At 60.6% G+C, this 57671-nt stretch carries 47 protein-coding genes, 3 pseudogenes and 2 riboswitches; of the genes and pseudogenes, 12 read left to right on the top strand and 38 right to left on the bottom strand.

Features of this window, described 5'->3' with window-relative positions:
• Window positions 1–274: 274 nt before the first annotated feature.
• The 12 genes from BLQ92_RS35205 to cyoA all read right to left on the bottom strand — a co-directional run bounded on the left by BLQ92_RS35205 (window position 275) and on the right by cyoA (window position 12941).
• Complete coding sequence (locus tag BLQ92_RS35205) at window positions 275–1441, bottom strand: putative bifunctional diguanylate cyclase/phosphodiesterase (RefSeq protein WP_090694364.1); 1167 nt, start codon at window positions 1439–1441, stop codon at window positions 275–277.
• Window positions 1408–2220, bottom strand: a complete 813-nt coding sequence (locus BLQ92_RS35200) for a PAS domain-containing protein (RefSeq protein WP_090694360.1) — start codon at window positions 2218–2220, stop codon at window positions 1408–1410. Before BLQ92_RS35200 ends, BLQ92_RS35205 begins: the two co-directional genes overlap by 34 nt.
• A 232-nt stretch (window positions 2221–2452) precedes the next feature.
• Entirely contained in the window at window positions 2453–3439 is a 987-nt protein-coding gene (locus BLQ92_RS35195; RefSeq protein WP_090694356.1) for a chemotaxis protein CheV, read from the bottom strand.
• A 388-nt stretch (window positions 3440–3827) separates the two neighbouring features.
• The gene (gene traD / locus BLQ92_RS35190) at window positions 3828–4268 is read right to left on the bottom strand and encodes a conjugal transfer protein TraD (RefSeq protein ID WP_090694353.1); all 441 of its coding nucleotides are present in this window, start codon (window positions 4266–4268) and stop codon (window positions 3828–3830) included.
• Between the two features lie 63 nt (window positions 4269–4331).
• Window positions 4332–5789 carry a PepSY-associated TM helix domain-containing protein gene (locus BLQ92_RS35185; RefSeq protein ID WP_090694349.1) on the bottom strand — a complete coding sequence of 486 codons (1458 nt, stop codon included), beginning with the start codon at window positions 5787–5789 and terminating at the stop codon, window positions 4332–4334.
• A 32-nt stretch (window positions 5790–5821) separates the two neighbouring features.
• Window positions 5822–8161, bottom strand: coding sequence for a TonB-dependent receptor (locus BLQ92_RS35180; protein ID WP_090694345.1), 2340 nt, complete (start codon window positions 8159–8161; stop codon window positions 5822–5824).
• An 86-nt stretch (window positions 8162–8247) separates the two neighbouring features.
• The gene (locus BLQ92_RS35175) at window positions 8248–8610 is read right to left on the bottom strand and encodes a DUF2946 domain-containing protein (protein ID WP_090694341.1); all 363 of its coding nucleotides are present in this window, start codon (window positions 8608–8610) and stop codon (window positions 8248–8250) included.
• Window positions 8611–8783: 173 nt separating this feature from the next.
• On the bottom strand, window positions 8784–9023 hold the full coding sequence (locus BLQ92_RS35170; RefSeq protein ID WP_090694337.1) for a helix-turn-helix domain-containing protein: 240 nt from the start codon (window positions 9021–9023) through the stop codon (window positions 8784–8786).
• Between the two features lie 69 nt (window positions 9024–9092).
• Window positions 9093–9476 carry a cytochrome o ubiquinol oxidase subunit IV gene (gene cyoD / locus BLQ92_RS35165; protein WP_090694333.1) on the bottom strand — a complete coding sequence of 128 codons (384 nt, stop codon included), beginning with the start codon at window positions 9474–9476 and terminating at the stop codon, window positions 9093–9095.
• Complete coding sequence (gene cyoC / locus BLQ92_RS35160) at window positions 9473–10096, bottom strand: cytochrome o ubiquinol oxidase subunit III (RefSeq protein ID WP_090694328.1); 624 nt, start codon at window positions 10094–10096, stop codon at window positions 9473–9475. The genes cyoD and cyoC overlap by 4 nt, the downstream gene beginning before the upstream one ends.
• A 2-nt stretch (window positions 10097–10098) precedes the next feature.
• Window positions 10099–12075: a cytochrome o ubiquinol oxidase subunit I gene (gene cyoB, locus BLQ92_RS35155; RefSeq protein ID WP_090694324.1), complete on the bottom strand. Its 1977-nt coding sequence runs from the start codon at window positions 12073–12075 to the stop codon at window positions 10099–10101.
• A gap of 5 nt (window positions 12076–12080) precedes the next feature.
• Window positions 12081–12941 (bottom strand): ubiquinol oxidase subunit II, encoded by an 861-nt coding sequence (gene cyoA, locus BLQ92_RS35150; protein WP_425194942.1) that lies wholly within the window; start codon window positions 12939–12941, stop codon window positions 12081–12083.
• Window positions 12942–13279: 338 nt separating this feature from the next.
• Here cyoA and BLQ92_RS35145 point away from each other — a divergent pair, with 338 nt between their 5' ends.
• Complete coding sequence (locus BLQ92_RS35145) at window positions 13280–14674, top strand: aminotransferase-like domain-containing protein (RefSeq protein WP_090694316.1); 1395 nt, start codon at window positions 13280–13282, stop codon at window positions 14672–14674.
• Window positions 14675–14684: 10 nt separating this feature from the next.
• On the opposite strand, the gene BLQ92_RS35140 is transcribed toward BLQ92_RS35145, so the two are convergent.
• Window positions 14685–15464, bottom strand: coding sequence for an SGNH/GDSL hydrolase family protein (locus BLQ92_RS35140; RefSeq protein ID WP_143016734.1), 780 nt, complete (start codon window positions 15462–15464; stop codon window positions 14685–14687).
• Window positions 15465–15876: 412 nt separating this feature from the next.
• Between BLQ92_RS35140 and BLQ92_RS35135 the strand changes: the two genes are divergently transcribed.
• A complete protein-coding gene (locus BLQ92_RS35135; RefSeq protein WP_244106326.1) occupies window positions 15877–16260 on the top strand; it encodes a hypothetical protein in 384 nt (127 codons plus the stop codon).
• A 124-nt stretch (window positions 16261–16384) separates the two neighbouring features.
• Entirely contained in the window at window positions 16385–16588 is a 204-nt protein-coding gene (locus tag BLQ92_RS35130) for a hypothetical protein (RefSeq protein WP_090694308.1), read from the top strand.
• 102 nt (window positions 16589–16690) lie between these two features.
• Here BLQ92_RS35130 and BLQ92_RS35125 read toward each other — a convergent pair whose 3' ends face one another.
• The gene (locus tag BLQ92_RS35125) at window positions 16691–18115 is read right to left on the bottom strand and encodes a carotenoid oxygenase family protein (protein ID WP_090694304.1); all 1425 of its coding nucleotides are present in this window, start codon (window positions 18113–18115) and stop codon (window positions 16691–16693) included.
• A 193-nt stretch (window positions 18116–18308) separates the two neighbouring features.
• On the opposite strand from BLQ92_RS35125, the gene BLQ92_RS35120 reads away from it, so the two are divergent.
• Window positions 18309–18986 carry a TetR/AcrR family transcriptional regulator gene (locus BLQ92_RS35120; protein WP_244106325.1) on the top strand — a complete coding sequence of 226 codons (678 nt, stop codon included), beginning with the start codon at window positions 18309–18311 and terminating at the stop codon, window positions 18984–18986.
• Between the two features lie 268 nt (window positions 18987–19254).
• Entirely contained in the window at window positions 19255–20787 is a 1533-nt protein-coding gene (locus tag BLQ92_RS35115) for a trypsin-like peptidase domain-containing protein (protein ID WP_090694295.1), read from the top strand.
• Between the two features lie 97 nt (window positions 20788–20884).
• On the opposite strand, the gene mntP is transcribed toward BLQ92_RS35115, so the two are convergent.
• On the bottom strand, window positions 20885–21454 hold the full coding sequence (gene mntP / locus BLQ92_RS35110; RefSeq protein ID WP_090694291.1) for a manganese efflux pump MntP: 570 nt from the start codon (window positions 21452–21454) through the stop codon (window positions 20885–20887).
• 12 nt (window positions 21455–21466) lie between these two features.
• Window positions 21467–21631: riboswitch (yybP-ykoY riboswitch) on the bottom strand.
• Window positions 21632–21711: 80 nt separating this feature from the next.
• Window positions 21712–21894, top strand: a riboswitch (yybP-ykoY riboswitch).
• Between the two features lie 13 nt (window positions 21895–21907).
• Between mntP and BLQ92_RS35105 the strand changes: the two genes are divergently transcribed.
• The 3 genes from BLQ92_RS35105 (at window position 21908) to BLQ92_RS35095 (ending at window position 25956) form a co-directional block, all read left to right on the top strand.
• Complete coding sequence (locus BLQ92_RS35105) at window positions 21908–22498, top strand: TMEM165/GDT1 family protein (RefSeq protein ID WP_090694288.1); 591 nt, start codon at window positions 21908–21910, stop codon at window positions 22496–22498.
• 191 nt (window positions 22499–22689) lie between these two features.
• Window positions 22690–24087, top strand: coding sequence for a PQQ-dependent sugar dehydrogenase (locus BLQ92_RS35100; protein ID WP_090694284.1), 1398 nt, complete (start codon window positions 22690–22692; stop codon window positions 24085–24087).
• Window positions 24088–24099: 12 nt separating this feature from the next.
• Window positions 24100–25956, top strand: coding sequence for a beta-galactosidase (locus tag BLQ92_RS35095; RefSeq protein ID WP_090694279.1), 1857 nt, complete (start codon window positions 24100–24102; stop codon window positions 25954–25956).
• Between the two features lie 47 nt (window positions 25957–26003).
• On the opposite strand, the gene BLQ92_RS35090 is transcribed toward BLQ92_RS35095, so the two are convergent.
• The 16 genes from BLQ92_RS35090 to BLQ92_RS35015 all read right to left on the bottom strand — a co-directional run bounded on the left by BLQ92_RS35090 (window position 26004) and on the right by BLQ92_RS35015 (window position 44923).
• Window positions 26004–27965, bottom strand: coding sequence for an alpha-galactosidase (locus tag BLQ92_RS35090; protein ID WP_090694275.1), 1962 nt, complete (start codon window positions 27963–27965; stop codon window positions 26004–26006).
• A gap of 72 nt (window positions 27966–28037) precedes the next feature.
• Window positions 28038–29336, bottom strand: a complete 1299-nt coding sequence (locus BLQ92_RS35085) for a TAXI family TRAP transporter solute-binding subunit (RefSeq protein WP_244106324.1) — start codon at window positions 29334–29336, stop codon at window positions 28038–28040.
• Between the two features lie 133 nt (window positions 29337–29469).
• Window positions 29470–30231, bottom strand: a complete 762-nt coding sequence (locus BLQ92_RS35080) for a bestrophin-like domain (RefSeq protein WP_090694267.1) — start codon at window positions 30229–30231, stop codon at window positions 29470–29472.
• Window positions 30232–30238: 7 nt separating this feature from the next.
• Entirely contained in the window at window positions 30239–30823 is a 585-nt protein-coding gene (locus BLQ92_RS35075; protein ID WP_090694262.1) for a PqiC family protein, read from the bottom strand.
• On the bottom strand, window positions 30823–32460 hold the full coding sequence (locus BLQ92_RS35070; RefSeq protein ID WP_090694259.1) for a PqiB family protein: 1638 nt from the start codon (window positions 32458–32460) through the stop codon (window positions 30823–30825). The genes BLQ92_RS35075 and BLQ92_RS35070 overlap by 1 nt, the downstream gene beginning before the upstream one ends.
• Window positions 32453–33763 carry a paraquat-inducible protein A gene (locus BLQ92_RS35065; protein WP_090694256.1) on the bottom strand — a complete coding sequence of 437 codons (1311 nt, stop codon included), beginning with the start codon at window positions 33761–33763 and terminating at the stop codon, window positions 32453–32455. The genes BLQ92_RS35070 and BLQ92_RS35065 overlap by 8 nt, the downstream gene beginning before the upstream one ends.
• Window positions 33760–35304 carry an efflux transporter outer membrane subunit gene (locus BLQ92_RS35060; protein WP_090694252.1) on the bottom strand — a complete coding sequence of 515 codons (1545 nt, stop codon included), beginning with the start codon at window positions 35302–35304 and terminating at the stop codon, window positions 33760–33762. The genes BLQ92_RS35065 and BLQ92_RS35060 overlap by 4 nt, the downstream gene beginning before the upstream one ends.
• A gap of 1 nt (window position 35305) precedes the next feature.
• Entirely contained in the window at window positions 35306–38527 is a 3222-nt protein-coding gene (locus BLQ92_RS35055) for an efflux RND transporter permease subunit (RefSeq protein WP_090694248.1), read from the bottom strand.
• 14 nt (window positions 38528–38541) lie between these two features.
• Window positions 38542–39807: an efflux RND transporter periplasmic adaptor subunit gene (locus BLQ92_RS35050; RefSeq protein ID WP_090694244.1), complete on the bottom strand. Its 1266-nt coding sequence runs from the start codon at window positions 39805–39807 to the stop codon at window positions 38542–38544.
• A gap of 11 nt (window positions 39808–39818) precedes the next feature.
• On the bottom strand, window positions 39819–40217 hold the full coding sequence (locus tag BLQ92_RS35045; RefSeq protein ID WP_090694451.1) for a hypothetical protein: 399 nt from the start codon (window positions 40215–40217) through the stop codon (window positions 39819–39821).
• A 75-nt stretch (window positions 40218–40292) separates the two neighbouring features.
• Complete coding sequence (locus BLQ92_RS35040; protein ID WP_175772635.1) at window positions 40293–40766, bottom strand: YMGG-like glycine zipper-containing protein; 474 nt, start codon at window positions 40764–40766, stop codon at window positions 40293–40295.
• 53 nt (window positions 40767–40819) lie between these two features.
• Window positions 40820–41380, bottom strand: a complete 561-nt coding sequence (locus BLQ92_RS35035; RefSeq protein ID WP_090694241.1) for a lipid-binding SYLF domain-containing protein — start codon at window positions 41378–41380, stop codon at window positions 40820–40822.
• A 142-nt stretch (window positions 41381–41522) separates the two neighbouring features.
• Window positions 41523–41909, bottom strand: a complete 387-nt coding sequence (locus BLQ92_RS35030) for a response regulator transcription factor (protein WP_090694237.1) — start codon at window positions 41907–41909, stop codon at window positions 41523–41525.
• A 152-nt stretch (window positions 41910–42061) separates the two neighbouring features.
• Entirely contained in the window at window positions 42062–42697 is a 636-nt protein-coding gene (locus BLQ92_RS35025) for a response regulator transcription factor (RefSeq protein WP_090694233.1), read from the bottom strand.
• Between the two features lie 5 nt (window positions 42698–42702).
• A complete protein-coding gene (locus tag BLQ92_RS41205; RefSeq protein ID WP_279607937.1) occupies window positions 42703–43932 on the bottom strand; it encodes a PAS domain-containing sensor histidine kinase in 1230 nt (409 codons plus the stop codon).
• A 706-nt stretch (window positions 43933–44638) separates the two neighbouring features.
• Window positions 44639–44923, bottom strand: a complete 285-nt coding sequence (locus tag BLQ92_RS35015) for a hypothetical protein (protein ID WP_090694225.1) — start codon at window positions 44921–44923, stop codon at window positions 44639–44641.
• Between the two features lie 422 nt (window positions 44924–45345).
• Here BLQ92_RS35015 and BLQ92_RS35010 point away from each other — a divergent pair, with 422 nt between their 5' ends.
• Window positions 45346–47679 (top strand): hypothetical protein, encoded by a 2334-nt coding sequence (locus BLQ92_RS35010; protein ID WP_090694221.1) that lies wholly within the window; start codon window positions 45346–45348, stop codon window positions 47677–47679.
• Between the two features lie 158 nt (window positions 47680–47837).
• On the opposite strand, the pseudogene BLQ92_RS35005 reads toward BLQ92_RS35010, so the two are convergent.
• Window positions 47838–48212: pseudogene (locus tag BLQ92_RS35005) on the bottom strand (SDR family NAD(P)-dependent oxidoreductase); the annotation flags it as partial.
• Between the two features lie 189 nt (window positions 48213–48401).
• Between BLQ92_RS35005 and BLQ92_RS35000 the strand changes: the two are divergent.
• Window positions 48402–49351 (top strand): annotated as a pseudogene (locus BLQ92_RS35000) (GlxA family transcriptional regulator).
• Between the two features lie 46 nt (window positions 49352–49397).
• Here BLQ92_RS35000 and BLQ92_RS34995 read toward each other — a convergent pair.
• Window positions 49398–49994 carry a DJ-1/PfpI family protein gene (locus tag BLQ92_RS34995; protein WP_090694214.1) on the bottom strand — a complete coding sequence of 199 codons (597 nt, stop codon included), beginning with the start codon at window positions 49992–49994 and terminating at the stop codon, window positions 49398–49400.
• Between the two features lie 90 nt (window positions 49995–50084).
• On the opposite strand from BLQ92_RS34995, the gene BLQ92_RS34990 reads away from it, so the two are divergent.
• Together BLQ92_RS34990 and BLQ92_RS34985 are read left to right on the top strand one after the other, a co-directional pair.
• Entirely contained in the window at window positions 50085–51416 is a 1332-nt protein-coding gene (locus BLQ92_RS34990) for an aminotransferase-like domain-containing protein (protein WP_090694210.1), read from the top strand.
• Window positions 51417–51586: 170 nt separating this feature from the next.
• Window positions 51587–52408 (top strand): helix-turn-helix transcriptional regulator, encoded by an 822-nt coding sequence (locus BLQ92_RS34985; protein WP_176860799.1) that lies wholly within the window; start codon window positions 51587–51589, stop codon window positions 52406–52408.
• Window positions 52409–52415: 7 nt separating this feature from the next.
• On the opposite strand, the gene BLQ92_RS34980 is transcribed toward BLQ92_RS34985, so the two are convergent.
• The 5 genes and pseudogenes from BLQ92_RS34980 to BLQ92_RS34960 form a co-directional block, all read right to left on the bottom strand.
• Window positions 52416–54047, bottom strand: a complete 1632-nt coding sequence (locus BLQ92_RS34980) for an amidohydrolase (protein WP_090694197.1) — start codon at window positions 54045–54047, stop codon at window positions 52416–52418.
• A 50-nt stretch (window positions 54048–54097) separates the two neighbouring features.
• On the bottom strand, window positions 54098–55606 hold the full coding sequence (locus BLQ92_RS34975) for a DUF3138 family protein (RefSeq protein ID WP_090694193.1): 1509 nt from the start codon (window positions 55604–55606) through the stop codon (window positions 54098–54100).
• 152 nt (window positions 55607–55758) lie between these two features.
• Window positions 55759–56865, bottom strand: coding sequence for an extracellular solute-binding protein (locus tag BLQ92_RS34970; RefSeq protein ID WP_090694189.1), 1107 nt, complete (start codon window positions 56863–56865; stop codon window positions 55759–55761).
• 160 nt (window positions 56866–57025) lie between these two features.
• Window positions 57026–57217: pseudogene (locus tag BLQ92_RS34965) on the bottom strand (ATP-binding protein); the annotation flags it as partial.
• Window positions 57133–57612: a PAS domain-containing protein gene (locus BLQ92_RS34960; RefSeq protein WP_244896711.1), complete on the bottom strand. Its 480-nt coding sequence runs from the start codon at window positions 57610–57612 to the stop codon at window positions 57133–57135. The pseudogene BLQ92_RS34965 and the gene BLQ92_RS34960, both read right to left, overlap by 85 nt.
• Window positions 57613–57671: the final 59 nt, after the last annotated feature.

Raw genomic sequence — 57671 nt, 5'->3', positions numbered from 1 at the left:
AGACGCTCCGGCGACGACTATAGGCAACAACCGCGCAAAAACCGATCTCAACAAGTACAGCGACCAATTGTTTTAGCTGGACTTGTGGCTCAGCTTCAGCGGCCTGCCAGTCGGTATGCAGTTCATTGCGCCAGCGGGGCGTGAAGACGTGTCGTTCCGTGTAGCAGGCCAGATCGAGCAGGCGTTGCCGTGGAAGGGCCGAACACCCAACCTGTGGGCCGGTTCGATCGACAACTCACCCCGAGAGGCGGCGCAGGCTTCGAGATGACAAGACTTACTCTGAAGCAATCACCTGCCGGGCTTGACTACCCGTGGCCCGCAGTATGTCCGCGATATCCTCACCAGAAACGGCAGGGCTATACAGAAAGCCCTGCCCCTCCACACACCCATGTTCAACCAGAAAGTGTCGATGACTATCGAACTCGACACCTTCCGCGATCACATCGAACTTCAGCGCATTAGCAATAGCAATGACAGCAAGAGTCAGCGCCTCATACCCGTCGTCGCGGCCAATCTGCTGAACGAACGCGCGATCGATCTTGATACGGTCGATACTGAAGCGCTGCAGATAACTGAGGCTCGAATACCCGGTGCCGAAATCGTCGATTGCGATCTTGACGCCTAGCCCACGCAGGTCGTGCAGCACGCGCGCGGCGTCATCTGCGTTACGCATGAGGGCGCCTTCCGTCACTTCGAGTTCGAGCATCTCGGCTGGCCAATCGGCCTCGTCCAGCGCGGAGCGCACCACCTTCACCAGGTCGGAGCGCTCCAGTTGCAGCGGCGAGACGTTGACCGACACGCGGATCGGAGGCAGACCCGCATCTCGCCACGCTCTCGCCTGGCGGCACGCGGTGCGCAAGACCCATTCACCGATCCCCTGGATCAAGCCGGTCTCCTCGGCGATCGGAATGAAAGCCGCGGGCGACACGGCGCCAAGCTCAGGATCGTGCCAACGCAACAGCGCCTCCGCACCGACCACTTGCCCGGTCTGCATGTCGATTTGCGGTTGATACGCAACGGCCAACGCCTGTGCCTTGACGGCCCGCTTGAGTTTGGTCGATAGCTGCAATTTCTGCGCGGCCGCACGGTTCAGTTCGGGCCGGTAGAACTGATAGCCGTTGCGTCCGCGGGACTTCGCCAGATACATGGCCGCATCGGCATTGCGGATCAAGGTATCGGCATCGCGGCCGTCCTGAGGATAGGTGCTGATGCCGATGCTAGCCTCGACGTAGAGCTCCTGCCCGCTGACATGGAACGGCTCGCGCATCGCCACGATCAGCCGGTCGAGCATAGGGATCAGCTGTGCGCCGTCGCTGCGCTCGGCGACGATGATGAATTCGTCCCCGCCATAACGGGCCACCAGATCGGTCGCTCGCACGAGGCGCTGCAAGCGCTTGGCCACGCGGGTCAACAGCGCGTCGCCGACGCGATGGCCGACCATTTGGACGCTTCACCGGCCAGTGCAAACAGGTCTTCGCAATCGGCACCAATCACGTCGCTCGCTGAATACCCCGTAATCCGCTCGAACGCCGCATTGGCGAACATGATGACGTGCTGGTTCTGCTTGACCTCGGCAATCATGAGGCCGTTGATGCTCGCATCGATCGCCCGGCTCTGCAGACGCAGCGCCAACTCGGCATCGCGCCGGGCCGTAATGTTTTCGTAGGCGGTCAGCACCCCGATGATGGCGCGATTCTGGTCTTCCAGCGGCAGCTTGGTTTCGGAGATCCAGACGGGCGAGCCGTCCACGGCAAAGGCCTTGCGCTCGAAGTGCCGCTTGCTCAGTTCACCCGCCATGTCGTCGAGGTCGGCGAGGCGTGAGGGGCAGATTGCGTTCTGGCGGCAGCCGCCGCGTGCATCGCTAGTCAGCTCGAGAAGCGCGCGTAGCGGAAAGCTAAACGCATCGCGTTTGTAAAACGCCCGCGTCTCGATCTGCGTATAGAGTTCTCCGTGCTCATCGAGCATCATCTGCTGGACCTGGTCCAGGTCCCGCTTCAAAAGGCCCGACTCATGCAGCGTGCGCAACGCCTCATCCTGCTCCCTGGTTTGGCGCAGGGCGAGGAACGTGCTAAGGGCAATCGCCGACAGAATGAATACGACCGCAACAGCCGTGATGGCTTTTCGCGCCGCTTCTCTGGGAACAAAGCGTCGCTCGGCCTTCACGCTAGTGCTTCGACGATCCTTCCAGCGCCATACGCGAATGGATTTCAGTTTCACCATACACCGCTCGAGAATCCAGGACCCCTGTGTTAACGGCGCACTTCGCGCAGTTCTTGAACGTCGCGGAGAATACGTATTCACGCCCTAAACGCGAAGAGGGTGTTTGCCGCATCGCAAACACCCTCTTCCTCTCCTCAGAACCGGAGATCGTATCCATCAGGTTTGATATCGCTTCACAGCCTGCAACGTCAACCAGGCGCCACGTTGCCTTGTGAGTCGACCGGGTTAGCCGTTAAGCCGGCTGCACCTGAAACTCGTCGCTCGAGCTGGCGAGCGCCTGGCGCAGTGCCTGCGCCAGTTCACCGGCCGCAAACTTGGCGATGTAACCGTTTGCGCCGGCATTCCTCACGTGCGCTTCGTTAGCCGCGCCAGTCAGCGACGAATGAATCACCACCGGGATATCGCGGGTTCGCACGTCGCCCTTGATATGCCGCGTCAGCGTAAAGCCATCCATCTCAGGCATCTCGAGGTCGGTGAGAACGAGGGCGATCTTGTCGCGCGCGCGCAGTTTCTCGCTTTGCGCCTCCTGGGCAATCTGCTGCAGCATGTTCCATGCTTCCTCACCGGTCTTCGCCATGATGCACTCTGCGCCAATCGCCTCCAGAGCCTGCTCGATCAGCTTGCGTGCAAAGCCGGAATCGTCCGCCGCGAGAATTTTCGCGCCGACCGGCATGCGCAGGTGCGCGCCGACGGATGTCGGATCCACAGCCGGGTGTTGAGCCGGGAAAACGTCACGCAATACCTGTTCGACATCGATGACCTGCGCAAGACGCGAGTCGCCCGTATTGCCATCGATCCGCGCAATACTCGTGATCGACTTACCGGCGGCCGCGCCTTCGGCAGTCAGCACCTGGTTCCATTCGAGCCGAACGATATCGTCTACCTCCTCCACCGCAAACGCTTGCGTGGAACGTGCGAACTCCGTTACCAGCAGAATGTTGCGGCCGCGGGTCGGCTCGCAACCCATCAGGCGCGGCAGGTCGATCACGGGAATGATCTGCCCGCGAATGTCGACCGCGCCCATCACGAACTCCGAGGCGCCCGCAATCGGCGTAATGGACGGCATCGTGGAGATTTCGCGCACCTTGAACACGTTGATCCCGTATAGCTCGTGAGCATCGCTGTCGGGAACCGATCCGAGGCGAAACAACAACAATTCGAATTTATTCGAGCTCGTCAGGCTCGTGCGTTCATCCGTTACGCGCAGATCTGCTGCCATCAACTTATTCTCCGGGTTCGATTTCCGGGCACAGCGCGCTGATGTCACCCACGACACCGATCGAACGCTCCCGCCTCTTATCTGGTTATCGGCCCGCAACGTACAAAATTCAGCGCCGCCGCAGTATTTTGCGCGGCTATTTGACCGTATCCAGGGTTTGTGGGTATCGCGCAAACGATTGCGCGCAATCGCCATTCATTAGACAAAACTAGTCAGGCGAAAGCGGCTGAACTTTTCAGCATGCACTACAGATCACCGGTACTCCTGATCAATTCCGGGCCTTGAGGCTTGCTTTGGATGCGGTATGGGGCCGTGCCTGACGAAGTTGTAAGCTGGATGGCATGCTGACTCATCCTCTTTCTAACTGAGCACCGACCCTGCCCGCCCGCTATTCTCCGCGGTGCGGCGAACGCACAGTCTGCGAGATCTGACTGCGTTTGGCCAGCAAGGCATCGCCTTGCTGCTTCCACCTCGCCCGATCCTCCGCCATGCCGCTTTCGGTAAATTCGAGCAAAGCGCCCAGCAGTTCGCCCAGGTCGCACCCTTCCAGCACCGCCCAGTCGATCAGCGCCCCTTTTAGAATCGCTCGGTGATCCCTCGCCTTGCGTTCGGCCAGCTTCTCCGCATTGATGATGCGCGAGGCGCTTGCGCGTGCCTTTTGCGCCCGCTCCGCCGCTCGCTCGGCCTTGATGAGCGCCGCCAGCTTGCGTTCGTCGTCCTCGGTGCGTACGGGCTTATCCACCAGCAGCAACAACATGCGCTGATGGTCGCTTAGCGCCTTGTGGCTGCGCAACTGCGCAAGCCTTTCGTTGATCCATTGATCGCTCATGGCATTGTCCTGTCACGGTGAAATCAACTCGTTGCGGGGCGACCTCCATCGTCGCCGCAACAGTCAGGAAGCCATGCGTTGCGCCGCCCGGCCGAACAAGGTTCGATCGGCCAGCCAGACGGCAAGCATGGTCGCGCCCATCAACGGAAACACCAGGCCAAGCAAGACAAGGCCGGTTCTCCACCCACGCATAGGCGGAGCGGAGCGCTCGCGCCCCGGCGCACCCAGCGAGCGTGCGGGGCGACGTTTCCACCACATCACGCAACCCGTCACGGCCATGGCGGCTAGACCAAGCGAAATGCATGCGCACAGGATCTGGTTCGCCAAACCGAAATAGCGCCCCATGTGCAATGAGGTACCGTAAGAAATGGCCTTCGACACCGCGCCATAGTCGCCGTAGCGAATGTCTTTAAGCACGGCACCGCTATATTGGTCGATATACAGCGTGCGCTCCTGCTTGGGGTCAGACGGAAAGTAGGAGATGGTATAGACCCCCGTTGCAGACGCGGGCAACACGATCTCGTATCCGCTCGCGATTCCAAGCGACCCCATCAGCGCAACCACGCGTCCAAGCGAAAAGCGCCCCTCGCTCTCGTCGCCGAGCGAGTTGGGCACAGGAACGTTACCGACCGCCCAAGGCGTGGTGGGCAATGGCAGGTCGTCCATCGTCATGCCCGGCATCGACTCCATACCCGCGTCGTGATGACCGTCGCTGGCTGGAGCGCGCGCCGCCTCGCTTCCCGGCAACGTGGATCGCAAGGGCAATCCCCCCCACGAGCCGGCCGGCGCGCCCAGATTGGCGCTGGTCGCCAGCGCCTTGAACTGTTTTCCCCACGAACCCGACCACGGCAGTCCTGTCAGCACGAAGGCCAGGGCGCCGAGCGCAAGCCAGATGCCCATTGCCGCATGCACGCTCTTCCAGAGTGCCCGGCCCTTGAGCGTGAAACGCGGCAAGACAGCATCGCGCAGGGAACCCGTCTCGCGCGGCCACCACAGCGCAATGCCCGTACCGATCATGACGAGCGTCCAGCAGGCCGCCAGCTCCATCAACAGTTCACCCGGCTTGCCGAGCAGCAGCTTGCGATGGATCATCCGGTCTACCTGCATAAAACGGTGTTCGACGCTCAATGTGCCGAGTACGTCCCCCGTGTAGGGGTTCAGATAGACGCTTTGCTTTTCGCCGCCCGGCAGCCGAAACACGAATTCAGCGCTGCGCGCCGGGTCCTGGTTGATCGCGGCAGTCATAGCCTGCGCACCTTCGGGCATCGCCTTGCGCGCGCGGGCGAGCAACGCTTCTTCCGTGAGCGTTGGCGTGGCCTGCGGCTCGACAACGAGGCGCTCCCGGTACAGCAGCGGTTCGATTTGCGGCTGAAAGCAATAAAGCGTGCCGGTGATCGCCAGAATCACCAGAAACGGCATCACGAAGAGGCCAGCGTAGAAGTGCCATCGCCATAGAGTGCGATAGCCGGAAACGGCCGTGCTTTGCGCCGGGGATACGGAGTTTGTCGTGGTCACGGACATTCAATTCTCCTGATGGGTATAAGGTAGGCCGGTCACATCCGCAACTTGCCTTCGACGTAAAACGTGCGGCCTGGATAGGGGTGGTAAACGAAGTACCGCTCATCGAAGAGGTTATCGATGCCTACGCCGACCTCGCTCAGCCTCGAAGGCTTGAACGTGTATTTCAGGTCTGCGACCGTATAGGTGCTGGTGCCGCCAAAGACATCCGGATTGGTGTCGGTGTTCGTCAACGTGTTGTATTGGCGTCCCGAGTAGTGCACGCCTGCGGTGACAGTCGAGCGAGCGCCAAGGTGATAGCTCGCAACCAGATCGGCCCGCCAAAGCGGAATGCGGTAGAAATACTTGCCCACCGTCGCGGGATTCTGCGCATTGGCGAGAATCTTCGATTGCGTATAGGCCACACTTGTCATCAGATCCAACCCGCGCACGACGACGTCCTGCCCCTCGTAGCTCGTCTCGACACCCCGCGAACGCACTTCACCGATGTTCTGGAAGTTTGTGACGTTCGGCACGACCGTGGTATCGGTCTGGCTAAAGATCGTGTTCTTGACGTCGTCCTGGAACAGCGTGAAGCGGAACAATCCATTCCAGTGTGCCCATTCGGCAGTGAGCTCCTTGGAGAGATCGTTTTCCGGCCTCAGGTTCGGGTTGTTGTTGATGATCGACGATCCATTGATTTGCCCTTGAAACAGCTCGCTGACGGTCGGAAACCGGTAGGCGCGCCCGATCGATGCCCGCAAGGTCAGATCGTTTGTGGCGTCGAAAGACAGCGAGGCTTTCGGTGAGAAATGCTGGTCACTCACGTCGCTATAGGGCAAACGGGTGGCGCCCAGTGCCTGCGAACCGTTATAGGCTTGCCAGTCTTCATACCGCACGCCGTAGACCACCTTCCAGCGCGGCAGGAACCGCCACGCATCCTGTGCATAGAGCGCCTGGGTTTGCGTCTTGCCGGCGAACGCATTCGCGAACTGGGTGCCCGCACCGTCGCTCCAGTTGAGCGTCTTGTAGGTGGTGTTGTCGAGAAAGTAATTGTCGTAGTGGTAGCCGAAGGTCAGTGCGTGATTCGCCAGACCCGCCTCGCGTGCGGGCGGCGTATAACTCGTCTTCAGATCAAGCGTCTTCCAGCCCGTGCCGTCACCAAAGGTCACCGTACCTGGACCGTTGCCCGGCGCACCCGAACTCGCCGTGCGCGCTACGTTGGTTCCGATGTCGTAGTACGACGCGATCGCTTCGCCGTTCCAGCCCGTCGCATTGCGCGTCTTGAGTGTGAGTCCGTAAAGCCAGTTCTCGCTGTAGCCCGCGCTGGGTGCGAATTGGGCTGCGGGAATCGCGTACTCGTAGCCGCCAATGTTGACGTTGCCGCTATAGACCGGATTACCGTTGGCATCGCGCAGGAAGGTCGAGGTCTGGCTGTTATAGCTGTGATGCCAGTAGCCGAGCGTGAAGCCAGCTTGCAGTGTCGGCGTGAAGTCATACTGCATCTTCAGCTTGAACTGGTCGTTGATCGAGTGTTCTATGCCTTCGCCGTTCACACCGAGTACGGCGGTCGGCGTGTTGGTCTGGTTGTTGTAGAAATACGCGCCTGTCACGGGAATGTCGCTGGCTTTGGCCGGCGTACTCGATTTGGCGAGCGTCCCGAACTGCAGCGGCTGGCTGGTGTTTTCCAGGTGGTTCACGTCGAGCAGGTACGAGAAATTGCCGATCTTGTCGCCGATCGAGGCGCTCGTCTCGCTGCCGTTGAAGTTCCCATTCACGCCGAACAGGTTGAAGTGCTGGGTGAAACCCTTTACATCCGCCTCGGCCTGAAACTTTGTCGGCATGCGCGTGGTGATGAGCACCGTTGCCCCTAGCGAATTGCCCGGATACAACGCGGAGAACGGACCATAGATGACGCTGACCTGCTGGATCTCATCAGGCGCGACCATCGACCATGCAGGTGGAAACGAATAGCTATTGCCCAGCAGGTTGCTTAACAGCAGGCCGTCCGCATAGACCAGCCCGCGTGCGCTTTGACTATTGCTCGTACCGCGAACGGCAATGATTGAATTCAGATCGCCAATAAAGCGCTTGCGCACCGCGAGGTTAGGCATGTACTGGAGCACGTCCTCGCTATTCGCCACATTCCAGTTCTTGAACTGCGCGGGCGTCACCGTCTCGACGGTTGCGGGAAGATTGGGATCGACGACGGCTACCGGCGCAGGTGCGCTAGCGGTGATCCTGACCGAAGGCAAGGTGACATCGCTAGACGTACTCTCAGCAAGAGCTAAGGATGGTGCGACAGCAAGCGGCAACAAGCCGAACGTGATGCGCGAGACATAGCGCGCCCTTTTGCAGGCGCAATGGGGCCGGCTTCGCAAAGCGAAGTTGAACATGAAAATTTCCTGAAGGCATTGGACAAGCGGCCGCGCGCGCCCTCAACGGGCGCATCGACAGGCACGGCCAGCAGCAATAACGACAATCAGGAAACAGCGGGAGGGTCGCGGGGACGCCCTGAAGGAAAGGCGCCAAGCGGCGTAAAGCGGATGTTCAGCACCGGCGCGGCGGCCACGCTGACTAGCACGAAGATGGAGAGTGCTACGGGAGGAATCGACGGCACCGCCATGTGACTCGCCAGCAAGTCGCAATAGCCGCAGGCGGCTAGCGAATCAACGGGAGCTTGATGGTCAGGAGTACCGGGTTGATCGGCAGAACAAAGCGCAGCGACGGGTTCATGCGCATGCGCGGAGGCGACCAGTTGACTGACAATCGGCGCGAATACGATGAGCCACATGGCGATCAGGCCAAGCCATGCGGTCAGGTATTTGCGGTTGTCGAAAGTCATGATTTTTAGGCGCAATAACGCGCCGAAGTCTATCACCTCGAATCGGACATATCCAGATCAGCCTGCGCGCGACGTGGCATTTTGACGCATATTGCCGCTCGCGCGGTTTTCCGTATGAAACGCCTCATTGAGGATCGAGAAAACCGTGTTCCTCTACAACCAGAAGGATTGGGCTATCGGCGTCTAACCGCGGGCCGCTGCAGTGAAAGCCCAAGCTTGCCAAGCTTGGCGCGCAACGCTTCGACGCCGCCTCCCCGATAGGCCGCCAGCCACTCATAGATACGCCCGCGAGAAAATCCGAGCGTGCGAATCACATTCGATGGGGACTCCCCTGCTTCGACACGCTGGACGGCATGGATCCGTATTTGCTCGAGCGTTTCATGTGAGAGCTTGCGGCCGTCGTTTTCCCTCATCGGGTTCTCCGAAGTCTTCGTGGACAAGCCGGTAGCGACGCCGGCACAGGGCACGCCATGCAAGCAGAATCAATCTCGCGAGATTGCCCGTTCAACCGACATATGGACCGGCATCATGTTCAGGTTGGCGTTGTGCATCACCCACAAAGACAAGCCGACAATAATGGCGATCAGAAACGCCGTGCAAATGAAGATGCCGGTATTGGCCCGCTGGTCGCGCGCAGTGCCGATATGAAGAAAGAAGATCAACTGCACCACTAGCTGCGCCACGCACAGCACCACGATCGTGGCGAGGCCAAAGCCGTGTGGCACCAGATCGGTCATGACGGCGCCGAACGAGGCCAGCGTCAACGCCAGCGAAAGAACCATCCCGATCGCATAGCTCTTGAGGCTGCCATGTGACGATGCATGAATGCTGCCGTGCGCCACATGCTCCTTAGAAGTCTTGTTCATACGAACTCGCGCAGATAAACAAAGGTAAACACGCAGATCCAGATCAGATCCAGGAAGTGCCAGAACAGGCTCAGGCACGCGAGCCGGCGACGGGTTACGGCAGTCAGGCCGAACTTGTAAACCTGATGACTCATCACTGCAATCCACAGCAGGCCGCATGTGACGTGCACACCATGCGTGCCGACCAGCACAAAGTACGACGACAGGAATGCGCTGACGTGAGGCCCTGCGCCGTCGTGAATCAGTTTCGAAAATTCGACCAGTTCCATGGCAATGAAACCGGCGCCAAGCACGAACGTCACAGCAAGCCAGCCGATCACCTGGGCATGACGGCGCACGTGCATTCCGAGCATCGCCATGCCGAACGTGAAGCTGCTGGCCAGCAGCAGCAGGGTTTCGCCGAGCACGTAGGGCAGTTCGAACAGGCCCCGTCCGCTGGGACCACCCGCAGTCGCATTGGCAAGCACACCGAACGTGGCAAACAGCGTGGCGAAGATGAGGCAATCGCTCATCAGGTAGATCCAGAACCCGAGCGTGGTCTTTGTCCCATCGTCGTGCGATGAATCGTGGCCATGGGCATGGCCATGTCCGTGGGCATGTTGCGTCAAAACAGTAGTCATGGTCAGGCTGCCTCGCTCAACTGCGCGTAACGCGTGCTTTCGATCCGGGCTACTTCGGCCGCCGGCACGTAATAGTCGACGTCCTGGTCATAGCTTCGGACGATGAAGGTCGCAATCATCCCGACAAGGCCAACCGCTGCGAACAGCCACATATGCCAGACCAGCGCAAAGCACAGCAACAAACTAAAGGCCGAGATAATCACGCCCGCCCCCGTGTTGCGCGGCATATGAATGTCCTCGTACTTCTTTGGCTGCACGTACGCGCGGCCTGCTTCCTTGTTGTCCCAGTGCTGCTCGAGCGAGGTAATCACCGGCACAATGGCAAAGTTGTAGAACGGCGCCGGCGATGCGGTCGACCATTCCAGGCTGCGGCCATTCCATGGGTCGCCGGTCAAATCGCGATTGGCTTCGCGATCGCGGATGCTGACGGCAAACTGGATGATCATCGCGGCAATGCCCGCGGCGATAAACACCGCGCCGATCAGCGCGATCACTAGCCATTTATGCCATTCGGGTACCGCGTAGTGGTTCATCCGGCGCGTCATGCCTTCGAAGCCGAGGACATAAAGCGGCGTAAAGGCGAACCAATACCCGATCAGCCAACACCAGAACGACACCTTGCCCCAGAACTCGTTGAGCGTGAAACCGAACACTTTCGGGAACCAGAAACTGATCCCAGCGAAGCAACCGAACACCACGCCGCCGATGATCACGTTATGGAAGTGCGCCACCAGAAACAGGCTGTTGTGCAATACGAAGTCGGCACCCGGCACGGCCAGCAGCACGCCCGTCATCCCGCCCACCGCAAACGTCACCATGAAGCCGATCGTCCACAGCGTCGACGTGTGATAGCGGATGCGCCCGCGAAACATCGTGAACAGCCAGTTGAACAGCTTCACGCCGGTCGGGATCGAGATGATCGAGGTCATGATGCCGAAGAACGCATTCACATTGGCGCCGGAACCCATCGTGAAGAAGTGATGGAGCCACACGAAGAACGACAGAATGCCGATCGACGAGGTTGCGTACACCATCGACTTGTAGCCGAACAGAGGCTTGCCCGAAAACGTTGCAATAATTTCGGAGTAGGCGCCGAAGCATGGCAGGATCAGGATGTACACCTCAGGGTGTCCCCACACCCAGATCAGGTTGATGTACATCATCGCGTTGCCGCCGAGCTCGTTGGTAAAGAAGTGCATGCCGAGATAGCGGTCGGCGGCGAGCAGCGCCAGCGTGCCCGTCAATACCGGGAACACGGCAACGATCAGGATGTTGGTAATCAGCGCGGTCCAGACGAACACCGGCATCTTCATCAACGTCAGGCCCGGCGCACGCATGCGCAGGATCGTCGCAATGAAGTTGATGCCGGTCAGCGTCGTACCGAGCCCCGATATCTGCAACGACCAGATGTAATAGTCGACCCCCACCGTTGGGCTATAGCCGAGTTCCGACAAGGGCGGATACGCCACCCAACCGGTCGCGGCGAAATCGCCGACGAACATCGAGATCATCACGAGTATCGCGCCGACTACCGACAGCCAGAAGCTCAGCGAATTGACAAACGGAAACGCCACGTCGCGCGCGCCGATCTGTAGCGGCACGACCACGTTCATCAGCCCGAGAATCAAAGGCGTAGCGACGAAGAAGATCATGATCACGCCGTGCGCGGTGAAAATCTGATCGTAGTGGTGTGGCGGCAGATAGCCCGCTGCGTCGTTGTAGGCGACAGCCTGCTGCGCCCGCATCATGATTGCGTCCGCAAAGCCACGCAGCAGCATCACAATCGCCAGCAGGATGTACATCACGCCGATGCGCTTGTGGTCGACCGAGGTGATCCACTCGCGCCACAGGTAGGTCCATTTTCCCGCGTAGGTCACGGCCGCCAGCAGCGCCGTGCCGAGAAGGACGACGACCGCCAGCGTGCCCATGATGATGGGCTCGTGGTACGGGATAGCGTCGAGATTTAGTTTTCCGAACATGTTGGCTACTCCACAGCCTGTTTGACAGGCGATTGGGCTCCGGTACGTGCAATCGATAACGCCGTATTGGCGGCCTCGCAGACCGGACTGCGGTCCGAAGCGGGCATGTAGTGACTGACGACGTCGTTGAAAAGATCTGGGGCAACGTGCGCATAGACCGTCACCGGATTCTTCTGACTAGGTGTGGCCAGTGCCTCATAGGTCGCGCGGTCCAACGACAATCGCGACTGCTTCGCGCGTGCAATCCATGCGTCGAAGTCGGCGCGGCTGGTCGCGATGGTGTCGAAGTGCATGTCCGAGAAGCCCGGACCGCTAAACGCCGACGACCGCCCCGCATAGACGCCGGGACTGTCGGCAATCAGGTTCAACTGGGTATGCATGCCTGACATCGCGTAGATCTGCGTGCCGAGTTGCGGAATGAAGAACGAGTTCATCAGCGATTCGGCGGTCAGGTCGAACGAGATCGGTGTGCCTACCGGAATCGCGAGTTGATTGACCGAAGCCACGCCGTAATCCGGATAGATGAACAGCCACTTCCAGTTCAGCGCAACCACTTCGACGCGCACCGGTTTGGTCTGCGACTCGATGGGCCGCGATGGATCGAGACTGTGCGTGGTGCGCCAGATCACCAGACCGAGGATGATCACGATCACGCAGGGAATCGTCCAGACAACGACTTCGATGGCGGTGGAGTGCGCCCATTTGGGCGCGTAGGTCGCGTGGGTATTCGACGCACGGTAGCGCCACGCGAAGTACAAGGTCAGCAGAATGACCGGGATAACGACCAACAGCATGAGACCCAATGCCAGCAGGATCAGGTTCTTCTCCTGCATGCCGATATCGCCCTTGGGATCGAACAAGGCCATGCTGCATCCGCTAAGCAAGCCGGATGCGCCGAGCGCAACAACACGGCCCGCGGCCATGCAATACCGTCTGAGCGGTTGGGATTGATTGGGAGCACTCGACCCGATGAAAGGGGTTCTTCTACACAAACCTGGATTGCGCATGTCATGTACCTTGGTTGCCGGCAACACCCTCCATGCATGTATCCCGCCCGGCGAATCATCGGACTCGCAACACGGCGCACCTCGCCGTCGCAGCTTCCCCGACTTGCCTACAAGCGCTACCATGTATGGATTTACGTTCCGTTGCGGGGATCGTAAAGCGAGACAATATCCATACAACTGCGACAAAATGACGCGAAATGAAACCCATACATGATCCATACAACGACGAGAAATGGATCGCCGGATTTGCCGCTGAGGGCGGGCCGCGCTACCTGCAGATCGTCAAGGCACTCGAACGCGCGATCGCCGACGGATCGTTGCAGGCGGGCGATCGCCTGCCGCCGCAACGCCGGCTGGCGGAGATGCTAAACATCGATTTGACGACGGTGACGCGCGGCTTTGCAGAGGCGCGGCAGCGTCAACTAATCGAGGCGCGCGGCACGCTCGGCACGTTCGTCGCCGCACCCAAGGTGGAGTTGACGCAGAGTGTGGACCTCAGCATGAACATTCCGCCTCCACCTGCGGACGTCGATATGGAAGCGCTGCTGCGGCAAGGCATGTCGCAGGTTTTGATGCGGACCGACACCGACCTGCTGATGACCTATCACCTGGGTGGCGGAAGTCACGCCGATCGTAGCGCCTGGGCGCAATGGCTCAAGCCGATGCTCGGGCGCATCGATATCGAGCGGGTCGTCACCTGTCCTGGCGCACAAGCCGCCCTCGCCGCGTTGATTCTGGCGCTGACGCAACCCGGCGATGTCATTCTGATGGAACCGCTCGTGTATCCCGGACTGCCGCTGGCGGCCGAGCAGCTGGGGCGGCGAGTCGAGACGGTTGCAGTCGACGAATTTGGAATGCGACCGGACTCGCTGGAAGAGGCTTGTCGAAAACACAACGCGCGCCTGATCTACCTAAACCCGACGCTGCAGAATCCGACCACCCGGACCATGCCCGAGCAGCGCCGTCTCGAGATCGTGAAGGTAGCGGCGCGCTGGAATGCCAGGATCATCGAAGACGATCCGTACTGGCTGTTTGCCGGGCATGCACCGCCGCCGCTCGCACGCCTGATGCCGGAGCAGGTCTACTACGTATCGACGCTATCGAAATGCCTGTCGCCGGGGCTGCGTACGGCTTTTGTGGTGTTGCCCGACACGCAGGCCCAGCACGGCTTCCTGTCGGCACTGCGCACCTTCTCGTTAACGTCGCCATTGACGAGCACACTGGTCACGCAGTGGATCCACGATGGCTCTGCGGCTCAGTTATTGGCCGGCGTTCAGACTGAAGCACGCGTGCGTCAGCGGATGGTGAGCGGGACCTTCTCAGGTTCGACGAATTCGCCTGAAGACCACGGCATTCACGCGTGGCTCACGCTGCCGAGCTATTGGCGGGCCTTGGACCTCGCCGCGGCAGCACGCGGTGACGGTCTGGTGATAGCGCCGTCCGCAGCGTTTCATAGCGGACGCAATCCGCCCAACGCAATACGCGTTTCACTGGGCGGATGCCGCAGTCGTGCGGAACTTGAAGCCGCCCTGAGAAAGCTTTCCGGGTTGCTGGCCCAGAAGCCACCGGTTCAACGCGAGCTGGTGATCTAGGTACAGTGAATCAGATCCGGCCTGGGAACTTGAGCGAGAGAGCCGCACGGAATTTCTCCGCAATCCGCAGAAAGCCTTCCGGCGTGGGATGCAATTCGTTCGCCCACTCGTTCGCTGCCAGCGTTCCTTGCGTATCGACACACACGGCATTGGGGACGGTCGCGCAAAGCGCCTGGAGACGCTGCTTGAACTCGATCAGTATTTGCCGCACGATGTCCGAGCCATCCGCCAGCCCGGTCCATCCCCGGTCATCAAGCGACGGCTTCAACCAGGGCCCCACGGACGGACATACGCCAATCCCGGTTGGAATTGCAAAGTCATAGGCATGCACCAGCAGCAGCGCTTGCGGAGCATACTGCTGGCGAATTTGCGCGAGGTCCGCGTAGCCCGCGAGCACAACGCCGAGGATATCGGCGAGTAATTCGTGATTCACACCACCGCGCGGATCCCCTTGCGCCGCGCCGGCATCCCGCAGCCAAAAGCGAAACTGGTTACCAACCAGATCGTCGCCGCCGCCAGAGAACATGATGAAATCGATCGGCCCATTCAGCGGGTTCTTGAGCGCGGCAATGAGACGGTTCCTTTTTTCGACGCCTAGTAGAGCGGTCGTCGCGGCGCCTACATAAGCGAGCTTAAGGATGATCGGCCTGGGAACGCCGATGTCAGCCAAGCTGTCCCTGACGTCCTTAGGGTCAAGCAAGGGAAGCGGGTAGTCAAACCAGGAGTCGCCATCCGCTACGCCAATCAGCGGTTTAGTGCCGCCAACAAACGCGCGCGCAGCGTTGGCCACGGCCGCTTGATGCTCGGCCTCACGCCGCGCCAGTTCGTCCTGCAGCGCCTTCTGACTTCTCGCATACACATCGACTTCTGATTCCACTTAGTTTTCCTTATGGTCTTGCGAATCGTTACGATCCGCTTACACTGCATCGTCGCACGTGTTGCCCCTGATCCGCAAATGCCAGTTTCGCCATCTAACACGTGACCGCCTGAACCTCCCTGCTCGTTGCAACCGAAAGGAAAACGTCAGAAAAACCGCTAATGCGGCGATGCTTTGTAAGCGTCTGCCACATTGCGAGTATCGCGCCAATCCGCGCGGGGCCATTGGTAGAAGCCCCATCAGGCGGTCGATCGCGCAAGACTCAAGGATCGGCGCCTGCGAGCCGTTATAGGAGTTGTAACCACGAAAGCCCAGGGGAGAGACCATGAACAGCAATGAGCAACTCAGACGCGAGTTCTATACGAACAGCCCCTCCTATTGCAGGGTGATGGGCGTCGTCTCGGCCGTAACCTTCGGTCTTTACCGGGTGGAAGGCGGCGGAACAGTCGGTCTGCTTTCCGTCCGTTGGGAAAATCTGGGTAATGAGGTCGTACCGCAGTTGCACGCCTACTTCGACAGCTGGCGCGTGCTTGCTTCGTTCTCGGACGTGCTCGCCCGCATGAGTGAAGTCGCCGGAGCGCCTTGCTCTCCCGAGGCCTTCTGCCAGATCCTGCTGGATTGCGGATTCGTCCATCACGCCGAACCGGGATCGGGTGAGGGCATTCTATTGTCCCGGCAACAAGACCCGGTTCAGGGAAAGGGAGCTTGAGTGCGCGAGGTCCTTTGGCTCAGGTAGTACGTCCTGCTTTTAGCGAGTCGCCCCGCAAGGAGTGGGTTGCCGGCGGCTCGATCAGTCACGAAACATCAGTTTTAAAACGAAGGAAATTGTAATCATGTCAGTAACGGTTCGCGTCGAGTTTCAGTATTGCCAGCATGGCAAGAAAGGGGTTAAAACAGGAAACGACCTTGTAAACGTCTCGGAGAATACCAACAGCGCGATCCTCGCTGTGCTGCGGCTCCTGCATCCGCATTGGGAGTCGCTCAAGGTGCTCTCCGCGTCTGTTGAGACGCCGTCAACGACGGCTTCGGACGAGTAACGGAATGATTGTTGAGGGGTTGGTTGCGCCTTAAGGGGCGCTGCATTGGCAACGCGGCCCCTCACCCGAGTGGAGCTGGCGGACAACCAGGCGTTGCAGCACTCAACCTAAAGCATTCCGCCAGTTGCCATGAAACCCCGCAGGCACGCGATGGGACAAATGCGCCAAGGCAATTGGACCCGCAGCGATGTCGGCGGCATCGAATACCGCAAGATCGCTGCGGTTCTGATTGCCACGCCAGATCACGCTTAACAACCAGCCATCTCCTTCCAGCGCGTCGGCGTGGCGCTCGACAAAGATCGCCTCGCTGCAGTAGTCGCCAATCTCCGGCAGCCATTCGGCTGTACGCCCAGTGATCAGGTCGATGTGAGCGATTCCCCCACGCGCAGCCCCACCCTTGACGCCTTCAGTCACCGGAGCCGAATTAAAGTAGCCGTGTCTGTACTGCGACATGGCGAACCGCTCATCCAGGCGCGGAAATTCGCCGGGCCTGTCATCTAGCAGTTGTTCGGTGAAGCTCGCCGTGTTGCCGGTCGGGTCGAACGTCCACCGCACCAGTCGCGCGTCCGGCGACTCGTTGCTCACCGGCGAGCCGTCGGGCCTCGGGAACAACGGTGGAACATCGTATTTCATCATGTCGCAGACGATCTGCTTGCCGTCGTCGAATGCGTTCATGGCATGGAAAACAAAACAAGGCTCGCCGGTGAACCAACGTATGTCAGCAGCAGTTCCGTCGCGCGGCAACACGCCAATATGCGTGCCCTTATCGGGCTCCCATGCATAAGGCGGCAGTTGGTTCGTTGCCCGCTCCATTGAACCGGTCAGCGGGAAGATCGGAAAGATGATGTGCGTCCGGGTCACGACAAAGTCATGGACCATGCTCGGGAACGGCGCGTCGAGATGCACGCTACGCTGCAGTCGTCCCTCGCGATCGGCCACATGAAGCATGAGATCGCTGGTAAAGCGGCCGCTTGCTGCATAGGCGAAAAAAATCAACTCGCCGGTAACGGGATCGTATTTAGGGTGCGCCGTCATCGCACCCGGCAGCTTGTCCTCGAAACGATGGTATCCGCGTGGCTCAAGCGTGACCGGATCCACCTCAAACGGAGCGTGCGCCTCCTCGAGTGCCAGCAGCCGATTGCCGTGCCAGATGACATTGGTATTGGCCACGGTGGAATTGAGTTCGAGCAAGGCCGGGTCTGTCAGGTGCCGGTGGGACAGCGAACCGGACATGCCCTCTCCGTTCGCGTTCTCCATGAACCATTTAGGTGTGCGAACCCAACGGTTGCGGTACGAGACACGTCCCTCGTCAAAATGAAATGCGTGCAGCATGCCGTCGCCCGAGAACCAATGATGCGGACGCCCTCGCGGCGCGAACTGCGGGTTCGGCCCGTTACGGTATAGCGTGCCGCGCAGCGCCTTTGGCACCTCACCGGTTACGGGCAGATTGGGCGCGTCGCATTCCATGTGAATCGGCTCGTAGTAGCCAATCAGGAAAGGGTCGTCGGTCGGAAAAGGCAACGCCATCGAAATCTCCAGGTTTCGCTCGAACAGACCGCTCCTGTGGCATGCGGCCCAATGTTTCCAGTGGAAAGATTTTGACTTGGCCAACAAACACGGTCAAGATATTTTTCCATTGTAAAAATCAATCGAGCCGTTGGCTGCCATCATGCAGAAGAAGACTCCAGCAGAAGAAGCGACGCCGTCCGGAACGCGCCGCATGGCGAAACAACAAACGCCGGCTCGGCCTTATCACCATGGTTCGCTGCCCGACGCGCTATTGCAGGCAGCCGAAACCGTCCTGCGGCGCGACGGCCTACGCGGCCTCACGCTGCGAGCGATTGCCCGCGAAGCGGGTGTATCGCACACGGCACCCCAGCATCATTTCGGCGACACGGCGGGTGTCCTTAGCGAACTCGCGGCGAGCGGCCACCGGCGTCTGGCTGCCGCCATGAGCGATCATGCGCACGGCATGCCACATGGGAAGGCGCACAGTAAAGCGACCGCGCGCGGCTATATCGACTTTGCCGTGGACAATCCGGATCTGTTCCGCCTGATGTCGCGAAACGAGTTGCTGGATCCGGAACGACCGTCACTGGTGGAAGCCCGGCGGATGTCGGCGCGTGGCCTCGCCGGCGTCTTCGATCCGGCGCCGCACGAAGCATCCGCCACAGACGATGTGTTTGCCGAACTCAGCGCCTCGCAGGCGGTGGCGATGACTGCTGTGTGGGCATACGTCCACGGACTCGCATCGTTGCTCATCGACAACCGTCTCACACGCCTCGCGGCCGCGGACGATGCGTTTCGTGATCCGCATGAACTCGTCGACGCCGTCATCGAGCAGACGGAGATTTTGCCGAGCGGCGGTTCAGTGCTAGCGGCGGATGGCAAGCGCTAGGCTGCTGTCGGTTTAGCATCGCGGCAACAGATACGCTGTCACGCACACGTCATCGTTTCGGGTCGTGTGCAGCACCTCGCTATGCTGGTCGCATCGGCACCCAGGATTAGCACTCCCTGCATTTTTCCTGCCGCTCTTCTATAAATCAGTGTAGGGGAGGGCCGCGCATGTTCACACCGGCGCATTCGCTGCGCTGGATGTGTCTATCTGTCGATCGGCCCACATTACAAGCCCACCCTTGGCATTTCGATCGCCATGGAGGTGCACTGTGTTTCACCAGACTCGTGCCTGCACGTTGCTCTATGCTGCGCTGATCGCGGCAGTTCTCTCTGGCTACCCACGCCTGCAGCCGAAGGCAAACGCCGCGGCCGTGGCTGCGCCGCCTGCTAAGGAAAATCGGGTATCCCCATCCGTCGACTTCCCTACCATCGTGGAGCGATACGGGCCCGCCGTGGTGCATATCAGCACAGTCAGCGCGGCGGTGCCCGGCGCAGCGGCGTCGAGCACCGCAGCGTCCGGCGCAGCGGCATCCGGCGCGACGGCGCCTGATCAGCAAGCGTCGACACCCGCCCTCGCGGAAATCGATGCTGACGATCCCCTACTCGCCTTCGTCAAGCACGCGGCATCGGATTCACAACCGTCTCAAGGTGGTTCGGCGCGCGCCATCACAGGCACCGGCTCCGGTTTTATCGTTAGCCCTGACGGCCTCATCCTGACCACTGCTCATGTGGTGGATCAAGCCGACGAAGTGACGGTAAGGTTGACCGATCGCCGCGAGTTCAAGGCAAAGGTGTTGGCAGTCGACATCCCCAGCGACGTCGCGGTCATTCAGATCGATGCCACCAAGCTCCCGACCGTCAAGCTTGGCGACTCGTCACGAGTGCGCGTCGGCGAGTCGGTCCTCGCGATCGGCTCGCCCGACAGCTTCGCGAACACCGTCGCCGCCGGCATTGTCAGCGCGACATCTCGCACGCTCCAGGACGGCAGCAATTTTCCCTTCTTTCAAACCGATCTCGCCGCCGACCCGAACAATTCAGGCGGCCCCCTGTTCAACCGTGCCGGCGAGGTGGTCGGTATCGACGTGCAGATTTACGCGGCCCTGGACAGGTCCCCCAGCCTTGCCTTTGCCATCCCGATCAACGTGGCGGCCAAGGTACGCTCGCAGGTACTGGCCGCGCAAACGCCGCCCTCTCCCGGCGGCCTCGGCGTGGAGGTACAGGATGTCGGCCCTGGCCTCGCCGTGGCTTTTGGCCTGCCGCACCCGGCAGGCGCACTGGTCAATTCCGTCGTGCCCGGCACATCGGCCGCCGCGAGCGGCGTCAAACCAGGTGATGTGATCATCCGGATCGGCGACAAGGCGATCGATCGTTCGGCCGAACTCGGCGAGGACGCGGCGGGTTTGCCGTCTGGGACGAAAACCACGCTCAGGCTGATCCGCAATCACCGGGCGATGACCATCCCGGTCACGCTCGGCGCGTCTACGGAAAGCCCTAAAGATAGCCCCATGGCGCGGCCGAGCGAGGCCAGCGCAAGAGGAGACCGGCTGGGTTTGAGCATGCATCCGCTGAATGAGGACGAACGGCGCACCAGCGATCTCGCGGTCGGTTTGATGGTGGACAGCGTAGATGGTCCGGCGGCAAGCGCCGGCATCCAGCCCGGCGATATCATCCTGTCGCTCAATGACACGCTAGTCGAAACGCAGGCGGACGTGACCGCGCTGGAAGCGAAGGCTGGGAAACAGGTGGCCGTGCTGATCCAGCGTAATCACGCGCGCAGTTTTGTTTCTGTCGAGGTGCGATGACACGTCAGACGTCGAGGGCGTTTTCGAGCGCGAAGCAGACTTGCAAAGCTCCGATGCGACACATCCGCACCGTTAGCGGGTCGTCGTTCAGCGTCGCTTAGCCGAAGATGTTCAGGTGCTCAGCCAGTATAGTGCTGCCGATTCCGATCAGCACGACGCCACCCGCCATCTCTGCTCGCCGACCCACGACCCGGCCAAGAACACGACCAAGCATGACACCGATAGTGACCATCACCATGGTGGCCAGACCAATGGCTGCTGCCGTCGAATAGATGTTGACGTCGACAAAGGCGAGCCCCGCGCCGACCGCCAGCGCATCGATACTCGTGGCGAAGCCAGTCACTGCGAGCAACCAGAATGAATGGGTTGCCGGCTTCGTCTCTTCGACCTCCTTAGCAGTCAGGCCGTTGATAACCGCGCGAGCGCCAAGGATGAACAGCAACGTGAACGCGATCCAGTGGTCCCACGCGGAGACGTGTTGAGCTGCTGCATTGCCCAGCAACCATCCGAGCAAGGGGGTCAGCGCTTCGATAACGCCGAAGATCAATCCCGTTCTGATGGCTTCGCCCCAGTGAGGACGATGAAGCGCGGCGCCTTTGCCGATTGCGGCCGCAAAGGCATCGGTCGACATGGCGAAAGCAAGGAATAGTGTCGCGACAGGATTCATGAGAGCAGGAACTCGAGGCCGGGCGGAAAACCATGACACACCGCCGTGCCCGACCGGTCCCGTGGTGTGTCGATGGTCTCGCCAACCAAACGGCTGCCTGCGCCACGGTCTGTACGACCGAGAATGTTGACGCAGGCGCTTCCAGACGGAAGCCGGCTACTCCCCAAAGACAGCGGCGAGCATATCACGGAAGAAAGGCTTTTGTAATGCAGGCAATCTGGCGACTTGCTTCCGTCACGCATAGCGGGATAAAATCGCGCCTGCTCATTGGGGAGTAGCCGCCTCGAACGCGATGTTCGAGGGCGCACGTCAACATACTTGGCGAGTCGAAAGACTCTCCATGGCGCGCGCAGCTAAATGCCTGGCAAGACCGATGACACGCATTCCGACCTAACCGGGTCGCCGGAATGCGCGTCATCGCGTTCTATCAGCGCGGCCCGGGTACAACATCCCATGCAATCCTTCCTCGTTTCAACCAGTGTTGTCGGCCTCGCCGAGATTGGCGACAAAACGCAACTGCTGTCCCTCGTGCTGGCTGCGCGATACCGCAAACCCATCCCCATCGTGCTTGGTGTGCTTGCCGCGACACTCATCAACCATGGCGCATCTGGCGCGCTAGGCGTGTGGCTCGCGAGTATTCTGAGCCCCAACATCCTGAATTGGGCAGTCGTCGTCTCGTTTGCCGTCATGGCCGTGTGGATTCTCATTCCCGACAAGCTGGACGACGCCGATACGGTATTGACGAAAAATTCCATGGGTGTCTTCGGTACCACCGTCGTAACGTTCTTTCTTGCCGAAATGGGCGACAAGACTCAAATCGTTACCATCGCTTTGGCCGCGCGATTTCACGAATTCTTCGGCGTCGTCGCGGGCACGACGTTGGGCATGATGCTGGCGAACGTGCCGGTCATCTATCTTGGACACAAGTTCGCCGACCGCTTGCCGACGAAGGCCGTTCACATCCTTGCTGCCATCATCTTTGTCGTACTCGGCGCACTCGCGGTGAGAACGGCGCTCTATCCGGCGGCCCATCCGATGCTTTAACACGGCTTGTTGCCTCCGGACGCATGCCGTTGCCTCGGAGATTGCGCCTTATCGCAAGCACTGCCCTCGTGTCGACTCGGCGAGCCGACCGGTGCTTTCCGCCGTAGAATTGAATGGGTAGCTCATCCACCCAAGGTGGGTCATGCTGTTATCCGGTACCGTATCGTTGGGCGAACACAGCCGGAGACGCGATGCTATCCATACAGTCATTCCGCTACGCGCTCGTCCTGAGCGTCGTTTTTGCCGGTCTTGGCGCTGGTGGCAACGCCGCAGCCCAGGTGTCCCCAACCGTCAGGCTCGCATCCGCATCTACGCCTAGCGACCCTGGGAGTTGGCGTCATGCCGCCCCAGGTGTCGTGCATCACTTCACGCTGGCCGATTTGCCCGCACCCTACAGCACGACTTCGACCGCAAACGGTCCGCAAGTGGTGAAGCAGCCGGCCAATGCTTCGTTGTCGGTTCCGCCGGGGTTCAAGGTCACGCTGTTCGCAACGGGTCTGTCGAATCCCCGCATCGTGCGTGTCGCACCCAACGGCGATATCTTTGTCGCGGAGACGGCCGCGGATCGCATCCGGGTATTGCGCGCTGCTGACGGAGCGGATACGCCATCCGAGATGCAGGTTTTTGCCGATGGGTTGGACCGGCCTTTCGGGATCGCCTTTTATCCTCCGGGAAACCATCCGCAATGGATCTATGTGGCGAACAACAACTCGATCGTTCGTTTTCCGTATCGCAGTGGAGACCTCAAGGCGAGCGGCACGGCGCAGGTCGTCGTGCCACGTTTGACGGAAAGCGGGGGCGGTCATAGCACGCGCGACGTGGCCTTTTCGCTGGATGGCAAGCGCATGTTCGTTTCCGTCGGTTCCGGGTCGGACGCCGCCGAAGACATGAGCAAAAAGAGTCCCGAAGACATCGCTCGTTGGGACGCCGAACACGGACGGGGTGCGGCATGGGGCGCTGAAACCAATCGCGCCGACATTCTCGTGACGGACCCCGAAGGCCATCAACCTCTCCACACCTTTGCGACGGGCATTCGCAATGGCGTAGGCATCGCGGTGGATCCGGATACGGACGAGTTGTGGACTTCGACGAACGAGCGCGACGGTCTCGGCGACGATCTCGTACCGGATTACGTCACCCGCGTGAAAGCAGGTGGATTCTACGGTTGGCCCTGGTTCTACATGGGCGGCCACGAAGATCCTCGCCACGTCGGCGAGCGCCCTGACCTTGCCGGGCGGGCACTCAACCCCGATGTTTTACTGCAGTCGCACTCGGCCCCATTGGAGATATGCTTCTATACCGCGACGACGGGTGTAGCAGCGTTTCCCACCGAATATCGCGGCGACGTTTTCGTGGCTTTCCACGGTTCATGGAATCGAACTTCACGCACCGGCTACAAGGTGGTGCGGGTGCGTCTTGAGCACGGCGTTCCGACCGGCGAGTACGTGGACTTTCTCACCGGCTTCGTGTTGAACGAGCGTAGCGCCTGGGGCAGACCCGTGGGCGTCGCTGTTGCCCACGACGGAGCGCTGCTTGTGACCGAGGACGGCAATGGCACACTGTGGCGCGTGTCGTATGCCGGTCATTAGTGTGAGCGCACCGTGAACCTCCGACGCGGCCGCACCTTCTCTTTCAGCTCTGACGGCGAACACTTCCTGCTCGACGGCGAGCCGTTCCAGATTCGCAGCGGCGAAATGCACCCGGCCCGCATCCCGCGCGAGTATTGGCAACACCGAATCAGGATGGCCAAGGCGATGGGGATGAACTGCATCGCCTTATACATCATGTGGAATTACCATGAGACGCGGCGGGGCGTGTTCGATTTCCACAGCGGCAACCGCGATATCGATGCCTTCATCCGGCTGTGCCAGTCCGAAGGAATGTGGGTGCTGCTGCGTCCCGGTCCTTACGTCTGCGCCGAATGGGATCTGGGAGGCCTGCCCTCTTACCTGTTGAGCGATCCGGACGTCCAGTTGAGGACCGACTCGGCCACCGATTCTCGCTACATGGCGGCGGTGGCGCGCTACATCGAGGAACTGGTCCCGCGTATCAAGCCGTTGCTGATCCAGCACGGCGGACCGATCCTGATGATACAGATCGAAAATGAACTCGGTTCATACGCGAGCAATCCGGCTTACCTCGAAGAGCTCAGGCAGCTTTGGCTCAAAGGAGGCGTAACGGGGCCGTTCTACACCGAAGACGGCCTCCCGCAACTCGAGCGTAATCGCACCACCGTAACCGGCGGCGCGATCGCATTGAGCAATGGCGACGCGGCACAGATCGCAACCGTGCGCCGAAAATTCCCCGCGGTGCCCGCGATGGCCGGCGAGGTGTACCCAAGGTGGCTCACCCATTGGGGCGAAGCGGGTTTCGCAGGGAGGAACTACGACCTCGCCCGCATCTTGAGCACGTTCATGCAGTCGAAGCGGTCGTTCAATTTGTATGTCATTCACGGCGGCACGAGCTTTGGCTTTTACGCCGGCGCGAACGTGGATGATTCAGGCAACTATCAGCCCGACATCACCAGCTACGACTATTCGGCGCCGATCAGTGAACAGGGCGTGGCGACGCCGAAGTACATGAAGTACCGCGACATCATCGCCGGCTACCTGCCTGCGCCCTTGCCCGCTATACCCGACGGCATCGCCACGCTCGAACGCACTGGCATCGATGCCTTGATGCCAACGCTCTACGCCTCGATCTGGGACAACCTGCCCGCGGCACTGCCGCAGGAACAGTACGTCGATCCGCAGTCCTTTGAAAGCTATGGTCAGGCGTTTGGCTTCGTGCTGTACCGCAAGCAGTTGCAAGAGCACGCAAGCGGTATGCTGGACATCAGCAGTGTTCACGACTATGCAACCGTTTTCGTCGACGAACACTACGCGGGTGGCGTCTCGAGAGCGCAAATGCCACCGGAGTACGCGCAGCCGCTCCGCGTGATGCACCGCGCACCGCTCGCCGTTCCATTGACATTGCCAGAGCACGAGTCGAACCTGGCTGGCGCGGTATCGTTAGAGATCCTCGTGGAGGGCATGGGGCGGGTCAATTTCGGCCCCGCGATTGTCGATCGCAAAGGACTGCTGGAACCGGTCAGGATGAAAAACGCCGACGGGTCCTTCTCCATCCTCAAGGGCTGGGAAGTCTTCCTGCTGCCAATGGACGACACATTTATCGCCAACTTGAAGAGAAGCTGCGCGAACCCGCTGAAGCCCGGACTGTTTTTCAAGGCCAGCTTGCTGCTGGATGAAGTCGGCGACACCTGGCTCGACATGAGCAACTGGACCAAGGGCGTCGTCTGGGTCAACGGGCACAATCTGGGACGCTACTGGAATATCGGTCCGCAAAGGCGCTTGTATTGCCCCGCGCCGTGGCTCATGCAAGGTGACAACGAGGTACTTGTCTTCGACTTGCACCAGACCGAAGCGACGCCGGTGGAACTGGCGGATACGCTGTCTTAGCGCGAACCCCATATGCCGATGCCAGGCCTGCGGCCACATCCACTCCACTACTCCGCTTCAACGATCGGCAACAGTTCCAGCGTCAGCACTTCGAACGGCGCAAGCTGCACTTCCTGCGTCAGATCGGCGTTTAGTACTGCCGGAATATCGGAAGCCCCTTCGCGCCAAATGCTGCGCGAATCGAATCGCCCGACCGCCACAGCCGGCAACTCCAGTTGCCGCCGCAGATCCAGCACGAAGCGTTGCGCGCGGCTGTCCGGATTGCGCAGCGTCACGATCGCCTTGTGCGGCGCCCACGCGGCCCAACCGTAGACCTCTTGCCGGTCCGGTACTCCGCCGATCCAATGGCTGTCGCGCAGGACGTCGCCGTTTTCGCGGGCCCATCTGGCGGCGTCCGCGAGCACATCCCAGTCGTACTGGGTGAGCAGCGCCGGCGTAATGTATAGCTCCTGCAATTGCGTGCCGCTCCCGAAATAGGAACGCACCTCATTGGCGAAATCATCACCCGTCGCCGTGTTCAGGCGCGGATTGCACTGCGCGTAGAGGATGCCGTGCAGCATCAGCGAATTGAGCGGGAAGAGCGGACTGCGCAGCACGACGTTGCGATACGTCTGCGCGTCGCGATACGTGATCCAGCGCTCGCGGTGAGTGCCGGTTCCCGCCAGATCGTCGTCCTTGCCGCCGCGCCAGATTGAGTCTGCGTAGCGTAGCCAGAACGGCGAAGGATGCGTGCCCGTGGTGAGATTGATGAAGGTATCGGGTTTGGCGGCGCGGATGTGCTCGATGAGCTGGATCGCTGCGTCCCAATCGCTATCGAAGAGGCTGCCGGGAAACACCCGGTCGGCGTTGCCTGTACCGTCGAACTTGAACTGGTTTACACCATCGTCATCGAGCAAGGCCATCACGACTTCATGAAAGCGTCGATAGTATCTCGGCCCCGAAAGTGCGAGGCCGTTATCGATAACCTCATATCCAGCGGCACGGCCTCGCGTTACGCGCTCGTGTTTCGGTGCTCCGTAGCCACCCCACGGGGACAACCATACGCCGGGCGCGGCTCCGTATCGTGCCGCAGCGTTGCGCAGCGCAACGAAGCCTTGCGGAAAATCCTTGCTGAAATGCCAGCCACCGCTAAGGTCGTCCCAGCCATCGTCGAACAGAAACGAATCGACCTGCACTCCGCGCGCGTCGTGCAACTCGCGGCCGATTGCTTCGATGCGCTCCAGCGCTTGCTCCTGCGTGTACGGCGTGAGGTAGCCGATGTCGCCCCAACTGTTGTAGTGCAGAAACGGACGATATGGGTGAGCCCGCTCTCGTTCCAGATAGGTGGCGAAGTCGCGCCGCAACTGGCCGTCGCGCACTACGCCGGCCACGGCGGAGTAGACCAGTGTCCTGTTCTGCTCCAGCGGCAACGCCCGTTGCAAAGTCAACCTGACGCGCTCGCCGTCCACATGGCTTTCCGCTAGCGGAAGCTCGAAACCTAGATAGAAGTTGCCCGCGATGACAGGCGTGCCCTTCAGTTCGCTGCTGGCCTGTGCGCCAGCAGCACGCGTCTCCAGCAATGAAACGACGGCGATATCTTCGTCCCGAAGAAGCGCCGTAATCGCTAGCTGTTCGCGTAGGTATCGCGAGCCCTCGCGCTGCTCCACGCTCCATTCCACCTTTAGACGGCCTTGGGCGTCGGTGAGTGTGGTACTCACGCGCCGGCCTGCGATGCGTTCGGCGAGGCGTGACGCGCGGGGGTTGGGTGCCAAAGCGGTTTCGTTCACCGGCGCCATGACCTTCAGCTCGGCCAGACCCACGGCAGTTCCGTCAGCGAGCCATAGCGCGAACGGTGCGATGATCGGCAGCGTGCGTTTCCCCGCGTAATCGATCAGTGAGAAATCCGCGAGGTGTTCGTCATTGACCGTCCAGCGCAACGCAATTGCGTCGTTACCGAATGAGTAGTCATCACCCGTCGTCTGGAACACGGGCATGCTGGCTTGCGTGGGCAAAGCATCGTTGGCGCGCATGGAGAGGCCTGTCTCGGGCAGGAGGAATTCCAATAGAGTATCGGCAACGGCCAAAACAATCTCGTCGCCCAGCTATTCTTTCACGTTGGCCGCCACCTGGAAAATCCGCTCCCGTACGATCGCAATCGCCTGCTTGAGGGCGTAAACATCCTGGAGATATCGCTGCGGCAGCCGTATCTCGCTGGCATGTGCATCAATGTTTTCGATCTCGTCGCGCCATTGCTCAATCTGGTTCGGGGTGGGTTGCCGGTTCCTCCATATTTCATCTTCCAGCGCTTTGATCTCGCGATACCAAACCACGAGCCGCTTTTTTATCCGGGCCTCCGCCATGCGCGGCAATGCCTGCAGCAAGCCGATCAGTACGGCCATGAAAGGGACCAGGATCAAGAGGCGCCTTTCGATAAAACTGGCCAGCCAGAACGGAAGATAGCGCTGCAGGAAGGGGCGCCCCGATTTGAAGTAGCGCGTGCTTTCGTCGGAAATCGGAAATTCCTCGGTGTTCAGGTTCGGAAACGTGCCAAGCGGCGTGAAGTAGTCTTCACCACCATGGACAGTCTTGGCCGCTTCCAGTAGCAGGTAGACGAGAGCCGGGTGCAGGGTGTCTTTGGACACGAGCAGAGCGGTAGCAGCCAGCAGCGTGACATCAGCCTGCGGAAGATCGTTGACGATGCTGGTCGAGGCGCGCGGGAAAACAATCTTCGAGAGCGACGGGAATTTCTGCACCAGGGCATCGGCCTGGGCAAAACTCATGAGCTTCAGATTGCTGTTCAGCAGCGTTCGCTGCATCTCGGCATCCGGTCTGCCGATAAAGAAGGCAGCATCCAGATGGCCCTCTTCGAGGGCTTGATATGCCTTCGCTGCATCCATTTCCAGCAGCGTGGTATTGCTGCTGGTGATGCCGCTATAAGCGAGCAATACCTGGGAAACGTTCAGCAGGCCGCTGCCGGCAACGCCAATAGAGACCCTTTTGCCGCGCAGTTGCGCCAGCCGGTCGACGATGGCATCGCCACGATAAAACACCCAGATCGGCTCATAGGACACGGAAGCAATGGTCTGCAGGCCGTCTGTTTCTTTCGGACGGGTGGTACCCGACTGGATAAAGCCCACTTCGTATTCGCTGTCTGGATTCTTCAGCCGCTCATAATTTTCGATCGAACCGGACGAGCTGCGGATATCGAGCTTGATGCCGTCGCGCTTCAGGAGGGGCGCATAGCGATCGGCAAAGCCGCGATAGATACCCTTGTCCGCTCCGGTTGTGATGACGATCGTGCGCTGAATGGCTGGCTTGAGTATTGCCGCCAGCGCCCATCCTAGCGCGGCCACCAGCAGGATCGATCCAATCACGAGAAGCAGCCAGCGCCTCGGTGTCATGGGGGCTTTCTGACTACGATGAAGTACCGGGTTGTGCCTGGGCATTGTTCGGATTCTCTCTTCAGGCGTCTCACACGCGTTAAGCCAATCTTACGATACCAGATTGTCTTATCGCGCCTCACACGGAAGACGCCTACCGCCCAAGGATGGCCAACGCGTCGCGCATCGGCGCCAGCGAGAGTCCAATCATTCCGTCGAGCGGCGTGTTCAACTCGAGGATCAGAAAAATCGCCCCAGAAGTGGAGAGTGCACCGAGAAACAGCGCTCCGATGACAGTCCCGTTCGACGGGGTGAACAGGCCGAAAGCGCCGAAAATAATCGACAGCCACAACACCAGGGCGACCAGCAGCGGCAAGGGCACTGAGCCCTGCGCTTGTAACAGCGCCAGCCAACGCACTGCCAATACCTCATCGGCAATCTGGATAGCACTGGCCTTCAGGTGTCCCTGCTCTTCGCTGTGCGGCGAAAGTTCTTCGAGCTTACGCTGCAGACCCTCCACCCGGGTGCTTGCTTCCTCGCTGCCGAGTCTTGCTACTTGCACAGGGTCATGGGAAGCGAGTATCTGTATCGACGTGCCGTAACTCTGCTTGATCAGACCGCGAACTTCCTGCGTCTCGGGTCCGTATCGGGCCAGCACGCGATCGAGCCGGATAACACTCGCGGCATTGCGCACCAGTTCGCCGTTTACCGTATCGAAGGAGGATTTCGCCGATGAGATCAGCAAGCCAAGGACCAGCGCAGCCATCGTCGCGATCAGGCCAATCGTCAGTTTGACGACGCCGATCGATTCCTCGCCAAGATGTTGCTCAGGTAACAGGGTGCGGAGATACAAGCCCAATAACGCGCTGCCGAATACGCATGTAAACACGATGAAGGCGACGACAACGTGGTTCACCCGTGCCTCACTTCGTCGCACTGCTGTGAATCGCTCCAGCGATGTCGCGGCTAACCGCATCGAGCGCGCGGCTATAGGCCGCCGCAAGCGCCCCGGCATCCGCTGCCGTGCAGGGCTCGCGCGCCATGCTCCGCCCGGGCAACGAAACGCCTTTGGGCGGTGACACCGACCATAGCGCCTCGACGGTAGCCGCGTCGCCTGGCGCCCCGTCGAAGCGCTGAATGTCGATGCGCACGCGATACGCCGCTGCGGTATCGTCAGCCTGGCCACTCACCGATACTCGCGCGCCTGGCAGATACTGCGCAAGGTCGGCGGCAACCACGCGCGGAATCTGGCTTTTCAGCGAATCGGCCCAGCGCGAGTATTCATCAAGCTTGACCTGGTTGTCACTCACTCGAATCACGAACTGGGGCCGGTCAACGAGATCCGGCACGGTGACCGACGTCACCACGACACTGATCGCGCGAGCCGCGTAGGCATCTTGCTGTCCGTTGGCCGCGTCCAACGTGTAGAAGCTGGCGGTGGGCGACGTGCTGCAAGCGCCTAGCATGCCGAGCGTCAGCGCTGTAACGAGAGACACGAGAGTGCGCATCACTTTTTATCCTCCGGCTTGCCGCGGATCAGCGCCTCTGGATGACGTTCGAGGTAGTCCGCCAAAGTGCGGAAGGCCGCCGCGGTCCGCGTGAGTTCGCGCATGGCATCGGCGGTACTCTGCGAAAGCGACGAGTCAGGCTGGAGTGCGGAGTTCGCCGAACTGAGCGCGCTCTGGGCGGCAGCCATGGTGTCGTGGGCCTGCGGCAGGACCTCCGTACTCAACTGCTTGAGGAGCAGATCCGCGTCGGCCAGCGTCTTTTGGGCATTGTTGCCGATACCCTCGAATGGAATCTTGTTGAGCTTCGCGACCAGGGTTGTGATCGAATCCTGCAGCGATTGCAGTCCACCCGGCACAGTAGGCAGTTCCGGTGGGTTGGCGCTCCAGTCCACGTTCGCCTTCTGCGCGTTGGGGAAGAAATCGAGGGCAACATACAACTGCCCGGTCAGCAGATTGCCGGTTTTCAACTGTCCACGCAAACCGTGCGCGACCAGTTGGTCCGTCAATTGGCGTCGACTTGCGAGATCCGAAGTGAGTCGCCCTCCGCCTCCGCCCGACTTGAATCGCGACGTGAAGCGCTCCGGATAGAGGCGTACCTCAACCGGAATACTGAAACGCTGGGTGACAGGATCGAAGCGGGTATAGATCGCCGATACCTCGCCCACCACGATGCCGCGAAAATCGAGCGGCGCACCGACCGCCAGGCCTCGGACGGACTCGTTGAAATTGAACACGTAGGTATCGACAATATTGTCGTGGCGCTTCATCGCCTCGCCGCGGTCCCGGAACAGCGTGAATTCCGTCTGTACCGCAGCCTCGGGTTGATCGGGTTGAGCGTTCGCTTCATCCGGCGTCTGGAATGCCAGGCCGCCGATCAGGATGGCCACCAGCGATTGCGTGTTGACCTTGATGCCATTGGTATCCAGCGAGACGTCGACACCGCTCGCCTGCCAGAAGCGCGAATTGTCTTTGACGTACTTGTCGTAGGGAGCGTTGATAAAGACGTGCATTGTCACGCCCTTGCCGTCATCGTCGAGCCGATACGACGTGACCTGCCCGACTTGCAGGCGTCTGAAGAACACCGGCGAGCCGACATCGAGCGAGCCCATATCGTCGCCCTTGAGCACAAACTCCCGTCCTGGCACTCCGCTGGCAAAAACCGGCGGCGCCTCGAGTCCGACGAAGTCGCTGCGCGACTTCGTCGAATTGCCGATGTCCATACCAATGAACGAGCCGGACAACAACGTGCCGATACCCGAAACCGTGCCGCCGGAAATACGCGGACGCACGACCCAGAAGCGCGTATCGTCCACCAGCATGTCCGAGGCGTCTTTGGCGAGTTCGGCGGTAGCCACGACGCGTGTATGATCGCGCGACAAGGTCACCGCCTTGACCACGCCAATGTCCACGTTCTTGAACTTGATCTTGGTCTTACCGGCTTCCAGGCCTTCGCCAGTCACGAAGCTGATGGTGATCGTCGGCCCCTTCTCCAGCACCGCCTTGACGGCAAGCCAGCCACCTATCAGCACCGCGATCAGCGGCACCAGCCAGACCAGTTGCAAGCGCCAGCGCGAGCGCGGTGTAACGAGCGCCTCAGGAACGTCTGGCTGATCGGGCCGCTCAGGAGGTCTAGCCATGAGTTGTCTCCGCCTTGTCCCAGATCAGGCGCGGGTCAAACGACATAGCGGCGAACATCGTCAGTACGACGACCGAACCGAAGGCAATCGCAGCGGGCCCCGCCTGAATCGTCGCGAGCCCCTGGAACTGCACCAGCGCGACCAGAATCGTGATGACGTAGATATCGAGCATCGACCAGCGCCCAACCAGTTCCACCAGCCGGTAGATGCGTGCTCGCTGTTGCGGGACCCAGCTCGAGCGGCTCTGAGCGCACACCACCAGAAACACCAGCGCGAGAATCTTGAGCATCGGCACCGCCACGCTCGCGATAAACACCACAATAGCGAGCGGCCATGAGCCGGAGGTCCACAGGTAGACCACACCGCTCATGATGGTGTCCTTTTCGCTGCCGAACAGCGAACTGGTATTCATGACCGGCAGCAGATTGGCCGGTATGTAGAGAACCATTGCGGCGAGCAGAAACGCCCACGTCCGCGAGATGCTGTTGGGCTTGCGCGTGTGAACGTGTCCACCGCAGCGCGGGCAGACCGCATCGTGCCGATCCGCCGCGAACCTCATAAGCAGCCCGCAACTGTGGCAGGTAGCCAGACCGCTGGCCATGGCTGTAGATGCATCGGGTGTCACAGGTATGCTTCTTTCGGGGAAAACAGGCTTGCCCCCCGCTTGGGCCGCGCGCGTGCGCGCCCAGACTTCCTGTGAATCGAATGCCGCGCTTGCGGCAGCGAGCAATAGCATGAGCGCGCCGAACGACCAGAGCGCCGTACCTGGCACCACGCTCGCAATGTGGGCCAGCTTGACCAGCGCGACCAGCATGCCGAGGATCAATACTTCAGTCATCCCCCATGGGCGCGCCAGTTGCAGGAGGCGAAACACCAGGTCGGTGCGGTATGGCGCGCGGCCAACCCGCAACGGCAGTAACAGGTAGGTCATGCTGGCCATTTGCAGCACAGGCATCACAAAGGTTGTCGCCAACACAAGCCCGGCTAACGGCCACATGCCATCGTCGTAAAGCACACGCGCCGCGCCGAGCAAGGTCGTCTCGACCAGCGTCCCATTGACCTGCAGACCCACGATCGGAAACGCATTGCCGACCACAAACAGGACCATCGAGGCGAGCGTAAAAGCCAGCGCGCGATCGAGGCTGTTCGGATGGCTGCGGGACAATTCGGCATTGCATCGGCAACAGCGCAACACACCGTTAGGCGGCAGCGGCAACTCGCGCTGCAACAGATCGCATTCGTGACAGGCTATCAGGCGTCCATTGGGCGTTGTCACGTTCGTCTCGCTACTCGTGGCGTTCATTTCGGCAGCCCCGCAACCGATTGTTCCGCTTTGGGGCCAACCTTGGGTTCGGCCCTGGGCTCGATCGCACCGTGCTGATCGCCCTGCTGCCCACCTTGTTGCCCTCCTTGCGGCGGCGCGTCCTTATGCGTCATCTGCTCGGCCGTCACCACCCAGCCACCGCCCATCGCCTTGTAAAGCGCCACCACCGACTCGTACACGAGGCCATTGGTCTGCGTATAGCTGAGTTGGGCGTTGAAGAGACTGCGCTCGGCATCCAGCACTTCGATGTAGCTCGTATAACCGCCCTCGAAACGCAGTCGTGCCAGCCGCGCGTATGTACGGAGCGAGTCGACCTCACGGCCTAAAACGACGAGCTGCTCGCGCGACTTCTGCAGCGCGATGAGCGCATCGTCGACTTCCTGGAAGGCTGTCTGGATGGATTCCTGGTACTGGAACAGCGCCTGCTGTTGCTGTGCTTCCGCCTGCTTGACCTGCCCGCTGATGCTGCCGGCGGTGAAAATCGGCACGCTCACCGAACCGGCAAACGCCCAGACCCGCGCTGGCCCCGTGAACAGCTTCGAGAAGTCGGTGCTCACCGAACCGAATAACCCTGTCAATGAGATCGATGGGAAATACAGCGCACGAGCCGCACCGATCAACGCGTTCGCGGCCACGAGGTTCTGCTCGGCCTGCAGTACGTCCGGGCGGCGTTCGAGCAGATCCGATGGCAAGCCCGCCGGCACAGCCGGGATCGCCAGATCGGAGACTTGCCGCCCGCGCAGAATGTCGCCCGGATTGCGACCGAGCAACACCGAGAGCGCGTCTTCCTGCTGCGCGATCTGCACCTCGAGCTGCGGAATCGTGGCAAGCGATGCCTCGTATTCCGACTGGCTCTGCGAGAGCTCCATTTGCGAGACGTCGCCACCGCCGAAACGCAGCGTAAACACGTGCACCGATTCCGCCCGGCTGGAGGTGGTCTCCTTCGCAATCACAAGCTGCTGATCGAGGTCGCGCAGGTTGATGTAGGCCGTCGCGACCGAGGCCACCAGCGACAAGATGGTCGCGCGGCGGCCCTCCTCGGTCGCCAGCAGGGCGGCGCGCGCAGATTCTGTCTCACGCCGCACCCTGCCGAACACGTCGATTTCCCATGCGGCCGACAGCGTCGGCTGGAACTGGTTGTAGATGGGCGAAACGCCCGCCGGCAACGGCACCGCGCCATCTTGCGACGCACGCTGGCGCGCTGCGTCGAAGCCCGCACTCAGTTGGGGAAACAGTCCCGAACGGGTCGTGACAAATTGACCCAAAAACTGATCCACACGCGCAGCGGCGACCTTCACGTCCTTGTTATTGGCCAGCGCCTCAGCAATCAGATCGTTCAGCACCGGATCCTGGAACTGCTCCCACCACGCCGTGTTGGCCACGTCGGCAGCCTCTGCTGAACTGAAGCGGTAGTTGGCCGGTATCTCGACGGTGGGGCGCACATAGTTGGGGCCGAGCAGACAGCCGCCCAATCCCAGCACGACCGGTACCAGCAGTGGCAAGAACGCAGCGCGGCGCATGTCAGTCGTCCTCGCGTCGGGCCAACGGCTTGACGGTCGGGCCTCCGGGGCCCGCGTCAAGGTCATGCGGTGGTTCGTCACCGCTCGGCCCTGGCGTCTTCTTGCCGCCGCTCTTTTCGGACATCGTCTCGAGCACGTAGAAGAACATCGGAATGAAGAACACCGCAATCACGGTTGCGCCGAGCATCCCACCGATCACCCCCGTGCCGATCGAATGTCGGCTATTGGCGGAGGCACCGAGCGCGATCGCGAGCGGCACGCAACCCAGGATGAAGGCGAGCGAGGTCATGACGATCGGGCGCAGCCGCTCGCTGGCCGCCGAAATGGCGGCGTCGTACACGGACTCGCCCGATTCGCGATTCAGCACCGCAAACTCGAAAATCAGAATCGCGTTCTTCGCCGCAAGCGCAACCAGCATCGTCAGGCCGATCTGGAAGTAGACGTCGTTTTCGAGCCCACGCAGCAAGATGGCAAGCAAGGCGCCGAACAGCGCGAACGGCACCGCCATCAGCACGCCGAACGGCAGGCTCCACTTCTCATATTGGGCAGCGAGGATCAGGAACACCATGATCAGGCCGAAGACGAACACCAGCCCCGAGGTGCCGCCCGACTGTCTGGCCTCGTAGGCCTCACCACTCCATCCCAGGTTATAGCCGGACGGCAGCACCTCGTTACCCACTTCTTCAATCGCGCCAATGACCTCACCGGAACTGCGCCCCGGTGCAGCATTTACCGTGAGTTTCACTGCCGGAAAATTGTTGAACCGTGTGATCAGATCCGGGCCCGTGACGTACTTCGAGGTCACTACCGCTTTGAGCGGCACCATATTGTCGGTTTTGCTGCGCACGTAGATCTGATCGAGATCCGCAGGCGAGAGCCGGTACGACGGCTCGGCTTGCAGGATCACCTGCCACAGGCGGCTCGAACGATTGAACTGGGATACGTAAAGCGAGCCGAACATGGTCTGCATCGCGCTATACACGTCCTCGATCGGCACGCCGAGCGTCTCGGATTTGTCGCGGTCCACGTCGACCAGCAACTGCTGTGCCGACGCATTGAAGGTTGAGGTGACGCGTCCGAGTTCCGGCCGCTCCTTGGCCTTGGCGATAAAATCCTCCACGGTCTGGGCGAGCTGACCGATGGTCGCATCGCCCTGGGCCTGGATCCACACCTCCGTACCGCCGGTTGTTCCAAGGCCCGGAATGGATGGGGGATTGACCGGCAGAATGATCCCTTCCTTGACCTTCGAGAGGGTCTCATAGGCGTCGACGATCACCGCTCGCGCATTTTGCGTGCGGATATTGGCAAATTTGTAGCGTTCGTCAAAGCTTTTGAAGCCGATAAAAAATGTGCCGGCATTATTCTTGTTCTGGCTGTCGAGCAGGCTGTAACCGTCGACTGTCGTCACGCTGCTAACGGCGGGCTGCTTCAGGAAGTAGTCGGTGACCTTCTGCGATACGTCGCCGGTACGGTCAAGACTCGCGGCGTCCGGCATGATGACCGCGCCGAGCAGGTAGCCCTGGTCCTCCGGCGGCAGAAAGGAGGTGGGAATCGTCCGCATCATGACGACCGCCAGCGCGATCATGCCGGCAAACAGGAACAACGCCACCCCGAAACGCTTGATGACCAGCTTGACCATGTTCGAATAGCCGGTCGTCATGCGCGCGAACGAATTGTCGAACCAACGGAAGAAGCCGCGCTTCTCATGGTGTCCCGGCTTGAGCAGCAAGGCAGCCAATGCCGGCGACAACGTGAGTGCGACCACCCCTGACAACACCACCGAGATCGCGATTGTGATCGCGAACTGCTTGTACAGTTGTCCCGTGATGCCACCGAGAAACGCCACCGGCACGAAGACGGCGCACAGTACGAGTACGATCGCGACTACCGGCCCCGATACTTCGTCCATGGCGCGCTTGGCCGCGTCCTTTGGACTGAGCTTGTGGACGCTCATGTTGCGCTCGACGTTCTCGATCACCACGATGGCGTCGTCCACCACGATGCCGATTGCCAACACCATGCCGAACAGCGTCAGCATGTTGATGGAGAAGCCAAGGGCCAGCATACCCATGAATGTACCGACGATCGATACCGGCACCGCGAGCACCGGAATCAGCGTCGCGCGAAAGCTCTGCAGAAACACGTACACGACGATCACGACCAGCACCAGGGCTTCGAAGAAGGTGTGGATCACGTCCGAAATCGACGCCCGGGTGAAGTCCGTCGTATCCATCGCGATGTCGTAGTCGATCCCGGTCGGGAACTGCTTCCTCATCGCGGTGAGCGTGGCGTGCACCTGCTTCGACACATCCAGTGCATTCGCACCCGGTTGCTGGTACACCGCGATTACCGTGGCGGGCTTACCCTGGAACCGGCTGCGGATCGAGTAATCCTTCTGCCCGAGTTCGGCGCGGCCGACGTCTTTGAGCCGCACAATGGCCGCGTCGCCATTGGCGGCGCGAATAATGATGTTTTCGAACTCTGCCGGGTCGGTCAACCGTCCGGTGGTGGTGACGGCAAATGACTGCTCGACCGGCGTGCCTGTTGGCGACTGTCCAATGCGTCCAACCGCAAATTGCTGGTTCTGATTGGCCACCGCCCTCTGCACGTCCGCCGCCGTCACCCCTAACTGCGCCATGCGATCCGGCTTGAGCCAGATACGCATCGCGTAGTCAGGCGTGCCGAAGATCGCCGACTGGTTCGCGCCGGGAATGCGCTTGAGCGCATCGAGCACATAAATATTGGCGTAGTTCGCAATATAGGTCGCGTCATAACGGTTACTTGGCGAATAGATCGCAATGACCATCATGAACGCCGATGACTTCTTCTGTACCTGAATGCCTTGAGACTGCACCGACGAAGGCAACTGGGGCAACGCCAGATTCACGCGATTCTGCACATCGACCTGCGCCAGCTCGGGGTTGGTGCCGATCTGGAAAAAGGCGTTGAGCGTATAGACACCCGTCGATGAACTCGACGAGTTCATATAGATCATGTTGTCGGCGCCGTTCACCTGCTGCTCGATAGGCGCGGCAACATTGTTTGCCACCACGTCCGCACTCGCCCCTGGGTAGGTGGCGGAAATCGTGATCTGAGGCGGTGTAATGTCGGGGTACTGCGCGATCGGCAGGGCGATCATCGCCAACGCGCCACCCAGCGTAATGACGATCGAGATGACCGACGCAAAGATCGGGCGGTCGATGCAGAAGTGGGAGATGTTCATGTCGGAGCACCCACCTATTTCGACACGGCCTGGTTAGACTCCTGGGCCGCAAGATGCTGTGGCTCCCCGCCCGGCGCCACTGTTGCAGCAGCAGGCGTGCTGTCTGAGGGCTTCGGTTCCCCGGTTATCTTCAGCGGTGTGTCCGCAATGACGCGGATCGCGCCATCCACGACGACCCGATCGCCCGCTTGCAGCCCGTCGGTAATAAACCAGTCGTCACCGTGCCATTCGCCCGTTTCCACCACCCGTTCATGGGCCTTGGAATCGTTGTCGACCACCCAGACGAAATGGCTCTTGGCGCCCTGCAGAACCGCCCGCTGCGGGACGAGAATCGCATTGGGTCGAATCGCGCCCGAGACCCGCGCCTTGACGAATTGCCCCGGGCGCAGCATACCCTTCGCGTTGGCGAACGAAGCGCGCACAAGGAAGGTGCCGGTCTGCGTATTGAAGGCCGGATTGGTGAAATTGATGCGTCCGCGATCAGGAAACACCGTTCCGTCCGCCAGCACGACGGTGACCTCAAACTCGTTACTAGCCGGAAAAATCAACTGCTTTTTCTCGATCTGATCGCGGTACCTGAGCAACTCGTTTTCGGAGATGCTGAAGTTGACCCACATCGGATCGAGTTGGTAGACGTAGGTCAGTAAGCCCGCAGCGGTAGCGGTCACGTAACTGCCGTCCTGCTGCCGGGCAAAACTCGACAAGCCGGTGAGGGGAGATTTGATGGTGGTGTAGCTCAGGTTGAGCTCGGCGGTCTGCACCTGCCCTTGTGCAGCGATAACCGCGGACTCCGCCTCTTTTTCGTTACCCGTCGCGTCGTCCAGGTCCTTTTGGCTCAAGGCATTCTGGCGCGTCAGTGGAATCACACGGGCAAGATTCGCTTTGGCCACATAGAGCCGCGCCTGCTGCTGCGCAAGCTGTCCCTTGGCGGTTTGCAGCACCGCCTCGAACGGCTTGGGATCCATCAGGAACAGCACCTGTCCCGTGTGGACCAGTTGACCTTCCGTATAAACCCGCTTGTCGAGAAAGCCGTCGACGCGTGCCCGGATCTCCACTTCGCGCGAGCTTTGCGTCTGCGCAGTGAATTCGAAGTCCACCGGCGTATCGTGCGGTTCGACCTCGAGAACGGTAACTTCGACAGCCGGGGTGGGCGGCACGGCCGCAGGTTTGCCACAGCCGGCACACAGCACGATAGTGGCAAAGGCGATCGCTATTTTTCGATCGACTGGCGAGCGCGATGTGAATCGTTGCAACCAGGGATTGAGCGGCAGGCATTTCATGGCATCACCCGTCACGGCAAATTTGGCGTGCAAGCGCCGAACAACATATAGGCGTCGTCACGATTGACGAGCGAAAGAGTCATCGTTCCATCCGCCGTGTCAAGCGCGATCGCCCACGCAAAGCCGAGTTCGGTCCCTTGCATCAGAAGCTGCCCCGCGCCCGTTTCCATGAAGCGGATGGGTGTCGTACGCGCTGGCCCAACCACGGTCTTCTTCGCGAAGTCGATGCGCAGGAATTGCGGCACGCCCAGGTCCGCGGGGAGGCCCCTCTGGCAGACCTGCCCCGGGTCGCACGAGTGCGCGTCGATAGTGGCGCATAGCAGCGGCTTGCTGCCATCGAAGTCAGTCCCCCAGGCAGAGGTCGCAGAGATTGCACACACTGCGCAGCCGAGCCATACGGTCGCCAACATCGTTCGTCCTGGTATCGTCGCCATGTGCAGATCCCTCGCTGACCGGTTCCTTCACCACGTCTCGTGAATTTCTGGCTACTGGACCGTATATCCCCGGCCCGTCATGCAAGCCCCAACCGCCCGGTTGAAGGTCGACATCTGCTGCGCGACCTGTTGCTGCCCTCCCTGCTGCTGCTCGGCCGCGGCCTGGTTCATGCGTCGCTGGCGCAGGCCGCCGGCAGCCGTCCCTGTCACTGCGCCTATCGCAGCCCCCTTTCCCGCGTTACCGGCGATCGCCCCTACTGCTGCGCCCAATGCGGCGCCGCCCGCCGCGCCTTTGATCGCTCCGCCCTGGGGAGGAGGCGCATTGGGTTGTCCAGCGTGCTGCGCAATCGCCACCGGATCAACCCCTGTGGTCTGCCTGGCCCACAGTTGGCATTCGGCGGTATCGGTGTTCTGCTTCTGGGGACTCTGCCCGTTGGCCGGATAGATAATCGGCTGCTGCGCGGCGGCTGCGAGGCTCAGCGCCCACACCACGAGGCCGATTGAAAATCGCTGCATACGTTGCATGGCTTGAGGCTCTCAGGGTTCTACGCTATGAATGCGCGAGGATGTCGCGCGCATCACTCGTCAAACTTGACGATTCTCTGCCCCTGTACGCCCAGACCTGCCATCAGGCCCTGCTGGCCAAAAATGAACGCATAGACATCTGATTGCAATGTCGTCGTTGTCATCGATTTGGCCATCCCTGCATCCACCACCACGACACTCGGCCCCACACCAACGGACAATCCGGTGCCGCTTGTAAGCGAAGTGATTGCCGAGTCGGTCATCAAAAACATCGCTTCCGAAAAAGTTTGTGCGCCTGCCTGCAGCCCGTATGAAGCTCCGCGTACTCTGTAGTACCCAATGATCTTGCCATCCGGCGCAAACATCACGCCCTTTCCGCCTTGCGCACCCACCAGGAGCCCGGCCTTGACGATGCTCGGAAACACCAGGACGGCTTTCGCCTGATATTGGAGATCTTTTGCCTTCGGAGTGCTATCGAATAGCTGTTGCAGTGCCTGGCGTGCCTGCGCGTCTAAATCTGGGTCCCCACCATTGGCCACAGTCGGGTTCGTCGAACACGCCACGCCAAACAGCAAGAGGGGAATGGCGAGGACTAATCGAAGGTACCTGATCATGATGCATGCTCCATTCAGAAATTGACATCACGTATGAAACGCATTTCCGCCTCAAAATCTTCGCGGGTCACATCAATGGTGGTATCGGCGTCACGTTAAAACAATTGGACTTTGGTCCCATATGCACCCCATACGCACCAGGCTATGTCCTCTGCTTGCCGATTGCGGCACGCACCGCCTTGACGAAAATCTCGTCGTCAAACGGTTTGCGCAGGTACGCGAGCGCGCCAGCAGACAGCGCCTGCTCGCGCACTCCAATGTCGTCATGTGCGGTGATGCAAATGATCGGAATGCCGCTGTCCGCGAGGCGCTTCTGGACTTCTAGTCCACTTAACCCCGGCATCTGTACATCGAGTATCAGGCAATCAGGGCGATACGATGGTATGGACAACATCGCTTCAAGGAAGGCTTCGCCGCTTGCGAAGGATTCCGCCACCACGCCGATAGAACGCAATTGTCGTTTGATCGCCCGGCTCACCGATTCATCGTCATCGACGACGACAACAAAAGGTGCTTTGGCTGTTCCCATTGTGGATCGTCCAGTGGCAGAACTACGCGAGCATACGCATATCTCATGCACTAGACTAAGGGACGCAAATGAATAGCGGTATTGGACTTTGGTCCCGGATGCGCGCGCTCGGGTCGCCTGCCGTTCCCGGCAAAATCGTGCCGCGAGCGCGTTTAGCGGGGTGACCGATGGTCGGCAGGTGAGGAAATGGCAACCCGGTCAACAAGGTGGACCAGTTGCGCCAGCGACGAGACTTCCATCTTCGCCATCACCCGTGCACGGTGAGCCTTGATGGTTTTTTCGGCGGTACCAAGGTCGCTCGCGACCTGCTTGTTCAACCGCCCGGTGACGACGAGCGACATGACTTCCCGTTCGCGTGGTGTCAAGCGCTCAACGCGCTGGCGCAGCGAATCCAGTTCGCACCTGTTTGCAAAGATGCGTCTGGCATGCTCGAGCGCCTGATCGACCGCACGCAGCAAATCCGCCTCATGCACCGGTTTCGGCAAGAAGTCGCAAGCGCCGGCCTTCATGGCCTGGACAGTCATCGGAATATCGCCGTAGCCGCTTATAAAGATGATCGGCAACGACGCGCCCAGTTCGCGTTGCAACTGGAGGCCATTGATATCCGGCAATTCAATGTCGAGCACCAGACATCCCGGGCGTGCACCGAAATTTGCGGTGGCGAGAAACTCGTTTGCCGATGCAAACGTCTCGACACAATGGCCCGCGCACCGCAGCAAGCGAGCCAGTGCACGACGGACGGAATCGTCGTCGTCGACGACGAACACCAACGGATCTGATTCTGTCATGGCTGTTACCGCGACTGCCTGCTTCGTGCCTGTTTGCCTCCGGGTAACGAAACAAAGAACGTCGCGCCTCGATTGATGTTATTTTCGGCCCAGATCCGGCCACCGTGGAGTTCCACGATTGACCGGCTAATCGACAATCCCAAACCAAGGCCACTGGGTTTGGATGTATGGAACGGCTTAAAGACTGTATCGAGCTTTCCCACTGTGAGCCCGTGTCCGCAGTCGCGCACGGCAATGAGAACCGTCTCGTCACTTTGTGCGGCCACCTCGACCGATACGAGCCGCTCGCCGGGCAATACATGGCTCATCGCATCGAAGGCGTTAAGCAGAAGATTGAGGATGACCTGCTGCAACTGCACCTTGTCGGCGTACACAGCGGGGAGTTCCGCGCATGACTGCAGCGCCACGCGGGCGCCGCGCATGATCGCCTCGCTGTATAGCAAAGCGACAACTTCACGGATCACACCGACGAGATCGACCAGGGCGAACTCCATATCGGTCTTCCTCACCACCGAACGGATCCGTCGGATTACCTCGCTTGCGCGATAGTCGTCTTGAACGATGTCGTTGAGAATTTCCAGCACCTCCGCCACGTCGATCGGGTCGGCGGTCATAAAGCGCTGCGCCGCGTGCACGTTGCTGAGAATCGCGGTCAGCGGCTGATTCAGTTCGTGCGCCAGCGATCCCGCTATCTCTCCCATGGTCGATACGCGTGTCAGATGAGCAAGGTCCTGCTGGTTCTGAAGCAAACCATAGTGATCCGACTTGTCCTCCACAAACGCGAGAACCGCCACCTGGCCTCTAAAGGAAGACTGCCTTAGGCTAACCTCCAATGGGAGTTCAGAACCATCTTTGCGCCTTGCAACATAACTGCGTGTTGCGCCGAAGGGCAAACTAGTTAGCGTCGACAGAAATCCGTCGCAACAGCTCGAATCGTAACTTTCTCGCGGCTCGGGAACGAGGACAGAGATTGACACACCGGGTAGTTCGTCGCTCCCGTAACCAAACAGACTGCAGGCCCTCAGATTCGCCATCAGGATGCTGCCTTGCTGGTCAAGCAGCAAAACCACGAATGGAAACGCCTCCCAAAGCTCCCGAAAGCCGTCCTCACCCGCGCCGTGCAGCGAGATGCGGCTATGCTGCGATCCACTACGTTGCGAAGCTCCTGAAGTTCCCTCACCCGCCTGGCTCGAGGACGAGCGCCTAACCCTCGATGACCACCGGAAATCTCGCACAGCGGTTGCGCCGCGCCGTCGGATACGCTGATGGTCAACGTGGGGCTCAAGGGAAGCCCATGATTGACGCGCAAGCAACGTCAGCAACCACAAGATGATTCCTGCCTCCACAGATACAATTGCTGGCAAGGCGAAGCTCACGGAAGGCTCTCCTGAGATACTCACACCAGCAATGGCCCAAGGGCATGATGCAATCCCGCGGACGCGCTAAAACGTGCTAAATGGTGCGAGCAGTTACATCGAAAGCGCTCGAGTCAACCTGACAAGCGTCCTTCTTCAACCAGAGGCGTCAGCAGAATGTCGATCCGACTCGAATACAGATCGACCGGCAGGGTTCCACAGACGGAACCGAAGACCTGCAAGGAGACCCCGCTTGTCCAGCCACAAGGCTCGGCTCACCTTCATCGAATCGCAACAAACGCGATCAGACCGGCCAGAGTCATTGCGCTACGGATTTTCCTCTTACCTTGACAACAAGCACTGCCAATTATTTTCGTAAAGCTAGTTGCCAAGGAGATAGGCACTGCGGGGCCAGAAAATCTGGTCCGAACAATGGCCCCTTTTCAGGAAACGGATAATACAACGACACCTACACATATCCTGCATCCCGGATGCCTCTATTTTACTTACTCATCTCGATAAGGCAATTTATATATGCAGTTTTTTCCGGCGTTGTCTGGTTCTATCGGCCATAAGTCGCGCGTCTTCAATTGCACCCGTGGCTGTTGGCGCCCTTATAGCAAGTCACGCCGCCAGGGCTTTTATAAACACCGCGTCCGTTCATCGTCTTCGCTTCGCCACCCTTGCTGGTCTGGGTTGTAGTCACGCCCGCCTGATTCTTTTGTGCCTTCCACGCGTTGCCGGTGTTGGGGTTATAGCCGCCGGCCGTCTGTCCGTTGCTACAAGCGGTGCCGCCGCGCAAGTTCGTGCCGCACTCTGCAAATGCGCTCGAAGACAGCACGAGGCACACCAATATAAGCAGAACTCTCATTGCCATCTCCTGTTTCGATCGGCAAACGGAACTCGTATCCGGGACTACCCTGGAACCGCTGCGGGGTCTTTTTATGGTCCATTTCAGAAGAATCGTGGCTATGTTTTTGCACAGCTTTCTGCACCCTTAATACTAGGCATATCCAGCTACGACCACATGGGACCTTAGTCCTATAGCGCTCGACCTCATAGGACTAAGGTCCCATTGCCGACGCAGTGGCCTGAGTCTATTTTTTTAGCAGAGGACAGTTGGTGGCTCTCTTCGTTCAACGCCGAAGCGATGACGCGCGGCTGCCAGAGCAAGACTCTGTCGAGCGCCAACAACGGCAAAAAATGATGGCCAATCCAGGAGTACCAATTAGCACGTTGGCGCGCTCCGCAGCGTTTGCGCTGTCGCTTTTGCTAGCGCGACCTCCCGCCGCTATGGCCCAGGACCCGGGCTGGCCGCGCGAAATAACAAGAAACGATGCGTCGCTCGTCTACTATCAACCGCAAATCGACGACTGGAAGGATTTCAAGGAAATTGACGGCCGCATGGCGATAAGCGTGACACCGCGCGGCGGCAAGCCGCAGGTGGGAATTGTCGCGTTGCAGATGCAAACGCAGGTGGATGTCGACACTCGCGCCGTACTCTTGAGCAATCCGCAGATTGTCAGCCTGACTTTTCCTGGTGCCGACCCAGCCACGGCCAAAAAGATGGATGGACTCGTGCGCGAGTTTCTCAACCCGCAGGCCTCGCTGACCATCTCGCTCGACCGGCTAGTTGCGAGTGTGGAGAAGAAGGGATCCCCGGCGGTCGCGGCCGTCAAGAACGACCCACCCGCCATTTTCTTCAGCTTCGGTCCAGCAGTGCTTTTGCACGTCGACGGCGACGCAGTGCTCGCACCGATTCAGGATTCGGATCTCACGTTCGTCGTCAACGCCAATTGGCCGCTCTTCCTCGATAACGCCAGCCACCAGTACTATTTATTCAACGGGCAGTCGTGGATGACGTCAACTGACCTGAAGAGCGGGTGGGCCGCGGCGAAAGCCCTTCCTGCCAAGATGTCGAAGGTGCCTGACGACCCAACGTGGGCGGACCTGAAACCCTATATCCCGGTGCCCAAAGCGAAACCTGCCGCAGCGCCCGGGGTGTTCTTCAGCAGTACGCCAGCAGAACTGATCGTGTTCGATGGTAAGCCGGTTTACGCGACGATTCCCGGAACCCAACTGGTTTTCGCCAAGAATACCGACAGCGATGTATTCGTTTATTCACCAACCAGTACGTACTACTACCTGAGCGCCGGCCGCTGGTTCTCCGCACCATCACCCACCGGTCCGTGGACATTCGCGACCAATCAGTTGCCAGCCGATTTCGCGAAAATTCCGCGCGATAGCATAGCCGCCCGCGTTCTGCCCGCAGTACCCGGCACCCCCGAGGCGGCCGACGCGGTGCTGCTTGCGCAAATCCCGACAACCGTCGAGATCAACCCCAGTGCCGCTGCAGCCGCGCTCAAGGTTGTGTACAGCGGCGAGCCTCAGTTCCAGCCGATTGAAGGCACGCCGCTCTCGTACGCTGCCAACACGCCCGACAAAGTGATCAAGGTGCAGAACCACTATTACGTGTGCTCTCAAGGGGTATGGTTCGATTCTTCATCGCCGAACGGACCATGGCAAACCAGTCAGTCCGTGCCTCAGGTGATCTACACGATTCCAGCCAGTTCGCCCGTCTATAACGTGACTTACGTCACGCAATACGTGACCCCGAGCGGCGCAGTGCAGGCCAGCTATACGGCAGGGTATCTCGGCGTGTTCGTCGCAGGCGCGGCGCTCGGCGCAATCGTCGCGCAGGGTAACGGTTACTACTACCCGCCATACGTTCTCGTGGGCCACGGACCTTACCCGGTTTACTACCCGCGTCCCGCGCCCTATGGTTATCGCACCTACAACCCCTATACCGGCGCGAGCGGTGTAAGGGGGGTCGCATACGGACCGAACGGCAGCGCGCAATGGGGCACCTCATACAACCCCAACACGGGCACCTACGCACGCGGAGCAACCGCTTCCGGACGGTACGGCAGCGCGAGCGTTGGCCAGGCCTACAATCCCTACACCGGCGCCTATGGCGCGACTCGCCAAGGCTCAAACGCATACGGTCAGTGGGGCAGCTCCGTCGTCACCAAGGGCAACCAGTGGGCGGCGACACAGCATCAGACGACGGCAAATGGCTCGGTGGGCAGCTATCAGAATTCCGCGGGCGGCAAAGCGGTTGCGGGCACAAGCGCGAACGGCCGTGTTGTGGCGAGTAAAACCGCGAGCGGCGATATGTATGCGGGTCGTGACGGTAATGTCTACAAGAACACCAATGGTAGCTGGCAGAAATACGACAACGGCTCGTGGTCTGCAGTGAGTAAGCCTGCAGCGCAGACTGCGCAACAGCAACGGCCTGCGGGAACCCAGTCCGCCAATTCCACCAATTCCGCCACGGCCCAGCAGAGAGCACAGAGTGTTCAACAGCAGCGTCCCACCAGCGCTCAGACCACCAATGCCGCGGCGGGTCAGCAAAAGGCACAGGCCTACCAGCAACAGCGTCCGACTCAACCCGTGTCCAGCAGACCTGGCGGCGCTGCTCCCCAGAGTCCTGCCGGCGGTTTCAATAGAACCGGTGCTCAAATGTCATCCGGCGAATTGAACCAGCAGATGCAGAATCGGCAGCGAGGCGCCGCTGAGAGCCAACGCTTTAACCAGGGCGCGCGTGGCGGTGGCTTCCGGCGATAGTGCAACGGAAGGCGAGGTCATTAGCTTGTCCAGGCCTTGACGAGTCAACGCACCGGAGCATCGCGCAACTCGGCGCCGCCGCGCCGAGTGTGATTCTGCTGCGTGCCGAACGAAACACAGCACGGCGGTCTGCGGGAAGCGAAAGCCTTAAAACCGTTTGCGAATGCCAAGCGCGTCAGCGCCATCACGTTGAGGTCGATCATCGACTCCATCGTCTCGACTTCGCTGGCGAGCATCAACCTCACCGACCCGAACCCGGCGTTGTTCACGAGGAGGGAGAGGCTCGCGTCGTCCTTTAGCAGCGCCTCGACGCGGGTGAGGTCGGACTTGTCAGTGAGGTCTGCCTTCTCTACCCGGACTGCGCGCCCGGTGTCTGCGCGAAGACGAGTCGCCAGCGCCTGCAGGCGCTGCTCGTTGCGAGCAACGAGCACCAGGTCATATCCGCGCCTGGCCAGGCGATCGGCATACACGGCTCCGATACCGGACGATGCACCGGTAACAACGGCGGTGCCCATGGACTGCTTCTGGGTCATGTGAAATCTCCCAGGAAGACTAACACTCATTCGATACGCCTATAGCGAGGCCACGGGCGATGGCTTAAAAGACGTAAATCCAGTGTTTGGGGACAATCAATGCTTCCGGATATCTCGCAGAATTGCATAGCGACCTCAGCGGGACTATGCTTGACTCGAATCGCGTGAATCTGCGTTTTGGGACATCCTATGAAGACCGTTGCCTTGTTGATCTTCCCGGGGTTCGAGATCCTCGACCTCGCCGTCATGGCCGTGTTCGGGTTGGCGAACAAGGAGCTAGGGTACGAGTCCTATCGGCAAATCCTGCTGTCCGAAGCCGGGGGGCCGGTTCCGAGCTACTCGGGCGCGACGGTGGACTCGCGCAAGTTCCGGAACTTGGCGTTCGATACGCTGCTCGTCCTCGGCTCCATTGAGGCCCCGACTTCCACACCGAGGATGAGGTCATTCCTGCAGCGCGCCTCGCAGGCTTGCAGGCTTGCAGGCGAGTGGGCAGCATCTGCACCGGCGCGTTCATCCTTGCGGAAGCCGGGATCCTCGACGGCCGTCGTGCAACGACTCACTGGTCCGCGGCTCAGAAGCTTCAGTTGCGACACCCAGACGTAAAGGTTCTGCCGGACCGAATCTTCACGAACGACGGCGGTGTGTGGACATCGGCTGGTATGACCACGTGTATCGACCTGGCATTGGCCATGGTTGAGGATGACCACGGAGAGGAGGTCGCGAAGGCCGTGGCGAAGAAGCTGGTGGTCTACCACCGGCGTACCAGCGGCCAGTCCCAGTTCTCGGCGCTGCTGGAGCTTCAGCCCAGATCAGACCGCATGCAGAAGGTGCTTTCCTTCGCCAGGGCCAACCTTCACAAGGACCTTTCGGTGGAGGTTATCGCTGACGCCGCGCATGTGAGCCCAAGACAACTGAGCCGACTCTTCAAGATTGAGACCGGACAGTCTCCTGCGCAGGCTGTGGAGAAGCTGCGCGTCGATGCTGCTCGCAGCCTCGTTGACGCAGGGGAGCTCTCACTGGCAGTGATCGCCAGGGAGACCGGTTTCGGCGACACCGAAAGGATGCGCCGAGCATTCGTCAGGACGCTGGGCCAACCTCCCCAGACCATCCGCCGGGTTGCCAGGCAGCAAGCCGCCTAGCCAGGCGGGCGCTTTTGAAGGACGCAACCTGTGCGGCTGTATTTCCTTAGAGGAATGGCGAAATGTTCGCTATTGCACGCGTCACGTAGGTCTCCTTCTCTCCCACTGGGGCTACGTACTGAATCGCGTTGCGTGCAGCCTCGACACTCTCCAGACGCGCGATAAACCAGGCCGCCAGATACTGCGACGACAGGCACCCGCCTGCGGTCGCGACGTTCTGCTTCGCCACGAATGGCTGGTTGAGCACCGCCACGCCGGCTTCTTCGACCCACGGTTTGGTGGTCACGTCCGTACAGGCCGGAACGCCATCAAGCAGGCCTAACTTCGCGAGTATCAGCGTGCCCGAGCACTGCGCGCCGAGCAGTTGGCGCGTCGGGTCGAGCCTTAGCTGCGACATCAACGCGGCATCGGCGGCGACGTCCCGGGTCTTTATTCCGCTGCCGACTAGCACCGCGTCGGCGTCGCAAGCATCCTGCAGCGACGCTTGCGCCTCCAGCACCACGCCGTTCATCGAACGCACCCTCGCTGACGGGCTGGCGATCGAAACCCGCCAGCCAGGCCTTTTGACCCGGTTGAGGATGTTGAGGGCAATCAGCGAATCGAGTTCGTTAAAGCCCTCAAAGGTCAGGATGACGATGTGCATGGCGTCCTCTTGCGGGTGGAGAAGTTGTGTTGAGCCATGGTAGAGCCGATAATAAATACAATCAAATAATTGTCATGGATACATTCAGACATGGCTCAGCCGCGTTACAAGCAACTGGTCGACCGTCTCGCGGCCGAGATCCGCGCAGGACGTCTGCGTCCCGGGACGCGTCTGCCAACGCACCGCGAACTCGCTGTTCGCGAAGGCCTGGCTCTGGTCACGGCCACGCGTGTTTATGCGGAGCTGCAGGAGATGGGTTTGGTAAGCGGCGAAACCGGCCGCGGCACATTCGTCAAGGAGGCGCTCCCTCGAGGCCAGGGTATCGACCTGCTCACGTGGAGCGCGGACACAGTAGACCTGAGCTTCAACTATCCATCGTCGCCCGGCCAGACTGACCTACTCAGGGCAGCGCTACGCCAGCTCGCCGTTGCAGGTGACCTGGAGTCACTGCTTAGATACCAGCCCCATGGCGGGCGCGAGTACGAGCGCGCGACGGCGGCGCGCCACCTGTCCAACCGGGGGCTGGCAGCAACGGTCGATACAACATTACTCGTGAGCGGCGCGCAGCACGGGTTGACGACGACCGCCATGGCCTTACTCGAGCCCGGCGACGTGGTGGCGGTGGACGCGCTGACTTACCCGGGATTCAAGCTCGCTGCCGAGGCCAATCGGCTGGAACTCGCGCCGATCCCGGCCGCTGGGCGCGGCCCCGATCTGGACGCATTGGCGACTCTGTGCAAACAACGACGAGTACGCGCCGTCTATGTCATGCCAACGCTGCACAACCCGCTTGGCTGGGTGATGAGCGCGACGCGATGTCGGGACCTTGTCGCCATCGCCCGGCAACATGGACTGCTAATCATCGAAGACGGGGCCTACGCATTCCTGGCTGAAGGTGCGCCTCCGCCGTTGGCATCGCTTGCGCCGGAGACGACGGTCTATGTATCGAGCTTGTCAAAGAGTGTCGCGACAGGGCTGCGTGTCGGCTTCGTCTGTGCACCGAGCGAATGGGTTCCCAAGCTCGAACGGGTGATCCGCGCGACAACCTGGAACACCCCGGCGATCATGACGGCCATCGCCTGCAACTGGATGGAGGACGGCACAGTAGCCCGGCTTGAAGAGGAGAAGCGGCGGGATGCCGCAATGCGTCAGGGCCTTGTCGCCGACATTCTGGGCCAGTTGAAAAGGGTCAGCCATCCCTGCTCGTATTTCGTGTGGCTCCCTCTCGCGCAGGAGGTTCGCGCAGACGAGATTGCGATTGCGTTGATGCGCGAGCGGGTTTCCGTGTCGACAGCCCTGCCGTTCTCGACTTCGGCTCATGTGCCTCACGCCATCCGCTTGGCAATCGGGTCCGTCGACCTCGCTACGCTTACGCGGTCCCTGGAAACGGTGGCCCGAGTTATCGCACAACGGACCTACTGACCGGCAGCCGCGCCAGTCCGTCATCCTCAAAGATTTACTGTCGGCATTCCGGCAGCTTGCCGAACGCATTTTGTCCGGTTATTAATGTGCTGGTCAAAAGTTCGTGCGAGTCCTGCCGCCGTCGTTACCGCGAACACGACGGCCCTATCTGTATGTATTGCAACAAGACAATGACCCCATCCGGCACCTCGTCAGACCTTACGCTCGGTTTCGTCGGATCGTTCGCGTCGGCGCTTGGCCCCGTGATCGAAGCAGTGGGAACACCACGCTTCCTGCGTGCGCTCAATACGTTCATTGCGGGTTTCGCCGATTGCGACACCTTGCACCTGCAACGCTCACGCCTGGATCCCGAGGCGCCGAAAGGATGCCGGGTCGACTGGATCGGCAGCTACTGCAGCTATGAGGACAGTGATCTGCAGGCCGTCATGGCGCTTTATTTCAGGCGTTTTGCCGCAGATGACTCGATCGCGCGGTACGTTCCGCCGGAACGCAGTACCGAACTCGTCCAGCGATCCTCCGCCGCAGTTGCGGACGCCGAATGCAAGCGCCTGATTTTCGACGTGGCGGCCATTCACGACGAATGCCAGGTTCTCCGGACAATAGCCGAGGCGCAGTATTCGATTTCCTTGTGCCGCTCGAAGCGCCTGCCGCCCTTCTCCGTTTCGGAACTCAGCCGGCTTAAGGAGTTGGGCGAAGTGCTGCTCCCCCTTACCTATTTGCATGCGCTCCAGGTGGTCGACGCGCCCGCCCGCTTGGAAGCCGGTCCATCCGACGGAATCTTCTCGGCCGCGGCCGCACGACGCGGTGTCCACCTGTCCCAGCGCGAAACCGATATTTGTTCGGCTCTGGTGAAGGGCCGAACACTCGCGACAATTGCCGAAACGATGCAAATCAAGGAGTCGACCGTCAAGACGTACACGAAGCGCGCCTTCGCGAAGCTCGGCATCGGTTCCAGGCGCGACCTGCTGTCCTGGCTGCACGAGGCACGCTGATTCAGGGCTAGGGTAGCTCGCCATGCACTACGCGGCCACAGAACAGCGTGGCTTGCACTTGCGCAGCGGCGATCCCGGCCGGCGCTGCGGCGAACAGGTCCCGATCCAGAATCACCAGCGATGCGTCGCTACCGGGGCTCAATGTGCCAGCCCGCCCGTCAAAACGCAGGCTCCATGCCGCGTTGCGCGTATAGGCGTCGAGCATGGTCGGCAGTTCGACGCTCTCGAGGGGCAGCCACGCCTCGCTGTCCGGCACACCGGGCGGCGTGCGTGTCATGGCGCTCTGGATGGCGACGAGCGGATTCATCGTTGACACTGGCCAGTCCGAGCCAGCGCTCAATAGCGCACCCGCGTTCTGCAGGCTGCGGAATACGTAGTTGCGGGCCATGCGGGCGTCGCCTAGCAATTGCCGGTAAAGCTCCAGCAGGTAGGGGGGCACCCCGCTCCACGTTGCCTGAATATTCGCGATCGCGCCGAGACGTCTGAAACGAATCACGTCGTCCGGATGAATCAGTTGCACGTGCGCCAGTTGCGGCCGCCGGTCGCGTACCCCATTCACACGGATCACATGCTCGATCGCGTCGAGTGCCATCCGCACGGCGCGGTCGCCGAGCGTGTGGAAATGCAGGTCGAAACCCGCACAGTCGGCGAGCGCGGCGATCTCGCGCAACTGGGCAGGCTCCCAGTGGTGGACCCCGAGGCTATCAACGTCCGCATACGGCTCCAGCAGGGCCGCGGTACGGCTTTCCAGCACACCGTCGATAAAAATCTTCACGGTATGCAACCGGAGGTTGCCGCCTTCGTAGTCCGCCCGCCAGCGTCGAAAGCGTTCTATCTGCGGGACTAACGGTGCGTGCGGCGAGGCGAGGAGGCCGAGGCTCGCCTGCACGTTCAGCGTGCAGGCATCGCGTGCTTTCACGTAACCATCCAGGAGGCGTTCGCCGACCAGCGCGTCAAACCAGCCGGTGATGCCGAAGCTATGCGCGAGAGCCTGCGCCTTGTCGAGCGCCCGGGCGACATTGTCGGCGCCCATTTGAGGCAGCAGCGGGAATAGCCGGTATAGGCCCGCTTCGTGCACGATACCGGTTGGCTCGCCAGTCGCGGCGTCGCGCTCATACGCGCCTCCCGCCGGATCCGGCGTATCCGCTCTGATGCCCGCGGCCTTCAACCCTGCCGTATTCAACCAGCCGCTATGGACGTCCTGACCGATCACGAGCACGGGACGGTGCGGCACCACCGCGTCGAGCATCTGGCGCGTCGGGTAGGCGCCGAACAACTGCAGGTTGGCGTTGCCGCCCATGAGCCAGCGGTCGCCCGCACCCTGTTCGGCTGCAGCACGCAGTCCGGCGAGGATTGCCGAGGGTGAGTCGGCTGCCGCAAGATCGCAGTCGCTCGCGAGCAGGAAGCCATCAATGGGGTGAGCGTGAGCGTCCGTAAAGCCTGGCGCCAGCGTGCGCCCGCCTAGATCGATCACGCGAGAGCCCGCAGGTGCGCTGCTCCTGACCGTGGCGTCATCCCCCACATAGGCGATGCGCCCATTGCGTATCGCCACGGCGGTATGGCATGGTCCAGGCGGCAACGCGGTGTAAAGCGATGCGTTGACCAATACGCAGTCGCCCTCGGAATGGAGTGTTGTCATGGTTCTCGCTTGTTAAGCGGTCGATCCGCCTCGCGGATCGCCGCGCTTGATCAGAATGAATAGATGAGCGTGGTCGCGAAGATGTCGTTGGTCTTCGAATACGACCCGCTACTCGTCTCAAAGACATGATTGCTGGCCCAGTCGTGGCGGTACTCGAACTTCACGATGGTCTGACTCGCCGGATAGAACAGCAGGTCGGCGGTGAAATCCGCGCGGCGCGCGCCCTTGCACTCGCGGCCGTTGTCGGAAGACTGAGCGAGGCACGACGGGTCGATCCCAAAGCCGCTCGTACCGTTGACCGAGGGATTGGTCCCGCTCAGGCCGTAGACGATGCCTGGACCACCGCCGCCGTTCGCCGTGTCGTCGAGATAATCGACGCGCAGGGTGGCCCCCATCTTGCCGACGAGCGGAGCCGTCCACGTTCGATGCGCCTGCAACGAAATGCCGTACCAGCGGGCATTGCCGCCATTCCATGCACCGTGCCCCTGGGTACCGACGTCGAGCTGCGCGTTGTACTGGGACTTGCCCCAGATGTAGGTCAGATCGGTTTCGCCATACAGATACGCGCCGAACGGCTGGGTACCGTCGCACTGATAGCCGTAGCTTCCAGAGCTGCATGGCGAATAGACGCTTTGCCGGCCGAGCGTAGTCGAGACGCCCAGGTCGAGCGCAGTCGAGTAGGTATAGTCGAGCCGGGCGGACAGGTTGGGTACGTTGTCGCTCTTCGTCGAGCCTCCGGAACCATCTGCGATCGCACTGGACGTGTGCAGTTGCTCGTTGCCGATCATCACCTGCCAGAGGTACTTGTAGTCGCTCGAAAAGGACCTCCACTCCACGCCGAGATAGCTCGCCGGTTCGCTGAAGTCGTACAGCAGGTTGTGGGTCAGCGCGAGCATGGTGTTCGACGGCTGCGCCTCGTAGCCCGCGAGGCTCGGCAGCAGACCGACCAGCACCGTCGTATGCGTCGAAAGGGGCATGCTGACGTCGGCCTGCGTGAAGATGTTGCCGCCGAAGCCGCCCTTCTCGTTGAGCAGGTTGGCCCCAGCGCCGCGATTCGGCTCGATCACGACCTCGGCACTGGGCGCAAGCGGGCCGACGCCGAAGGTCTTCTTGATGTCCAGATAGACGTCGCCAATGCTGCTGTTGTAGTAGTCGTAGACGCCCGGATCCTGGTTGACGAAATGGAAACCGCCCGCGTGCTGTACCCGGTTGTACATGTAGACAGGATCGAGATACCCCGTCACGCTCAGCCCGGCAAGCGGTCCGGTGGTCGCGGCGTCTTCGAGGGTGTCAACCTTGAGTTGCTGCGAACTGAGTTGCTGGTGAATCGCGTCAACGTCTTCGCGGCTCAACTGCACCGGATCGGGCACCGTCGAGGCAACCGGAAGCGAAGGCTGCGTGGCTTTGGCGTGTTCGAGCGCGTCGAGTCTTTGCTGCAGTGCGCTCAGTGCCTTCTTCAATTCGCCGATCTCCGCGTCCGTCGTAGGGTCCGCCGACGCGTAGGCGGGAAGAAGCAGAGCTGGGGCAAGGGCCAATGCAGCAATCAGGTTGGTTTTCATGGCAAATGGCTATCCGTGCGGCCGCAAGGGCTGCGTGATCAGAAAATTGGTGCGAAGTGATACCCCCCGGCCGGCGCAGCGGCCAGGGGTACGGAACACTCGGGGAAATGGGCGCGGGGTGCGCGGGTGGTGCGACTAGTGCGGGGCCGCGCTCAGTCGTCGTTCTTGAGCTGTTGCCAGAGATGAGTCTCGAGCCGCATGATTTCGACCGGTAGCGGTGTGATCGGCGTCAGCTTGCGTAACTTTTCTGGACTTGGATAGACCGACGGATCCTGCAGGACGTCGGCGCGAATCATCGGCCGTGCGCCTGGAATGGCGCTTGGATAATAGGTGTCGTTGGTAAGGTTTGCACTCTCGCGATCAGACAGCACGAAGTTGATGAACTTCATCGCCGCGTCAGGGTTCGGTGCGTCCTTCGGCACCGACATCATGTCGAACCAGACCACACTGCCCTCGTTCGGAATCACGTAGCGAATTTCATAGGGCTTTTTCGCAGCAAGCGCCGTCACGCGCGACGTATTGACGTCGCCCGACCAGCCTAACGTGATACAGATATCGCCATTCGCCAGGTCGCCGATGTAGCTACCTGAATTGAACTGCCCAATGTCCGGGCGTACGGACTTCAGCAAGTCGTAGGCGGCGCGGTAGTCCGCGGGATTCTTGCTAAAGGGATCCTTCTTCAGATAAATCAAGGCCAGGCCGAATATATCCATGGGTGCATCGATCATGGATATGCCGCACTTCTTCAGCTTGCTTGTGTATTTTGGATCGAATATGAGGGCGAGCGAATCGACCGGAGCATCGGCGCCGAGCACGTCGCGCACGCGCTGCACGTTCATGCCCATGCCGTCGGTACCCCAGCTCCAGGGGATCCCATAGTCGTGCGTGGGATCGTCCTTGTCGAGCAGCTTCATCAACACGGGATCGAGGTGAGCCGCATTGGGAATCTTCGACTTGTCGAGTTTCTGGTAAACACCGGCCTGGATCTGCTTGGCCCAGTATGCGTCGGAGGGCACCACCACGTCATAGCCCGAACTGCCGGCCAGCAACTTGGCCTGCAGCGTGTCGTTGGAGTCGAATTCGTCGTAGTTGACCTTGATGCCGGTGTCGCGTTTGAAGTTGGCGATCGTGTCGTGGCCGATCGAATTGCCCCAGTTGTAGACCGACACGCTCTCACCCGCCAGCGCATAGGCGGACTGGGCCAGCAGGCAGGCGCATGCGAGAAACGTTTTACCCCATCCTCTGTACAGCTTGCTCATGACTTCTCCCCTTTGATTCAACGAATTGCACGTGTCGAGGCTGGTCTGTAAGCCAACCCGATGGCGACCTTGAGAAGCAGTCTAGGGAGGACAAATTAGATCTTGTGTCCCCCCCTGCGGGGGACAAGGGATTACACGGGTGCGCAACACGACATCTTGCTCATGAGAGCGATTCGCTCTCGAGCGGAATGTGAATCGAAACCGAGGTACCCATTCCGGGCGCACTATCTATGAGCAGCGAACCGCCGATCAGGCGGGCCGGCTCGCTCATGCCAAGCACGCCGTATGAATGGCTCTTTCGCACTGCCTCCTGATCGAACCCGCGGCCGTCGTCGCTGACGTGCAAGTCCAGCAAGTCTCGCCGTATGGCATCGAGATAATGCACAGCGGCACTGGGCTCGCTTCGACAATCGCTCGAAAGCGCACCTCGCTGGACTGCAGTCGTGCTTCGATCTCCCCACGCTGCTCGACCTCGGAGCGCAGGCCTGCATTCGCTCGCGCGAGTTCCTCTTCCACCTTCCTGCGGTCGGTGACGTCGCGGGCAATACCGACTGTGCCTGCCAGTTGGCCATGTCCGTCAGCAAAAGGGGGCTTGATCGTGTCCACCCACCTCCAGCGACCGTCCGCCTCGAGATGAGTCTCTTCGAGCCGTTTGCGGCGCCCCGATGCCATCACCTCCAGATCGTCGGCTCGGTATGCCTTGGCGTGTTCAAGCGGGTGCAAGTCGAAATCGGTCTTGTCGATCACGTCGGCCGGTTCGGCGTAGCCCAAGCTGCGCGCTAACGCCCGGTTGCCCGCCACGTATC

Origin of the sequence: Paraburkholderia phenazinium (assembly GCF_900100735.1) — a bacterium.
In the GTDB taxonomy this organism is placed as follows: domain Bacteria; phylum Pseudomonadota; class Gammaproteobacteria; order Burkholderiales; family Burkholderiaceae; genus Paraburkholderia; species Paraburkholderia phenazinia.
Note: the sequence above shows the minus strand (reverse complement) of the source record. Positions and strands in the feature narration are given on the sequence as shown.

Bases quoted from the DNA above. Each gene is read 5' to 3' on its own strand.
- BLQ92_RS35085 (WP_244106324.1), bottom strand. From the start codon at position 29,336: ATGACACCGAGGCGCTGGCTGCTTCTCGTGATTGGATCGATCCTGCTG.
- BLQ92_RS35030 (WP_090694237.1), bottom strand. From the start codon at position 41,909: ATGGGAACAGCCAAAGCACCTTTTGTTGTCGTCGTCGATGACGATGAA.
- cyoB (WP_090694324.1), bottom strand. From the start codon at position 12,075: ATGTTCGGAAAACTAAATCTCGACGCTATCCCGTACCACGAGCCCATC.
- BLQ92_RS35040 (WP_175772635.1), bottom strand. From the start codon at position 40,766: ATGCAACGTATGCAGCGATTTTCAATCGGCCTCGTGGTGTGGGCGCTG.
- BLQ92_RS35195 (WP_090694356.1), bottom strand. From the start codon at position 3,439: ATGGCAGCAGATCTGCGCGTAACGGATGAACGCACGAGCCTGACGAGC.
- BLQ92_RS35205 (WP_090694364.1), bottom strand. From the start codon at position 1,441: ATGGTCGGCCATCGCGTCGGCGACGCGCTGTTGACCCGCGTGGCCAAG.
- BLQ92_RS35025 (WP_090694233.1), bottom strand. From the start codon at position 42,697: ATGACAGAATCAGATCCGTTGGTGTTCGTCGTCGACGACGACGATTCC.
- BLQ92_RS35120 (WP_244106325.1), top strand. From the start codon at position 18,309: ATGGCGAAACAACAAACGCCGGCTCGGCCTTATCACCATGGTTCGCTG.
- BLQ92_RS34975 (WP_090694193.1), bottom strand. From the start codon at position 55,606: ATGAAAACCAACCTGATTGCTGCATTGGCCCTTGCCCCAGCTCTGCTT.
- BLQ92_RS34980 (WP_090694197.1), bottom strand. From the start codon at position 54,047: ATGACAACACTCCATTCCGAGGGCGACTGCGTATTGGTCAACGCATCG.
- BLQ92_RS35070 (WP_090694259.1), bottom strand. From the start codon at position 32,460: ATGGCTAGACCTCCTGAGCGGCCCGATCAGCCAGACGTTCCTGAGGCG.
- BLQ92_RS35185 (WP_090694349.1), bottom strand. From the start codon at position 5,789: ATGTCCGTGACCACGACAAACTCCGTATCCCCGGCGCAAAGCACGGCC.
- BLQ92_RS35050 (WP_090694244.1), bottom strand. From the start codon at position 39,807: ATGAAATGCCTGCCGCTCAATCCCTGGTTGCAACGATTCACATCGCGC.
- BLQ92_RS35180 (WP_090694345.1), bottom strand. From the start codon at position 8,161: ATGTTCAACTTCGCTTTGCGAAGCCGGCCCCATTGCGCCTGCAAAAGG.
- BLQ92_RS35125 (WP_090694304.1), bottom strand. From the start codon at position 18,115: ATGGCGTTGCCTTTTCCGACCGACGACCCTTTCCTGATTGGCTACTAC.
- BLQ92_RS35130 (WP_090694308.1), top strand. From the start codon at position 16,385: ATGTCAGTAACGGTTCGCGTCGAGTTTCAGTATTGCCAGCATGGCAAG.
- BLQ92_RS35200 (WP_090694360.1), bottom strand. From the start codon at position 2,220: ATGGTGAAACTGAAATCCATTCGCGTATGGCGCTGGAAGGATCGTCGA.
- BLQ92_RS35010 (WP_090694221.1), top strand. From the start codon at position 45,346: ATGGCCCAGGACCCGGGCTGGCCGCGCGAAATAACAAGAAACGATGCG.
- BLQ92_RS34985 (WP_176860799.1), top strand. From the start codon at position 51,587: ATGACCCCATCCGGCACCTCGTCAGACCTTACGCTCGGTTTCGTCGGA.
- BLQ92_RS35015 (WP_090694225.1), bottom strand. From the start codon at position 44,923: ATGAGAGTTCTGCTTATATTGGTGTGCCTCGTGCTGTCTTCGAGCGCA.
- BLQ92_RS35075 (WP_090694262.1), bottom strand. From the start codon at position 30,823: ATGCGCACTCTCGTGTCTCTCGTTACAGCGCTGACGCTCGGCATGCTA.
- BLQ92_RS34970 (WP_090694189.1), bottom strand. From the start codon at position 56,865: ATGAGCAAGCTGTACAGAGGATGGGGTAAAACGTTTCTCGCATGCGCC.
- BLQ92_RS35065 (WP_090694256.1), bottom strand. From the start codon at position 33,763: ATGAACGCCACGAGTAGCGAGACGAACGTGACAACGCCCAATGGACGC.
- BLQ92_RS35135 (WP_244106326.1), top strand. From the start codon at position 15,877: ATGAACAGCAATGAGCAACTCAGACGCGAGTTCTATACGAACAGCCCC.
- mntP (WP_090694291.1), bottom strand. From the start codon at position 21,454: ATGAATCCTGTCGCGACACTATTCCTTGCTTTCGCCATGTCGACCGAT.
- BLQ92_RS35145 (WP_090694316.1), top strand. From the start codon at position 13,280: ATGAAACCCATACATGATCCATACAACGACGAGAAATGGATCGCCGGA.
- BLQ92_RS35090 (WP_090694275.1), bottom strand. From the start codon at position 27,965: ATGCGCGCCAACGATGCTTTGCCCACGCAAGCCAGCATGCCCGTGTTC.
- cyoA (WP_425194942.1), bottom strand. From the start codon at position 12,941: ATGGCCTTGTTCGATCCCAAGGGCGATATCGGCATGCAGGAGAAGAAC.
- BLQ92_RS34995 (WP_090694214.1), bottom strand. From the start codon at position 49,994: ATGCACATCGTCATCCTGACCTTTGAGGGCTTTAACGAACTCGATTCG.
- BLQ92_RS35105 (WP_090694288.1), top strand. From the start codon at position 21,908: ATGCAATCCTTCCTCGTTTCAACCAGTGTTGTCGGCCTCGCCGAGATT.
- cyoC (WP_090694328.1), bottom strand. From the start codon at position 10,096: ATGACTACTGTTTTGACGCAACATGCCCACGGACATGGCCATGCCCAT.
- BLQ92_RS35170 (WP_090694337.1), bottom strand. From the start codon at position 9,023: ATGAGGGAAAACGACGGCCGCAAGCTCTCACATGAAACGCTCGAGCAA.
- BLQ92_RS35035 (WP_090694241.1), bottom strand. From the start codon at position 41,380: ATGATCAGGTACCTTCGATTAGTCCTCGCCATTCCCCTCTTGCTGTTT.
- traD (WP_090694353.1), bottom strand. From the start codon at position 4,268: ATGAGCGATCAATGGATCAACGAAAGGCTTGCGCAGTTGCGCAGCCAC.
- BLQ92_RS35055 (WP_090694248.1), bottom strand. From the start codon at position 38,527: ATGAACATCTCCCACTTCTGCATCGACCGCCCGATCTTTGCGTCGGTC.
- BLQ92_RS35100 (WP_090694284.1), top strand. From the start codon at position 22,690: ATGCTATCCATACAGTCATTCCGCTACGCGCTCGTCCTGAGCGTCGTT.
- BLQ92_RS35060 (WP_090694252.1), bottom strand. From the start codon at position 35,304: ATGCGCCGCGCTGCGTTCTTGCCACTGCTGGTACCGGTCGTGCTGGGA.
- BLQ92_RS35175 (WP_090694341.1), bottom strand. From the start codon at position 8,610: ATGACTTTCGACAACCGCAAATACCTGACCGCATGGCTTGGCCTGATC.
- BLQ92_RS34990 (WP_090694210.1), top strand. From the start codon at position 50,085: ATGGCTCAGCCGCGTTACAAGCAACTGGTCGACCGTCTCGCGGCCGAG.
- cyoD (WP_090694333.1), bottom strand. From the start codon at position 9,476: ATGAACAAGACTTCTAAGGAGCATGTGGCGCACGGCAGCATTCATGCA.
- BLQ92_RS35045 (WP_090694451.1), bottom strand. From the start codon at position 40,217: ATGTTGGCGACCGTATGGCTCGGCTGCGCAGTGTGTGCAATCTCTGCG.